The sequence below is a fragment of the Mycolicibacterium chubuense genome (assembly GCF_001044255.1).
GTDB classification, from domain to species: Bacteria; Actinomycetota; Actinomycetes; order Mycobacteriales; family Mycobacteriaceae; genus Mycobacterium; species Mycobacterium chubuense.
Genome location: NZ_JYNX01000058.1, coordinates 219,974 through 276,160, shown reverse-complemented (window position 1 = coordinate 276,160; position 56,187 = coordinate 219,974). Strand labels below are relative to the sequence as shown.

General features: G+C 68.2%; 52 protein-coding genes and 2 pseudogenes (1 of these 54 running past the window's edge). 28 read left to right on the top strand and 26 right to left on the bottom strand.

Going from position 1 to position 56,187, the window contains the following annotated elements:
• Positions 1–46 precede the first annotated feature (46 nt).
• Genes MCHUDSM44219_RS20095 through MCHUDSM44219_RS20085 form a run of 3 tightly spaced genes read right to left on the bottom strand, consistent with a single transcriptional unit; the run spans position 47 to position 2,198 of the window.
• On the bottom strand, positions 47–295 hold the full coding sequence (locus tag MCHUDSM44219_RS20095; protein WP_048420032.1) for a hypothetical protein: 249 nt from the start codon (positions 293–295) through the stop codon (positions 47–49).
• Positions 296–320: 25 nt separating this feature from the next.
• Entirely contained in the window at positions 321–1,397 is a 1,077-nt protein-coding gene (locus tag MCHUDSM44219_RS20090) for an NAD(P)H-dependent amine dehydrogenase family protein (RefSeq protein WP_048419982.1), read from the bottom strand.
• Positions 1,398–1,406: 9 nt separating this feature from the next.
• Positions 1,407–2,198 (bottom strand): SDR family oxidoreductase, encoded by a 792-nt coding sequence (locus tag MCHUDSM44219_RS20085; protein ID WP_048419981.1) that lies wholly within the window; start codon positions 2,196–2,198, stop codon positions 1,407–1,409.
• Between the two features lie 186 nt (positions 2,199–2,384).
• Here MCHUDSM44219_RS20085 and MCHUDSM44219_RS20080 point away from each other — a divergent pair, with 186 nt between their 5' ends.
• Positions 2,385–3,239: a type IV toxin-antitoxin system AbiEi family antitoxin gene (locus tag MCHUDSM44219_RS20080; protein WP_048419980.1), complete on the top strand. Its 855-nt coding sequence runs from the start codon at positions 2,385–2,387 to the stop codon at positions 3,237–3,239.
• A 60-nt stretch (positions 3,240–3,299) separates the two neighbouring features.
• On the opposite strand, the gene ku is transcribed toward MCHUDSM44219_RS20080, so the two are convergent.
• Both ku and MCHUDSM44219_RS20070 read right to left on the bottom strand, forming a co-directional pair.
• Positions 3,300–4,226, bottom strand: a complete 927-nt coding sequence (ku, locus tag MCHUDSM44219_RS20075) for a non-homologous end joining protein Ku (RefSeq protein WP_048419979.1) — start codon at positions 4,224–4,226, stop codon at positions 3,300–3,302.
• Positions 4,226–5,161 (bottom strand): carbohydrate kinase family protein, encoded by a 936-nt coding sequence (locus MCHUDSM44219_RS20070; protein WP_048419978.1) that lies wholly within the window; start codon positions 5,159–5,161, stop codon positions 4,226–4,228. Before MCHUDSM44219_RS20070 ends, ku begins: the two co-directional genes overlap by 1 nt.
• A 41-nt stretch (positions 5,162–5,202) precedes the next feature.
• Between MCHUDSM44219_RS20070 and MCHUDSM44219_RS20065 the strand changes: the two genes are divergently transcribed.
• Both MCHUDSM44219_RS20065 and ampC read left to right on the top strand, forming a co-directional pair.
• Positions 5,203–7,476: an ATP-dependent DNA ligase gene (locus tag MCHUDSM44219_RS20065; protein WP_048419977.1), complete on the top strand. Its 2,274-nt coding sequence runs from the start codon at positions 5,203–5,205 to the stop codon at positions 7,474–7,476.
• A gap of 235 nt (positions 7,477–7,711) precedes the next feature.
• On the top strand, positions 7,712–8,869 hold the full coding sequence (ampC, locus tag MCHUDSM44219_RS20060; protein WP_413783628.1) for a class C beta-lactamase: 1,158 nt from the start codon (positions 7,712–7,714) through the stop codon (positions 8,867–8,869).
• 116 nt (positions 8,870–8,985) lie between these two features.
• Here the strand turns inward: ampC and MCHUDSM44219_RS20055 are convergent, their stop codons facing one another.
• Positions 8,986–9,588, bottom strand: coding sequence for a TetR/AcrR family transcriptional regulator (locus MCHUDSM44219_RS20055; protein ID WP_048419976.1), 603 nt, complete (start codon positions 9,586–9,588; stop codon positions 8,986–8,988).
• Positions 9,589–9,908: 320 nt separating this feature from the next.
• Here MCHUDSM44219_RS20055 and MCHUDSM44219_RS20050 point away from each other — a divergent pair, with 320 nt between their 5' ends.
• Together MCHUDSM44219_RS20050 and MCHUDSM44219_RS20045 are read left to right on the top strand one after the other, a co-directional pair.
• Positions 9,909–10,814: a CPBP family intramembrane glutamic endopeptidase gene (locus MCHUDSM44219_RS20050; protein ID WP_201778159.1), complete on the top strand. Its 906-nt coding sequence runs from the start codon at positions 9,909–9,911 to the stop codon at positions 10,812–10,814.
• A complete protein-coding gene (locus MCHUDSM44219_RS20045; protein ID WP_053081306.1) occupies positions 10,811–11,464 on the top strand; it encodes a hypothetical protein in 654 nt (217 codons plus the stop codon). Before MCHUDSM44219_RS20050 ends, MCHUDSM44219_RS20045 begins: the two co-directional genes overlap by 4 nt.
• Here MCHUDSM44219_RS20045 and MCHUDSM44219_RS20040 read toward each other — a convergent pair.
• From MCHUDSM44219_RS20040 to MCHUDSM44219_RS20030, 3 genes are all read right to left on the bottom strand, one after another.
• On the bottom strand, positions 11,438–12,472 hold the full coding sequence (locus MCHUDSM44219_RS20040) for an NAD(P)H-quinone oxidoreductase (protein WP_048420029.1): 1,035 nt from the start codon (positions 12,470–12,472) through the stop codon (positions 11,438–11,440). The two genes, MCHUDSM44219_RS20045 and MCHUDSM44219_RS20040, sit on opposite strands and share 27 nt — an antisense overlap.
• A gap of 31 nt (positions 12,473–12,503) precedes the next feature.
• On the bottom strand, positions 12,504–13,061 hold the full coding sequence (locus MCHUDSM44219_RS20035) for a hypothetical protein (RefSeq protein ID WP_048419974.1): 558 nt from the start codon (positions 13,059–13,061) through the stop codon (positions 12,504–12,506).
• Positions 13,062–13,255: 194 nt separating this feature from the next.
• The gene (locus tag MCHUDSM44219_RS20030) at positions 13,256–15,997 is read right to left on the bottom strand and encodes a helix-turn-helix transcriptional regulator (RefSeq protein WP_048419973.1); all 2,742 of its coding nucleotides are present in this window, start codon (positions 15,995–15,997) and stop codon (positions 13,256–13,258) included.
• A gap of 175 nt (positions 15,998–16,172) precedes the next feature.
• On the opposite strand from MCHUDSM44219_RS20030, the gene mdlC reads away from it, so the two are divergent.
• The 3 genes from mdlC to MCHUDSM44219_RS20015 are packed head-to-tail and all read left to right on the top strand — an operon-like array spanning position 16,173 to position 20,067.
• Positions 16,173–17,789, top strand: a complete 1,617-nt coding sequence (mdlC, locus tag MCHUDSM44219_RS20025) for a benzoylformate decarboxylase (protein ID WP_048419972.1) — start codon at positions 16,173–16,175, stop codon at positions 17,787–17,789.
• A gap of 3 nt (positions 17,790–17,792) precedes the next feature.
• A complete protein-coding gene (locus MCHUDSM44219_RS20020) occupies positions 17,793–18,200 on the top strand; it encodes a tautomerase family protein (RefSeq protein WP_048420028.1) in 408 nt (135 codons plus the stop codon).
• 1 nt (position 18,201) lies between these two features.
• Positions 18,202–20,067, top strand: coding sequence for an FAD-linked oxidase C-terminal domain-containing protein (locus MCHUDSM44219_RS20015; RefSeq protein ID WP_048419971.1), 1,866 nt, complete (start codon positions 18,202–18,204; stop codon positions 20,065–20,067).
• A gap of 12 nt (positions 20,068–20,079) precedes the next feature.
• Here the strand turns inward: MCHUDSM44219_RS20015 and MCHUDSM44219_RS20010 are convergent, their stop codons facing one another.
• Together MCHUDSM44219_RS20010 and MCHUDSM44219_RS20005 are read right to left on the bottom strand one after the other, a co-directional pair.
• Complete coding sequence (locus MCHUDSM44219_RS20010) at positions 20,080–21,567, bottom strand: serine hydrolase domain-containing protein (RefSeq protein ID WP_048420027.1); 1,488 nt, start codon at positions 21,565–21,567, stop codon at positions 20,080–20,082.
• Between the two features lie 25 nt (positions 21,568–21,592).
• Positions 21,593–22,261: a VOC family protein gene (locus tag MCHUDSM44219_RS20005; protein WP_048419970.1), complete on the bottom strand. Its 669-nt coding sequence runs from the start codon at positions 22,259–22,261 to the stop codon at positions 21,593–21,595.
• A 50-nt stretch (positions 22,262–22,311) separates the two neighbouring features.
• Here MCHUDSM44219_RS20005 and MCHUDSM44219_RS20000 point away from each other — a divergent pair, with 50 nt between their 5' ends.
• The gene (locus MCHUDSM44219_RS20000) at positions 22,312–22,953 is read left to right on the top strand and encodes a hypothetical protein (RefSeq protein ID WP_048419969.1); all 642 of its coding nucleotides are present in this window, start codon (positions 22,312–22,314) and stop codon (positions 22,951–22,953) included.
• 10 nt (positions 22,954–22,963) lie between these two features.
• Here the strand turns inward: MCHUDSM44219_RS20000 and rnhA are convergent, their stop codons facing one another.
• Entirely contained in the window at positions 22,964–23,419 is a 456-nt protein-coding gene (gene rnhA, locus MCHUDSM44219_RS19995) for a ribonuclease HI (RefSeq protein WP_048419968.1), read from the bottom strand.
• A 68-nt stretch (positions 23,420–23,487) separates the two neighbouring features.
• Positions 23,488–24,096, bottom strand: a complete 609-nt coding sequence (locus MCHUDSM44219_RS19990) for a TetR/AcrR family transcriptional regulator (protein ID WP_048419967.1) — start codon at positions 24,094–24,096, stop codon at positions 23,488–23,490.
• Between the two features lie 72 nt (positions 24,097–24,168).
• Between MCHUDSM44219_RS19990 and MCHUDSM44219_RS19985 the strand changes: the two genes are divergently transcribed.
• Positions 24,169–25,341: an aromatic ring-hydroxylating oxygenase subunit alpha gene (locus MCHUDSM44219_RS19985; RefSeq protein ID WP_048419966.1), complete on the top strand. Its 1,173-nt coding sequence runs from the start codon at positions 24,169–24,171 to the stop codon at positions 25,339–25,341.
• A 5-nt stretch (positions 25,342–25,346) separates the two neighbouring features.
• Here MCHUDSM44219_RS19985 and MCHUDSM44219_RS19980 read toward each other — a convergent pair whose 3' ends face one another.
• The 3 genes from MCHUDSM44219_RS19980 to MCHUDSM44219_RS19970 are packed head-to-tail and all read right to left on the bottom strand — an operon-like array spanning position 25,347 to position 27,546.
• On the bottom strand, positions 25,347–25,640 hold the full coding sequence (locus tag MCHUDSM44219_RS19980; RefSeq protein ID WP_048419965.1) for a hypothetical protein: 294 nt from the start codon (positions 25,638–25,640) through the stop codon (positions 25,347–25,349).
• Positions 25,641–25,669: 29 nt separating this feature from the next.
• Positions 25,670–26,887: an MFS transporter gene (locus MCHUDSM44219_RS19975; RefSeq protein WP_048419964.1), complete on the bottom strand. Its 1,218-nt coding sequence runs from the start codon at positions 26,885–26,887 to the stop codon at positions 25,670–25,672.
• Positions 26,884–27,546, bottom strand: coding sequence for a ketohydroxyglutarate aldolase (locus tag MCHUDSM44219_RS19970; protein ID WP_053081310.1), 663 nt, complete (start codon positions 27,544–27,546; stop codon positions 26,884–26,886). The genes MCHUDSM44219_RS19975 and MCHUDSM44219_RS19970 overlap by 4 nt, the downstream gene beginning before the upstream one ends.
• An 86-nt stretch (positions 27,547–27,632) precedes the next feature.
• Here MCHUDSM44219_RS19970 and MCHUDSM44219_RS19965 point away from each other — a divergent pair, with 86 nt between their 5' ends.
• Positions 27,633–28,808 (top strand): ROK family transcriptional regulator, encoded by a 1,176-nt coding sequence (locus tag MCHUDSM44219_RS19965; RefSeq protein ID WP_048419962.1) that lies wholly within the window; start codon positions 27,633–27,635, stop codon positions 28,806–28,808.
• A 6-nt stretch (positions 28,809–28,814) separates the two neighbouring features.
• On the opposite strand, the gene MCHUDSM44219_RS19960 is transcribed toward MCHUDSM44219_RS19965, so the two are convergent.
• The 4 genes from MCHUDSM44219_RS19960 to MCHUDSM44219_RS19945 all read right to left on the bottom strand — a co-directional run bounded on the left by MCHUDSM44219_RS19960 (position 28,815) and on the right by MCHUDSM44219_RS19945 (position 32,141).
• Positions 28,815–29,525, bottom strand: coding sequence for a class I SAM-dependent methyltransferase (locus MCHUDSM44219_RS19960; RefSeq protein WP_048419961.1), 711 nt, complete (start codon positions 29,523–29,525; stop codon positions 28,815–28,817).
• Between the two features lie 58 nt (positions 29,526–29,583).
• On the bottom strand, positions 29,584–30,456 hold the full coding sequence (locus tag MCHUDSM44219_RS19955) for an LLM class flavin-dependent oxidoreductase (RefSeq protein ID WP_048419960.1): 873 nt from the start codon (positions 30,454–30,456) through the stop codon (positions 29,584–29,586).
• 66 nt (positions 30,457–30,522) lie between these two features.
• Positions 30,523–31,236 (bottom strand): DUF4873 domain-containing protein, encoded by a 714-nt coding sequence (locus MCHUDSM44219_RS19950; protein ID WP_053081305.1) that lies wholly within the window; start codon positions 31,234–31,236, stop codon positions 30,523–30,525.
• Positions 31,233–32,141, bottom strand: a complete 909-nt coding sequence (locus tag MCHUDSM44219_RS19945; protein WP_048419959.1) for an AurF N-oxygenase family protein — start codon at positions 32,139–32,141, stop codon at positions 31,233–31,235. The genes MCHUDSM44219_RS19950 and MCHUDSM44219_RS19945 overlap by 4 nt, the downstream gene beginning before the upstream one ends.
• A gap of 125 nt (positions 32,142–32,266) precedes the next feature.
• On the opposite strand from MCHUDSM44219_RS19945, the gene MCHUDSM44219_RS19940 reads away from it, so the two are divergent.
• The 4 genes from MCHUDSM44219_RS19940 to MCHUDSM44219_RS19925 are packed head-to-tail and all read left to right on the top strand — an operon-like array spanning position 32,267 to position 35,188.
• A complete protein-coding gene (locus tag MCHUDSM44219_RS19940) occupies positions 32,267–32,650 on the top strand; it encodes a phage holin family protein (RefSeq protein WP_048419958.1) in 384 nt (127 codons plus the stop codon).
• Positions 32,651–32,655: 5 nt separating this feature from the next.
• Positions 32,656–33,519 (top strand): Fpg/Nei family DNA glycosylase, encoded by an 864-nt coding sequence (locus MCHUDSM44219_RS19935; protein ID WP_048419957.1) that lies wholly within the window; start codon positions 32,656–32,658, stop codon positions 33,517–33,519.
• A gap of 48 nt (positions 33,520–33,567) precedes the next feature.
• Complete coding sequence (locus MCHUDSM44219_RS19930) at positions 33,568–34,317, top strand: SDR family oxidoreductase (protein ID WP_048419956.1); 750 nt, start codon at positions 33,568–33,570, stop codon at positions 34,315–34,317.
• Between the two features lie 37 nt (positions 34,318–34,354).
• On the top strand, positions 34,355–35,188 hold the full coding sequence (locus MCHUDSM44219_RS19925; protein WP_048419955.1) for a glycoside hydrolase family 16 protein: 834 nt from the start codon (positions 34,355–34,357) through the stop codon (positions 35,186–35,188).
• 48 nt (positions 35,189–35,236) lie between these two features.
• Here MCHUDSM44219_RS19925 and pgi read toward each other — a convergent pair whose 3' ends face one another.
• Positions 35,237–36,886, bottom strand: coding sequence for a glucose-6-phosphate isomerase (gene pgi, locus MCHUDSM44219_RS19920; RefSeq protein WP_048419954.1), 1,650 nt, complete (start codon positions 36,884–36,886; stop codon positions 35,237–35,239).
• Between the two features lie 49 nt (positions 36,887–36,935).
• Between pgi and MCHUDSM44219_RS19915 the strand changes: the two genes are divergently transcribed.
• Positions 36,936–38,384, top strand: a complete 1,449-nt coding sequence (locus MCHUDSM44219_RS19915) for an NAD-dependent succinate-semialdehyde dehydrogenase (RefSeq protein WP_048419953.1) — start codon at positions 36,936–36,938, stop codon at positions 38,382–38,384.
• A gap of 72 nt (positions 38,385–38,456) precedes the next feature.
• Positions 38,457–40,472, top strand: coding sequence for an acyltransferase family protein (locus MCHUDSM44219_RS19910; RefSeq protein WP_048419952.1), 2,016 nt, complete (start codon positions 38,457–38,459; stop codon positions 40,470–40,472).
• Positions 40,473–40,527: 55 nt separating this feature from the next.
• Here the strand turns inward: MCHUDSM44219_RS19910 and MCHUDSM44219_RS19905 are convergent, their stop codons facing one another.
• Positions 40,528–40,836, bottom strand: a complete 309-nt coding sequence (locus MCHUDSM44219_RS19905; RefSeq protein ID WP_048419951.1) for a chorismate mutase — start codon at positions 40,834–40,836, stop codon at positions 40,528–40,530.
• Between the two features lie 201 nt (positions 40,837–41,037).
• Between MCHUDSM44219_RS19905 and pcrA the strand changes: the two genes are divergently transcribed.
• Positions 41,038–43,365: a DNA helicase PcrA gene (gene pcrA, locus MCHUDSM44219_RS19900; RefSeq protein ID WP_048419950.1), complete on the top strand. Its 2,328-nt coding sequence runs from the start codon at positions 41,038–41,040 to the stop codon at positions 43,363–43,365.
• Here the strand turns inward: pcrA and MCHUDSM44219_RS19895 are convergent.
• Positions 43,362–43,973 (bottom strand): hypothetical protein, encoded by a 612-nt coding sequence (locus MCHUDSM44219_RS19895; RefSeq protein WP_048419949.1) that lies wholly within the window; start codon positions 43,971–43,973, stop codon positions 43,362–43,364. The genes pcrA and MCHUDSM44219_RS19895 overlap by 4 nt on opposite strands.
• Positions 43,974–45,017, bottom strand: a complete 1,044-nt coding sequence (locus MCHUDSM44219_RS19890; protein WP_048419948.1) for a M23 family metallopeptidase — start codon at positions 45,015–45,017, stop codon at positions 43,974–43,976. It lies immediately after the preceding gene.
• A gap of 268 nt (positions 45,018–45,285) precedes the next feature.
• On the opposite strand from MCHUDSM44219_RS19890, the gene sucC reads away from it, so the two are divergent.
• The 3 genes and pseudogenes from sucC to MCHUDSM44219_RS31235 all read left to right on the top strand — a co-directional run.
• Positions 45,286–46,449: an ADP-forming succinate--CoA ligase subunit beta gene (gene sucC / locus MCHUDSM44219_RS19885; protein WP_048419947.1), complete on the top strand. Its 1,164-nt coding sequence runs from the start codon at positions 45,286–45,288 to the stop codon at positions 46,447–46,449.
• 12 nt (positions 46,450–46,461) lie between these two features.
• A pseudogene (locus MCHUDSM44219_RS31240) lies at positions 46,462–47,000 on the top strand (succinate--CoA ligase subunit alpha); the annotation flags it as partial.
• Position 47,001: 1 nt separating this feature from the next.
• Positions 47,002–47,341 (top strand): annotated as a pseudogene (locus MCHUDSM44219_RS31235) (succinate--CoA ligase subunit alpha); the annotation flags it as partial.
• Positions 47,342–47,420: 79 nt separating this feature from the next.
• On the opposite strand, the gene MCHUDSM44219_RS19875 reads toward MCHUDSM44219_RS31235, so the two are convergent.
• Positions 47,421–47,603, bottom strand: a complete 183-nt coding sequence (locus tag MCHUDSM44219_RS19875; protein ID WP_048419946.1) for a hypothetical protein — start codon at positions 47,601–47,603, stop codon at positions 47,421–47,423.
• A 93-nt stretch (positions 47,604–47,696) separates the two neighbouring features.
• Between MCHUDSM44219_RS19875 and MCHUDSM44219_RS19870 the strand changes: the two genes are divergently transcribed.
• Complete coding sequence (locus tag MCHUDSM44219_RS19870) at positions 47,697–49,223, top strand: acetyl-CoA acetyltransferase (protein WP_048419945.1); 1,527 nt, start codon at positions 47,697–47,699, stop codon at positions 49,221–49,223.
• Between the two features lie 36 nt (positions 49,224–49,259).
• On the opposite strand, the gene MCHUDSM44219_RS19865 is transcribed toward MCHUDSM44219_RS19870, so the two are convergent.
• Entirely contained in the window at positions 49,260–50,108 is an 849-nt protein-coding gene (locus MCHUDSM44219_RS19865) for an LLM class F420-dependent oxidoreductase (protein ID WP_048419944.1), read from the bottom strand.
• 133 nt (positions 50,109–50,241) lie between these two features.
• Between MCHUDSM44219_RS19865 and MCHUDSM44219_RS19860 the strand changes: the two genes are divergently transcribed.
• The 6 genes from MCHUDSM44219_RS19860 to purN all read left to right on the top strand — a co-directional run.
• Positions 50,242–50,769: a hypothetical protein gene (locus MCHUDSM44219_RS19860; RefSeq protein WP_048419943.1), complete on the top strand. Its 528-nt coding sequence runs from the start codon at positions 50,242–50,244 to the stop codon at positions 50,767–50,769.
• Positions 50,738–51,895: a type III PLP-dependent enzyme gene (locus tag MCHUDSM44219_RS19855; RefSeq protein WP_053081304.1), complete on the top strand. Its 1,158-nt coding sequence runs from the start codon at positions 50,738–50,740 to the stop codon at positions 51,893–51,895. Before MCHUDSM44219_RS19860 ends, MCHUDSM44219_RS19855 begins: the two co-directional genes overlap by 32 nt.
• Before the next feature lie 62 nt (positions 51,896–51,957).
• On the top strand, positions 51,958–53,088 hold the full coding sequence (gene sfnG, locus MCHUDSM44219_RS19850; protein WP_048419942.1) for a dimethylsulfone monooxygenase SfnG: 1,131 nt from the start codon (positions 51,958–51,960) through the stop codon (positions 53,086–53,088).
• A gap of 143 nt (positions 53,089–53,231) precedes the next feature.
• Positions 53,232–54,101 (top strand): DUF5336 domain-containing protein, encoded by an 870-nt coding sequence (locus MCHUDSM44219_RS19845; RefSeq protein ID WP_048419941.1) that lies wholly within the window; start codon positions 53,232–53,234, stop codon positions 54,099–54,101.
• A gap of 60 nt (positions 54,102–54,161) precedes the next feature.
• A complete protein-coding gene (locus MCHUDSM44219_RS19840) occupies positions 54,162–55,568 on the top strand; it encodes a cell division protein PerM (RefSeq protein ID WP_048419940.1) in 1,407 nt (468 codons plus the stop codon).
• Positions 55,569–55,578: 10 nt separating this feature from the next.
• A protein-coding gene (purN, locus tag MCHUDSM44219_RS19835) for a phosphoribosylglycinamide formyltransferase (RefSeq protein ID WP_048419939.1) crosses the window boundary here: on the top strand, positions 55,579–56,187 show its 5' portion. The gene runs 21 nt beyond the window's last position; 609 of the gene's 630 nt are visible here — the first part of the coding sequence; its start codon is at positions 55,579–55,581; the stop codon falls past the right edge of the window.

Here is a 56,187-nt window from a genome sequence, read left to right as displayed (position 1 = left end):
GTCGCATCATGGTTCCGATCGGCTCACACGGCGCGGCAGCGGTCGGTCAGAGGACGAACGGGCCGTAACCCCAGGGCATGCCACCCTCCCAGGGTTCGGCGTACACGCTCGGGGTGTCGTTGATCTGCGCGTTACCCGGCGACTGGCAGTCGGTGTCCCGGCCGCCCTGGAAGCCGCCACCGCCACCGGTCTCCACGCACGACGGCTGCGCGAGGGCAGCGGGTGCGGCGGCGATCGCGACGGAGGCACCGCCGGCAACGAGCAAAGCAGCGAGGGTACTCAGGCGAGCCTTCATCTTCACAGTCCTTCCCAGCGTCTGGTCACCGCTTAGCGTACAGACCTTTGCCGGTTATGGGAGGTAAGTCGAGCGCGGTGACGATGCCCGGGGTGGCGTCGATGACGGCCGGAATCGCGTTCACCACACGGGCTGCCGTGGCCACCAGGCCGGCGTGGTTGTGGTCGCCGTTGGGGCTGCTCAGGCACAGATCCAGTGCGTAGGACGGTTCGCCGGTGATCTCGATCCGGTAGTTGCCGCCGGGCTGCGCCGGCTGAGGCCAGTCCGGGCAGAGGTCGTCGCGCAACCGGGTGACGTGCTCGAGGACGACGGCGACCTCGCCGTCCTTCATCCCGCGGACCTCGAAACGGATTGCCGCCGTGGTGCCTTCGGCGATGTGGCCCGACGCGATGTCGAAGGCCTCCGGCGCGGGCACGCGCTCGTGGGTCTCGGTCACCTCGTCGAGTTCGAGGCCGAGACCGGCGGCGAGCTGACGTACCACCGATCCCCACGCCAAGCTCAGCACGCCGGGCATCAGCAGCATCGGCGTCTCGTCGAGGCTGCCGCCGAACCCCATCACGTCGAACATCACCGTGGCGCTGTCATAGGTGTCGTAGTTGATGATCTCCATGCAGCGGATCTGCTCGACGCTCTGGCAGGTGCCGGCCAGGGCCATCGGCAGCAGGTCGTTGGCAAAGCCGGGATCGATGCCGTTCACGAACACGCTCGCGTTGCCGGCCTTCGCGGCCTCCTCGATCGGAGCCACCATCTCGTCGGGCAGCACTCCCCAGGGGTACTGCAGGAACACCGCGCTGCTGCCGACGACGTTGATCCCGGCGGCCAGGATCCGTCGATAGTCCTCGAGCGCCTCGGTCAGCCGGTTGTCGGCCATTGCGGTGTAGACCGCGCACTCCGGTCCCGTGGCGAGCACGGCGTCCAGATCGGTGGTGGCCAGCACCCCGGTCGAATCCGGCAGTCCCGCAAGCTCGGCGGCGTCCTTGCCGGCCTTCGCCTCCGACGACACCCACACGGCGGTGAGCTCGAACCGGGGGTCGTTGATCAATTGGGTAAGTGCGTGCCTGCCGACGTTTCCGGTTCCGATGGCGGCGACTCGAATCGTCATGGATGTCCTCTACAGGTCGGGGATGGGCAGATCGAGATTGGGATAGGTGATGCCCCCGTCGACGTCGAGCGTCTTCCCGGTGAGGTAGGCGCCGGCGGGGGAGGCGAGATACACCGCGGCCGCGGCGATGTCGAGGGGATCGCCGAGCCGGCGCAGGGGCGTGGCCTGCTCCATCGGCGTCCGCAGGGAGTCGTTGCTGGCCACGATGTCCAGCGCGGAGGTCAGGATCGAGCCGGGAGCGATGGCGTTGACCCGGATGCGCGGTGCGAGGTCGAGTGCCGAGAGCCGGGTGTAGTGCGCCAGCGCGGCCTTGGCCGTGCCATACGCGGCGAAACCGCGGCCGGCCAACCGCCCCATGGTCGAGGTGATGTTGATGATGCTGCCACCGCCGGAGTGTTCGAGCATCAACGGCGCTGCGGCGATGGTGAGCGCGTGGGCGGTGGCGACGTTGAACGCGAACGCGTCGCGCATGTCCTTCGCGGACGTGTTCAGCAGGGCGTTGGGCATCGTGCCACCGACGTTGTTGACGACGATGTCTAGTCTGCCGAACGCCTCCACCGCCTGGGCGGCGAGCGCGGCGGTGTCCTCGGAGCGGGCGAGGTCTGCGACGACGATGTGCGCCCGTCGTCCGGTGGCGCCGACCTGCTCGGCGACCTCCTCCAGTTGGGTCTGTGTCCGGGCGGCGATCAGCACGTCAGCGCCTGCTTCGGCGAACGCGACCGCCATCGCGGCGCCGAGGCCCCGGCCCGCCCCCGTCACCACTGCCACCTGATCGTCGAGCCGGAACCTGTCCAGAATCACGGGCGTCACGCTAGCAAGCCCGCGGCGGCGCCGTGGGCACTTTTTGGAACACGTTCTATTTTGTCGAGGCGGGACGTCGGGGGACGACTTCTGCGTGAGGGCTGCTCAGTGGGGTTGTCCACAGCCGGCATGCAGAATTGGGTGGCCGAGCCATTTTCTGTCGGAGCCGCCCCCGAGCATCCGGGCATGAAACATCCGTTCATCGGCACCGAGGCAATCGGACGTGGCGCGTTGACCCGCGGCCAATTGCGTTGGAACTATCGCGCCGTGCAGCCCGGGGTGTACATCCCGAATGGCGTCGAAACGGGCGTTCTCGTCAACGCCGAGGCAGCCTGGCTGTGGACCGGGCGCCGAGGAATCATCGCAGGAAGGGCGGCGTCGGCGCTGCACGGTGCGAAGTGGGTTGACGGCCGCACCCCGATCGAGATCATCACCGAACACACCAGACCGAGGAGCGGGATCATCGTTCGCGAGGAACGGATCAGCGACGACGAGGTCATGGCCATCGGTGAGATGGCGGTGACGACGCCGCTTCGTACCGCGCTGGACCTGGCGCGTCACCTACGCCGCGACGTCGCGGTCGCGCACCTGGATGCGTTGGCCCGAGCGACCGGGGTGACCGCCGAGGATGTCCTGGCGCTTTCCGCCAAATATCCTGGCGCACGGGGCATTCTACAAGCGCGCGAATCGCTGGCCCTGATGGATGCGGGCGCCCAGTCACCGAGGGAGACACGGTTGCGTCTGATGCTCATCGACGACGGGCTACCCGCACCGGGAACGCAGATCCGCGTCAGCGATGGATTCGCCGAAGCATTCATCGACATGGGATATGACGAGCCGAAGGTCGGCCTCGACTACGAGGGGTCGCATCACAGTGCAGAGCGCAGGCAGTACGTGTACGACATCGGCAGGGCCGAGTTCATCGACAGCCAAGGTTGGATCGATATCAAGGTGGTCGCCGAGCACAGTCGTGCGTTCATCCTGCGCCGGGTCAGGGCGGCTCTGGTCAAGCGCGGCTGGGAACTGCCCAGATCTGCGTGACGGCTGCCGACGGGTGAGTGGCACAACCCAGGCGCAGAGATCGCGCCGGCCGCCGTGCCGCTATTTCTTGGCTGCGGCCTTTTTCGCCGGCGCCTTCTTGGCCGCGGTCTTCTTCGCCGCCGATTTCTTGGCGGGTGCCTTGGCCGCCGCCTTCTTCGCGGGCGCCTTCTTCGCCGGCTCCTTCGAGCCGCCCTGTTCCTTGCGCGCCTTGACGCTGGCCTCCAGCTTGGCCAGCAGATCCGAGACGTCCTCGGTGTCGTCGAGTTCGGTGGGCTGTTCCTCGGTGGTGAACGCTTCGCCGCCCTCGAGCTTGGCCTGGATCAGCTCGTGCAGATGTTCCTGGTAGTCGTCGTGATAGCGGTCGGGGTTGAAATCGTCGGTCATCGAGTCGACGACCTGGCTGGCCATCTTCAGTTCGGCGGGTTTGACCTCGACTTCCTTGTCGAGGACCGGGAAGTCGGGATCGCGGATCTCGTCGGGCCACAGCAGTGTGTGGATCATCATCACGTCGCGCTTGCTGAAGTCCTTGACGCGCAGGGCGGCGAGCCGGGTCTTGTTGCGCAGCGCGAAGTTGACGATCGCGACGCGATCCGTCTCCATCAGCGTCTTGGCAAGCAGGACATACGATTTCGACGACTTGCCGTCGGGTTCGAGGAAGTAGCTGCGGTCGTACAGCATCGGATCGAGGTCACTGGCGGGGACGAACTCGAGCACCTCGATCTCGCGGCTGCGCTCTTCGGGAAGGGTGGAGATGTCGTCGTCGGTGATGATCACCGTCTGGCCGTCGTCGGAGTCGTAGGCGCGTGCGATGTCGCGGTACTCGACCTCTTCGCCGTCCACCTCACAGACGCGCTTGTACCGGATGCGGCCGTTGTCCTTGGCGTGCACCTGGTGGAACTTGATGTCGTGATCCTGGGTGGCGCTGTAGACCTTCACCGGCACATTGACCAGGCCGAAGGCGATCGAACCCTTCCAAATGGATCGCATCAGCTCAGTATGTCCGAAGACTCGGCCGCGCGGCGGAGGCTGGCGCGGTCGGGAAGGTCGGCGCCGGCACGGGTCACGGTGACCGCCGCGGTGAGCGTCGCGGTCCGGACCGCGGTGGTGAGCGCGTCGGTGTCGATGGCGTGCAGCTGCGCGCGCCGCCCCGCGCCGAGCAGATCGAGCGACCACAACGCATCGATCAACCCGGTCATGAATGCGTCTCCGGCGCCCACGGTGTCCACCACCTGCACATTTCCTGCAGGTACCCGGACTTTCCCGGCCCGACACATCGCCACCGCGCCCTCGGCGCCCTCGGTCACCACCACCACCGACGGGCCGGCCTCCAGCCAGGCCGCGGCGACCTCCTCCGGCGGCCGCTCGGGCTCCAGCCAGCGCAGATCCTCGTCGCTGACCTTGACGACATCGGCCCGCTCGAGCAGCCGGTCGATGCGGGACCGTGCCGCATCCGCATCGCCGATCAGGGCGGGACGGATGTTCGGATCGAAGGTGATCGTCGCCGACGGACGGTACGTCTCGACCAGTGCCGAGGTGGCCAGGCAGCCGGGCTCGAGGACGGTCGCGATCGACCCGGTGTGCAGCACCGCCGGGGGTCCCGCCTCGGGCGTACCGCTGAGCCGCCAGTCGATGTCGAAGGTGTAGGTGGCCCGCCCGGCGGGGTCCAGCATCGCCCGCGCCGTCGGCGTCCGCTCGGCGGACAGGCTACCCGAAACCAACTGCACGCCAGAGGCTTCGACGTAGTCGCGGATCCGCAGTCCGCGGGAGTCGGCCGCGATGTGGGTGAGGAAGTCGACCGGCCTGCCCAGCCGCCCCAACCCGACCGCGACGTTGAGGGGGCTGCCGCCGACGTACTCCCCGGTGACGTTCCCGTCGCGCTCGACGATGTCGATCAGCGCCTCGCCGATGACCAGTGCCCGCATCGTGTCGACGCTACCGGTCGGGGAACGGGTAATACCGTGATGTGGTGGATCGTGTGGGCCGGGTGAAGCTGACCAACCCGGACAAGGTGCTGTACCCGGCGACGGGGACCACCAAGGCGGAGATCTTCGACTACTACGTCGAGGTGGCCGACGCGATGCTGCCGCACATCGCCGGACGCGCGGTGACCCGCAAGCGCTGGCCCAACGGTGTGGCCGAGGGCTCCTTCTTCGAAAAACAACTCGCCTCCTCGGCACCGGAGTGGCTGGACCGCGGCACGATCGCGCACAAGTCGGGCACGACCACCTATCCGGTCATCGACACCGTCGAGGGGCTCGCGTGGATCGCGCAGCAGGCGGCGCTGGAAGTGCATGTGCCGCAATGGCGCTTCGTCGATCACAAGGTGGGCCCCGCGACGCGCATCGTGTTCGATCTCGACCCCGGCGAGGGGGTGTCGATGCGGCAACTCTGCGAGGTCGCGCACGAAGTTCGCGACCTGATCTCCGACATCGGCCTGCGCACGTACCCGCTGACCAGCGGCAGCAAGGGGCTGCATCTCTACGTCCCGCTCGACGACCCCATCAGTTCGCGCGGCGCGTCGGTGCTCGCCAAACGCGTGGCCGTGCAACTCGAGCAGACGATGCCCACGAAGGTCACCGCGACGATGACGAAGAGCCTGCGCGAGGGGAAGGTCTTCCTCGACTGGAGCCAGAACAACGGGAACAAGACGACCATCGCGCCGTATTCGCTTCGTGGACGGGACCATCCGACGGTCGCCGCACCGCGCACCTGGGACGAGATCGCCGATCCCGAGCTGCGCCACCTGACCTTCGACGAGGTGCTCGACCGGCTGGACCGGGACGGGGACCTGCTGGCCGACCTCGATCCGGCGCTGCCCGCCCCCGATCGGCTGACCACCTACCGCGGGATGCGCGACACGGCGAAGACCCCCGAGCCCGTGCCCGCCGACGCGCCGCGGGTCGGCGGCAACGACGCCTTCGTCATCCAGGAACATCATGCGCGCCGGCTGCACTACGACTTCCGGCTGGAACGTGACGGTGTCCTCGTCAGCTGGGCGGTGCCGAAGAACCTCCCCGACTCCCCGTCGGAGAACCACCTCGCCGTGCACACGGAGGACCATCCGATGGAGTACCTGACGTTCGCCGGCGAGATCCCCAAGGGCGAGTACGGCGGCGGCGAGGTCTACATCTGGGATACCGGCACCTACGAGACCGAGAAGTTCAACGACAACCCGCCCGACGGTCCCGCCCGCGGCGGCGAGGTGATCGTCACGCTGCACGGGGCGAAGATCGAGGGCCGCTACGCACTGATCCAGACCGACGGCAAGAACTGGTTGGCGCACCGGATGAAAGACCAGAAGCGCGCCGCGTTCTCCGAACTGCTTCCGATGCTGAGCACCGAGGGATCGGTCGAGCGACTTCCCGAGAAGCAGTGGGCGTTCGAGGGCAAGTGGGACGGATACCGGGTTCTCGTCGAGGTGGACCACGGCACACTGGCCGTCCGGTCCCGCCGCGGCCGCGACGTCACCGCCGAATACCCCCAATTCCGGTCGGTGGCCGCCGATCTGGCCGATCACCACGTCATTCTCGACGGGGAGGCGGTGGCTCTCGACGAATCCGGCGTCCCCAGCTTCCGCGAGATGCAGAACCGAAAGCGGTCCACCCGGGTCGAGTTCTGGGCCTTCGACATCGTCTTCCTCGACGGCCGATCGCTGATGCGGGCCAAATACGCCGACCGCAGGCGGCTGCTCGAGGCGCTCGCCGACCAGGGCGGGCTCATCGTGCCACCGCAGATCGACGGTGACGGCGCCGACGCGCTGGCCTATGCGGCCGACAAGCGTTGGGAGGGGGTGGTCGCCAAGAAACGGGACTCCACCTACCAGCCCGGACGTCGGTCCGCGGCGTGGATCAAGGACAAACTGTGGAACACCCAGGAGGTGGTGATCGGAGGCTGGCGCGAGGGAAACGGTGGGCGCACGAGCGGTCTGGGTGCGCTGTTGCTCGGCATCCCCACTGAGGACGGCCTGCAGTTCGTCGGCCGGGTCGGCACCGGCTTCTCCGAGAAGGAGCTGGCGTCGCTCCGCAAGACACTCGAGCCACTGCATACCGACGAATCACCTTTCGCCACAACGCTTCCCAAACAGGACGCCAAGGGTGTCACCTTCGTCCGTCCGGAGCTGGTCGGCGAGGTTCGGTACAGCGAGCGCACGGGCGACGACCGGCTGCGCCAGGCGAGCTGGCGAGGTCTGCGGCCGGACAAGGAGCCCGACGAGGTCGAATGGGAATCATCGCGGTAGATGCACCATCGCGGGGAGCGCTCTCCCGAAGCAGGTTGTCACAGCGTGCTAGTGTTGGGTCTCCTCGCTAGTACAGCGTGCTAGTGCTGGCTTCCTGAAACGAAAAGGCGCAGCAGAGTTGACTTCACCTTCTGATACGACGTCAAGGTTGTCCACGTGGCGGCCGTTCGGCCTGCTCGAATTCGTAGCCGGAATCCTCTTCTCGCATCACGGCCGGCTCAACGCGAGCACCAGGCTGAACGCCGCGCTCGCGTGCCTGGTGATTGTCGCGGCCGGGTGCAGTGGTGCCGTACAAGAGGTCCGCGACGTCGACCCCGTCGGATCCGTCGTCGACCCGACAATCCGCCAGCTCATGGCCGAGCATGCGATCCCCGGCATGGCCGTCGCCGTCATCGTCGATGGAAAGCCGCACTTCTTCGACTACGGCGTCGCATCCAAGAGCGAGGATGCGCCCGTCGACGACCACACGCTCTTCGAAGTGGGGTCGTTGAGTAAGACCTTCACCGCCACGCTGGCCGGCTACGCCCAGGCGCGAGGGACGTTTTCATTGTCCGAGCCTGCCAGCACCCATTGGCCCGCTCTGCACGGCACGGCGTTCGACCGCATCAGCATGCTGCAGCTCGGAACCTACTCGGCCGGCGGATTGCCGCTGCAGTTCCCGGCCGAGGCGGATACTGCCGGATCGATGCTCGACTACTTCCGGCACTGGGACCCGTCATATCCGCCCGGAAGTCGACGGCTGTACTCGAACCCCAGCTTGGGGCTGTTCGGCTACCTGGCGGCACGAAGCCTGGGCGGCACCTTCGCCGATCTCATGCAGAACACGCTGCTGCCCCAGCTGGGTCTCGACGACACCTACCTTCAGATTCCGAGTAACGAAATGGGTCACTACGCACAGGGATACACGAAGACCGACGCACCGACACGGGTGACACCCGGTGCCTTGGACGCCGAGACTTACGGCATCAAGACGACCACGCACGATCTCGTCCAATTCGTCACCGCCGCCATGCAGCCCGAGGGCCGCGATGACCCGTGGCGCCGCGCGATCGCGACAACTCAAACCGGCTACTACCGAGTGAACGGCATGACGCAAGGCCTGGGCTGGGAGATCTACCCACGTCCCGTCACCGAAACCGCTTTGATCGCAGGTAATTCCGACGCCATGGCCTCTCAGCCGCAGCCGATCGAGTGGCTGGACACACCGTCTCCCCCTGATCCGACGGCACTGTTCAACAAGACCGGTTCCACCAATGGTTTCGGTTCCTACGTCGCCTACATCCCTCAGAAGCAACTCGCAGTCATTCTGCTGGCCAACAAGAACTACCCGAACAGCGCACGTGTCGATGCAGCCTATCGGATTCTGGACAGCGTTGGCCACGTGGCGCAATGACCACGGCGCTGGGGCAACGCCTCACCCCGCCGCTGTTCCCTGGATCCGCCTTGCCGACGATGGGTGAACGAGATCCGTCGCGGCCTGTCTCGATTCTTGCGCTCCCCGAGGGTAGTTCACGCTCTGCGCTGCAGGATGCTGTCAGCGGCAATGCGGAGTGTATGACCCTCGAGGGAAAGCCGTTCACGGTCACCGGGGAGGGCGCGCTCGAAGGAAAGTCCATTGATCACGGTGTTGAGGAACCGCGCCTGCTCATCGAGATCGCCGGACACGAGTGCTCCTTCGTCGCGCAACGTGCTGAGCCACCGCGCGATGTAGTCCAGGGTGAGGCGTTCGAGCGCGAGAAAGGCATGGGTCGCGTCCGCGGATGGTGGCGATGCGACGTACGCGTCGTGGAGTGCGCGCCAGTGCTCGCGTGCCCGCTCGCCCGTACCCACCTGTGACAGCAGCAGCTGCAAGCAGGCCACCAGACGGTCGCCCGGGTCCCGGGTGGTGTCGTGCATCGGGTCGTCAGGGATGTCGAGTTCGTAGAGTCCGGCGATGACGGTGTCGATCAGCGCCTGCTGAGTCGGGAAGAAGTGGCGGAGAGACCCGGTACTGACCCCGGCGCGCGCGGCGACGGCGCGCACACTCAGCCGGGACGTCGGATCCTCCCCGAGCATCGTCGCCGCGGCGATCAGGATCTTCTCTCGCGTGCTGTGTTTCGTCGGCTCGCTCATCGGGTCAGCACCTCCCCTCCGTTCTTAGCACACTGTGATACTTTGTTGCGGGACTAGTACAGCGTACTAGAACTCCGTCGATCCGACGTCGGTTTGGCGACGAGAAGCAGGTGAGAGTTCGGCTGCCGACCCGTGCGTGACGACACGACCAAGGAGATTTCGCATGCGCTTCGACCGACGAAACACGAGATGAGCGAAAACACCCGGCGCGCAGACCAATACGTCCTACCCGCGTTCTGACAACACGCCGATCATCGAAGGGGCAGACGATGAATCTAATGACCCAGTGCTGGATCCTGCGAGGTGATGATCCCGTACCCATGCCGAGGGTCCCGGCCGGCGTCGAGTATCACCGCGTGTACGCGGGAGCGCCTCGCGGAATCCTGCGTGGCATCGTGGCCATCGCGTTGCTGGTGATCGGGATGATCGGCTTCGCAGTGCTTCTGGACGCGATATCGGTGATCGTCGACCGGGAGTTGTTCGGTCGTTCCGGTCCCTCGTCACCGTTGAAGCAGGCAGCCGGCGCGCTGTCGTTGGCCTTGTTGATCCCGTACTGCATGCTGCTGCAGCGTGTGCTCTACGGCGTGCCGGCGAGGTCGTTGCACTCTGTGGCGGGGCGCTTCCGATACGGAGTGTTCGGTCGAGCACTGCTCGTTTTCGGACCCCTGGTACTGATCGCGGTCGCCGTCGTCGTTGTGGATGAAAGCGGCAGCGTTCCCTGGGCGACCGCGGATCTCGTGGCGTTCTTCGTCATCGGCATGGTGCTCACCCCCCTTGCCGCAGCCGGTGAAGAGTATGGCCTCCGCGGCGTGATGTTTCGTGTACTCGGCGGCTGGGCGCCGAGTGCGCGCTCCGGCGCGATCCTCGGCATCGTCGGGACGACGGTGCTGTTCTCACTCGCCCACGGCACGCTCGATCCGTTTCTGCTGACGTCCTACCTTCTCCTGTTCTCATCGACGGCGATCGTCACGTGGCGCACCGGCGGCCTCGAGGTCGCCGTCGTCCTCCACGGCGTCTACAACCTTGCGTTCCTCGTGCTCGGCACGACTCTGCACCTCGACATCGGCGCCCAGCTCGCGAATCGAGGTGACGCGGTCGGCTCGGCGGCGAACCTGGTGCCCAGCGCCGCGCTGGTCGTCATCACCGCGACGGTGTGGTGGATGACCCGCAAGAGTGGACCTGCGCGCACGCCTGCGGTCCACCCGGCGGCGGGGCTGGAGCAGTGAGCCCGAGCTGGAACGAACGGCGGCTCACCAAGCGTGTGAAGCCAGGCGACGGGCGCCCGCTCAAGCCCTTCCGCTGGTGGCAGATGACGCGACGATCGGTCATGTCGATCGCACTCCCGGTCGGCGGGCGACAGGTCCTGCACACCATCGAAGTGAAGCACGGTGGTGACGCTCGTACAGGCGTCGTCACGGCGGGGCTCTACCTCGATGGGCAGCTTCGGGCACAGTCGAAGGTTCCCGCTCGATTCCACGTCGCGCACGGCCACATCGAGGTCCGCACCAGCCAGGTCGGCCTGAGGCGCTGCCACTTCGTTGCCCATGACGGCACCGAGCGCCGACTCGATCCCGATCCGACGTCCGCCGAGGGGCGGCGTATGCGTTTCGCACACGCGCATCCCCTCGCGAGTGGGTTCATCGGTGCGGTCTCGGTGCTCATGCTGCTCATCGGAGTAGGGCTCAACATGCTGCAGGCCGCAGCTCCGATTTCCGAGATTCCCTTCATTTCAGAAAAATTCGGAACCTTCGTGTCGCCTTTGCCTCTTCCGGTATGGCTCAATCTCGCGTTGGGATTCGGCGCGGTGGTCGGCGCGATGGAACGGGCAATGGGCATGCGTCACCATTGGCTACTCGACGGAGGTGCCGGCACCTGAATCCCGGACAGCCCGGGTGACCGTTCGGTGCCGGTTGTCGAGAATGACTTTGCCCACGGTGCGCCCGGATTCCATCAGCTCATGGGCGCGAGCGGCCTGTGCGATGGGCACGATGGTGTCGACCACGACGCGGACGGCGCCGCTGTCGAACAGCGGCAGCACATCTCGCGTCACCCCGGCGATGATCTCCGCCTTCTGCTGAGCGGGCCGGGCTCGCAGCATCGTCGCCGTGACACTGGCCCGCTTGGACATCAGCAGTCCGAGGTCGAGCGGTGCCGATGCGGTATCGCCGCCGATGATGACCAGGTGCCCGTCGGGAGCAAGGCATTCGACGTTGCGGGCGAGATAGTCCGCACCGACCACGTCCAGGATCGCGTCGACCCCGCGGCCCTCCGTCGCGGCCTGCGTGGCAGCGACGAAGTCCTCGCAGCGGTAGTCGATCGCGACGTCTGCCCCCATCTCGAGGCCGGCACGCGTCTTGGTCGCGCTGCCTGCGGTGGTGATGACGCGCGCTCCGATCGCCGAGGCCCACTGGATCGCGAAGGTGCCGATGCCGCCGCCCGCGCCGTGGATCAGCACCGTCTGGCCTGCGGTCAACCGGGCGACCATGGCGAGGTTGGAGTAGACGGTGGCGGCGACCTCGGGGACGGCCGCCGCCTCGATGTCGCTGAGGCCGGCGGGGATTGGCATCACCTGGGTGGCGGGCACCGCGACTTCGTCGGCATAGCCGCCGCCGTCGAGAAGCGCGCACACCCTGTCGCCCACCGACCAGGCCGTCACGTCAGTACCGAGGGCGGTGATCGTGCCTGAGCATTCCAAGCCCAGGGGGCGGGGCGCCCGGGCCGGCACGGGATACTGCCCCCGGCGCTGCATGAGGTCGGCGTTGTTGACGCCGGCGGCGGCCACCCTGATGACCACCTCGCCGGGGCGAGGACGTACAGGATCCACGAGTCGCCAACGCAGGACATCGGGTGGACCGGGGCGGTCGAACAACACTGCTGAGGTCATCTCAGTTCCGTTCTCTCCCACAGGGAGGCAGTCACGCGGTCACGGTGGAACGTGCCGTCGCCCAGCGTGCGATGCTCTGCGCGTACCGCGGCGTCTCGACCCGGCAGTGCTGTCCTGACGCTTCTTGGCGAGCGTGCGCGGCCTCGGTGAAGGTCTGTCCCTGCGCGCCGATGAACTGCAGAAAGCTCTCGGTGGGGTGCGACGTCACCGTATTGGTGTAACGGCAGCGGTGTCCGTCGAGCCTCTCCATGCGCAGTTCCCAGATGACCTGCGTGGTGGTCCATCCCGAGGGAGTGAGGACGTCGGACAGCGACACCATCTTGCAGTAGTGCGGTTCTGCCGCCTCGAATCGGTACTGCTGGATCACCAGGCCCGTGCCGATCATCTCGACGTTGATGGACATCGGTGTCCCGTCGTCATCCACGGTATAACCGGCGGCCTTGTGATCGCCCGGGGCGCAGCGTTGGTATTCGTGCGTCGGGAGCGTCTTCAGCCACGCGGCGATGTCGACGGCATCGAAGTCCACCGTGACATCGGCGGTGACGACCGCATGCGAGAGAACCAGATCGTCGCGAACATCGTTCTCCATCAATGACTCCTGCCGTAGAAGGTCGCTTGGTGCCGGCGGACGCGGACTCTGCGATGAACTGGCGTGCCGACGTGTCAAGCTTGTCTGCGCAGGAGTGGGGCCCACAATGCCGCTGTGACGACCCCTGAGGTAGTGCAAGCCCCCACTCCTCGGGCCGGACGCATCCGACGGAGCGAGGGCGGCTCCAAGAGCCCTCACTCTCTGAGCCGCCGCAACTCGCGACGTGACGTCACCCCGAGCTTGGCGAAGATCCTGCCGAGATGCCATTCGACGGTCCGCGGACTGATGAACAGATGGCTAGCGATCTCGGAATTGCTGTAGCCGTCGCCCGCCAGACGGGCGATATAGCTTTCCTGTTTCGTCAAACTCACCGTCGTTGCGTTGCCCCGCTCCTTCGGGAAGGTCTCGCCCGCCGCCCGGAGTTCCCGGTGCGCGCGCTCGGCAAAGCCGTCGGCTCCCATGTGCAGGAACCTCTCGTAGGCGACGCGCAATTCGTTGCGTGCGTCGGCTCGGCGATTCTCGCGGCGCAGCCACTCACCGAAGACCAGGTGCGTGCGCGCGGCCATGACCGCCAGCGGTGAGCGCTCGAATTCCCTGATTGCGGCGTCATACTCGTTCTCGGCGGCCGGGCCGGTCGCCGTCAGCGCCCTCGCGCGTGCCGCGTATCCCAGCGCGGTTGCGGTTCTGGTTGCTTCGGCTCGCTCGATCACCTGTGCAGCGGCAGCTTCGGCGGTACTCCTGTCGCCGGACCGGACGGCCGCCTCGACCATCTCGTTGAGAACATGGCCGTACATGCCGACATCCTCGTATTCCGTCGCCGACGTGCATGCGGTCAGCGCCTCGTCGTACTGTCCGAGTCCGTTGTGCAGGATGGCCAGCGAGAACAGCACAACGGCGATCTCGCTGCCTTCGCCACGCGCGGTCGCGTCCGCGATGGTGTCCCGCGCGAGTTCCCTGCCGAGCGCCTCTTGTCCGCGGCAGGCAGCGAGATAGGTCTGGATGGAGCGGTGCGGCGGCGCACCTGTCGCTATGGAGATGGCATCCGACTGCTCGAGCAGATCCGCGGCTTCGGCGAAGTTGCCTGAGGTCACACACACCCCCGCATAGGTCGTCAAGGCGGCGGGCAGGACGGTCAACTCGCCTGCGGCCCGGAGCAATTCGAGTTGACGGGCATTGAGTGAGCTGTAGGTGTCCTGTTCGAACAGATCGAGGAGAACGCGCAGGGTGATGTCGTGTGACCGCGGATCTGCGACGCCGGCCTCGTCATCCCTCAGGTACTGCCCGATGGCCTGCTGCAGTACGGGTGCAGCGGCGGCGTGCCCTTCGGTGAATCGCACAACGATCCCCTCGAGGAGCAGGTCGGCGGCTGTCGCCCGGCCGGAGGGTGGTGGCGCACGTCGCGCGGCGGAAGCGATCGCTGCTGCCGACGACCACTCGTCAGCGAAGAGGCGGCCCACGATCATCGCCGCCATCAATGCGTCGAGATAGGTCTCGCGTGCGAGGGTGGGATCCAACGGGCACAACTTCTCCGCGGCGGCCAACAGCAGCGGAGGTGCGTCCCGTCCCCGTTGCGCGGCGAAGGCGATCTTGGCCTTCATCAGATCCACACGGGCGCTGAGGAGTTCGTCCTCGGTACCCGCCACTGCCACCAGCAACCGCGTTGCCCCTTCTGGATCACCGGCATCCAGCTTGGACAGTGCCGCCTCGAGTGCGCGTTCGGCGCGACGGACCGGGTCGGGGGTCAGTTCGACGGCGTAGGCCAGGAACGCCGCAGCGGCCGCTGCTCCACCGCGACGCCGCGCCCGCTCCGCGGATTCCATCAGGTCCACAGCGACGGTCTCGTCGGGTGCGCTCGTCGAGTGGGCGCGATGCCAGGCGCGGTGCTCCTCACCGGCCGGACCCGTGATCGCATCGGCCAGCGCGGCGTGGACTTGCCGCCGCTCGGGCAGGGACGCGTGGCGATAGACAGCTGACCGGACCAGGGGATGGCGGAAGCGCAAGCGCGACTCGACAGTGATCAGCCCGCTGCGTTCCGCCGGAACGACTGCGTCGGAGTCGAGGCCGAGCCGCGTGGCTGCCGTCCACAGCCATGCCGGGTCACCGGTGGGCTCCGCGGCAGCGAGGAGCAGAAGGGTGCGCGTCGGCGGCGGCAACTCACCCAGGCGTTGGCCGTACTCTCCCTCGATCCGCTTCGCGACCGACGTCGCGGCCGGGGCGAGTCCGTACCCGCCCGCCCATGCCGCGGGTGCCATGGCCCGGCCGAATTCCAGCAGCGCGAGGGGGTTTCCGTCCGCTTCGGCCAGGATGGTCTCCCGGACGGTGTCGTCCCACTGGCCCGGCATGACGTCGGACAGCAGTGCGCTGGCGTGGGTATGGGCGAGTCTGCCCAGGTGCAGTTCGGGGAGTCCCTTCAGTTCCTGCGGGCCTTCCGGCGTGCGGGTGGCGAAGACCATCGCGGTCGGGTCGGCGAGCAGCCGACGTGCGGCGAACGTCAGCGCCTGCAGTGACGCGCGGTCCACCCACTGCGCGTCGTCGATGATGCAGAGCGTCGGGCGCTCGGCGCCGGCCTCTCCGAGCAGGGTCAGCACCGCCAGATTCACCAGGAGGCGGTCGGGCGTCGCACCCTCCTGCAAGCCCAACGCCACTTGCAGTGCGTTCTTCTGCGGGTCCGGCAACCGGTCCAGGTGAGTGACGATGGGGCCGCACACCTGCTGCACCGCGGCATAGGCGAGTTCCATCTCCGACTCCGCACCGCTGACGCGGATGGTGCGAAGCTCGTCGGCCTTCGCGAGTGCGTCCGCCAGGAGTGCGGTCTTTCCGATGCCGGGTTCACCATGAACAACCAGGACGCCGCTCTCGCCTGCCCGGGCACGGTCGCACAGCTCAGCCAGTCGGCGCTGTTCATCTTGCCGCCCGACGAGAGGTCTGCCCCTCATGTCAGTGATCTTGACATGTCAGTGAAGTTCGAGCCACCGATCCACAGCCCGAGCGTCGTGGGGCACCGCCCGGGTTTCGTCGGTCCCGTGTTTTCCACGGGGTGAACCAGGACCACCGGTGTGTGTGATGGCTACACGAGATGCCCGCCGATGAACGACGAAGGGTTCCCCCGCGATGACAAGCGCCAAGACCGTCCATGAGGTCACGTACGACCTCCTCCGCGACCTCGGGTTGACCACGATGTTCGGCAACCCCGGTTCCACCGAACAGACCTTCCTGCAGAACTTCCCCGACGACTTCACCTATGTACTGGGTCTACAGGAGGCCTCGGTTCTGGCAATGGCCGATGGCTTCGCCCAGTCCACCGGCAAGCCTGCGCTGGTCAATCTGCACACGGCAGCAGGCACCGGCAACGCCATGGGTAGCCTCGTCGCGGCCTACCGGGCCAATACGCCACTGATCGTGACCGCCGGTCAGCAGACGCGTGAAATGTCTTTGTGCGATCCGTACTTGAACAATCCCGACGCGACGGTGATGCCGCAGCCCTGGGTCAAGTGGGCCTACGAGCCTGCGCGTGCCGAAGATGTCCCCGGAGCATTCATGCGCGCCTACGCGGTCGCCACGCAACCACCGGCAGGTCCGGTGTTCCTGTCCATCCCGCTCGACGACTGGAACAAGCCGGCGCTGGGTCCTGCGGTGGTCAGGACGGTCAGCCGGCGCGTGCAGCCCGATACCGAACGGCTCCGTGAGTTCGCCGACCGGATCAGCGGGGCGGAGCGGCCGCTGCTCGTACTGGGGCCCGAGGTGGACCGGGCCGGCGCCTGGGACGCCGGCATCGCCTTCGCAGAGAAACTCCGGGCGCCGGTTCGAAGTAGCGCGCTGTCGGACCGCTGCTCGTTCCCCGAAGACCACCCTCTGTACGGCGGTCCGCTACCGCTGACGATCGCGGGGGTCAGCGAAGCCTTGGCGGGTTACGACCTGGTGGTCGTCATCGGCGCACAGGTGTTCCGGTACTACCCGTATGTCGCAGGCGAGTACCTGCCCGAGGGCACCGAGGTCCTGCAGGTCACCGCCGACCCGCACCTCGCCGCGACCGCGCCGGTGGGAGACAGCCTGATCGGCGACCCGGGCACCGTTTTGGAACAGCTGCTGCACCTCGTCGACGTATCGAGCGATCGGCAGCCCCCCAGCAGACCGAGCAGGACCATCAGCCCCGACCTACCCATGGCGTCCGCTCCGCTGATGCCCAACGACGTGTATGCGGCACTCAGCTCGGTGAAACCCGACGACGCCGCGGTGGTGATGGAGTCGACGTCGACACTGGCCGACTTGCTCACCTGGTGGCCGACCCGGCGGCCGGGCAGCTTCTTCGCCACCGGTAGCGGGGGCATCGGCTGGGGAGTGCCTGCGGCGGTGGGCATCGCGCTCGGGGACCGGGCGCGGGGGGTCAAGCGCACCGTCGTCGCCTCGATCGGCGACGGTTCTTTCCAGTACTCAATCCAGGCCATCTGGACCGCCGCGCAGCACAAGCTTCCCGTGGTGTTCGTGGTGCAGCGCAACGGGGAGTACGCGATCCTCAAATCGTTCGCGCTCCTGGAGGAGACGCCTCAGGTACCCGGCCTGGATCTGCCTGGGCTGGACATCGCGTCGCTGGCAACAGGTTTCGGATGCCGTACGGCCACCGTGACCGACAACCAAGACCTCGTCCGGGAGTTCAAGGCGGCACTCGCCGCCGAGGGACCCACCGTCCTGGTGGTGCCGACCCAGCCGCAACTGCCGTTCCTGGGGTGAGTGATGCCGGTCTACACCTGCACGACGGTGCAGTCGGTGCTGAGCGCCGACACCAAGGCGGACCTGGCCGCCGAGATCACCCGCATCCACTCGATGATCAACCACGTCCCCGGCACGTACGTCAACGTCGTCTTCCACGAGCTCGACCCCGACGAGGTGTACACCGACGGGATACCCGCACAACCGCTCCTGATCAACGGGTGGGTCCGCTCCGGCCATCCTGAGGCGCAAAGTAGTCAGCTGGTCGCCGAGATCGCCGCGGCGGCGTCACGAGTCACCGGAATCCCCGCCAAGCGGGTGCTGATCGTCATCCAGAACAGCCCGGCGCACTTCGCCATCGAAGGGGGTCGCGTACTACCGGCACCCGGGGAAGAAGAAGCCTGGTTGCACGCGCAGAAGGACGCTGATTGAGATGGGACCAACGGCGTCACACGCCTCTGCCACCGAGGCTGCCATCGCCCGGTTCGGGGCGGCGGCCGCAGCCCACGGGCAGGTGTCGACCGACGAGAGCCTGCTCACCGAACGCGGACGCGACTTCTGGGGCGTCGGGGGAGTTGCGGACCTGCTGGTGCGCCCGCACGGCCGCGACGCCATCGCGCCGATCATGCGGCTGGCCTCGGAACATGGCGTGGCGATCGTGCCGCGCGGCGGAGCGTCGAATTGCTCGGGTGGGATGATGCCGACGGCGGGCCGGGTGCTGCTCGACCTCTCCGGTCTCGATCGGATTCTCGACATCGATCGCGAGAACCGTTGCGTCCGAGTTGAACCCGGTGTGATCAACTCCGATCTGCAAGAGGCCCTCGCGCCCTACGGGTTGTGCTTCTCGCCTGATCCCGTGTCCGCGCACCTGGCCAGCGTCGCTGGAAACATCATCGAAAACGCAGGCGGGCCACACGCTTTGAAGTACGGGGTCACCTACAATCACGTGCTGAGCGTGGACGTCGTCCTTCCTGACGGGTCGGCTGCCACGTTCAGTGCCGACGACCAAGGTCCCGACCTGCTCGGAGTCCTCATCGGATCAGAGGGAACTCTCGGCATCATCACGGAAGCCACCGTGGCATTGCGCCCGGTCGCCGACGTCACGCACAGCCTGATGGGTGCGTTCGCCACCGCCCGGGAAGCCGCCGACACCATCGCCGCGATCATCGCCACCGGTGTGGTGCCCGCCGCCGTGGAGTGGCTCGACCGTGCCGGAATCGCCGGGCTGCAGCAGTTCTACGACACCGGCTACCCGCTCGACGCTGATTCCATCGTGCTCATCGACGTCGACGGCACCGCGGCCGAGGTGGCCCACGACCAGGCGGTGGTGGAGCGGGTGCTCCGTGAGCGGGCGACCGAAGTGCGGATCGCCGAGGACGAGAAGGACCGCGACGCCTTGTGGTACGGCCGACTCAACGCCCCGAACTCGGTGGTGCAAAGCGGTAAGGGTTTCTTCATCGGTGACGTCACCGTGCCCCGCGATCGGATTCCCGAGATGCAGGAGGCCATCCAGGCCACCGCCGCACGCCACCGCGACGGTCTGTTGTTCATCGCGGTGTGCGGCCACGCCGGCGACGGGGACCTGCATCCGACGACGTTCTACGACAGGGACAATCCGCTGGCAGCGTCCGCGCTGGAAGCGGCGAACAACGAGATCATCGAAGCCGCAATGGAACTGGGCGGCACGATCACCGGCGAGCATGGCGTCGGCACCGAGAAGATCCGGTTCATGACCAAGCGGTTCAGTCCTCTCGAGATCGCCGCCCAGCGCTCGATCAAAGAGGTGTTCGATCCCGCCGGACTGCTCAATCCCGGGGTCATGTTGCCCGACCGGAGCGCCGGGGAGCCCGACACCAGTGGGTTCGGGGCCGCGGTTCGTGCCGCATTGTCCGGCGATCTGACCGTCGATCCGGACGCCCCGTTGACCATCGGCGGCAACACCGACATCTCTGCGAATCTCGGCAACCTCAGCTTGACCGTCGGCGCGGACGCCACCATCGAGTCGGTCAACCGCTACCTCGATGAGCATCGCGTCAGCTGCGCGGCGGTCCCCGCGACGGGTGGGCAGCGCACCATCGGAGAACTCGTCGCGACGGCCACAGGCTCCGAACGAGACCGGATCAGGCACGCGCTGCTCGGCGCTGATGTCACCGTGATCGGCGGACAGACTCCGGCCAGGTTCGGTGCCGAGACGATGAAGGATGTCGCGGGATATGACGTCAAACGACTGTACATCAGTGCGCGCGGCGCGTTCGGCGCTCTGATCAGCCTCGCTTTCAAGATTTCCGTCAAGGGCTGACCCGCCGGCTCGTCAGCTGCCGTAGAGGTGCAGCGCACGGGCTGCGGTGGTGGCGATGTCGCCGCTGAGGGTGACGATCGGCGGGCCGCCGGGTTGATGGATGACGTTTGACAGCACGATCACGTAGGTGTCCGATCCGGGGTCCAGCCACAGCGATGTCCCGGTGAAGCCGGTGTGGCCGAAGCTCCCCACCGGGAAGACGGTGCCGCGCGGGCGAGAGTGGGCGGTGTCGATGTCCCAGCCGAAGCCGCGCAGATCCTGTCCCGCTATCGCTGGATAGTGCACGGCCACCGCATCTTCGGCGTTCGCCGCATCGATCTGGCCAGGGCTGTGTCCGGGCTGCTGCGGGCTCGTCATCAGCTGTGCGGCGGACTCCGGAAGGGGGTAGTCGCTCGGACGGCCGGCCAGCCGGTCGAGTAGGGCCTGTGCGTACAGTCCGACGTCGCCCACGGTGGAGAACACGCCGGCGCTACCGGTGGCGCCGCCCATCCGCCGGGCTGTCGGGTCGTGAACGGTGCCGCGCAGCAGATACCCGTAATCGGGGTTGAGGCCCGGGGTGTCGCCGTCGTGGGCGGTGGGCGCGATGCGGGGCAGGAGATCGGTACTCCACGTCCCCGCCGGACACCCGCCTGCCGGGGACGCCTTCGGGTCGATGACCACGGCGGTGCCCCGCATCCGATGCGGGCCACAGGCTTTGGCGGCGGGGAGGTATCGGGTGTCGCGCATGCCCAGGGGGCCGAAGACGTTGTCCCGGGCGTACACGTCCACCGACCGACCGGTGAGCTTCTCGACGATCGCGCCCAGGAGGATGAAATTGATGTCGGAGTAGTGGAAGAGCTGTCCCGGCTCGAACACCACCCACGCACCCAGCGCACGGTGGATGCCGTCGGCCTTGTCGGCCCGGTCCAGTCCCCACGGCCCGTCGAGGCTCAGATCCCCGGCGATCCCCGACGTGTGGGTCAACAACATGCGCAGGGTCACGCGGGCCCGCCGGGGATCGGCGAGTGGATTGAAATCCGGCAGGTATGCCTGCACCGGGTCGTCGACGCGCAGGCGGCCCTGTTCGGACAGCTGCATGATCGCCGGCGCCGTCGCGAGGCTCTTCGTCAGCGATGCCAGGTCGAACATCGTGTCCTCGGTCATCGGCTCCGCCGGCGCCGGCGCGCCGTCGAGTCCCGGTTCGCCGTCGAGCTTGCGCGCACCGAAGGCCCTGCGGAACACGATTTTTCCCGCGTGCCCGATCTGGACCACCGCCCCCGGCAGTCGGTGCGCGGCGATCGCGTCGGTGACGAGGTCGGCGACGGGTGCGAGCTCGGGGACGGGTGTCACCGGCGGCGGTGCGACGGCCGGCGGCGAGCTGGTCGGCGGTGCCGTCGTCGTGGATGGGCGGGTCGCTGCCGGTGGCTGCGCTGCCGGCCCGCAGGACGGCGCGGCGGCGAGGGTGAGCAGCAGCGCCGCCGCGACGCCGACCCGAGCGTGGCGCGACCGTGGCACCGTCACCCTGTCGACGGTAGCCGCTCGCATGTCAGCGATCGCGTCGCGGCGAGATCATCGCCGTCCGGACCGACATCCCGACGTCCTGGTGGCGCAGCGTCGTGATGCGGCGACCCGGCTGCACGGCCTGCTTGACCGCTGTCGTGCGCTCACCGAGAAACGCGGCGGTGGCGTCGATGTCGCCGACGACGTAGGTGATGCCCCACAGCGTCGCGGGACCTGTACCGGTGGTTCCCGGCGATCCGACCACCTCGATGACGACGTCGGCGAAGCGGAAGAAGATCTGGCGGATCGGCCGTCCGCCGATCTCGGCGTCGCGTTCCCGGCGAGGGTGCACGCCGAGGGCGACCAGCGCCCGGACCGTGCGGTCGAGGTCGGGCGACATCAGAACGACGTGGTCGATCGCGGTGACGCCGTTGGGATGCGCGGCCGGCGCAGGCGCGTCGGCCTGCGAACTGGCCGTGGGGATCCCGTCGACGTCGGCCGGCCGGCTGTCGGGCGGCAGGCCGCGCAGGGTCCATCCGACGATTCCCGAGCCGCGACTGCGGCCGATCAGCCGGACGCGCACACCGCCGACGCGGCAGACGTGGTCGACGTCCGAATCGACGTCCGAATCGACGTCCGAATCGACACTGAATCCGGCCCGCGTCCACGCCTCGGCGGGGTCCGCGATGTGCAACGACTCGATTTCCAGGCTCACAGCGTCGCTCCGATCCACGGCTGTCGGTACCCGCGCCTAGCTTCGGGGGCATGAGAGACAGCGGTGCGGTGGCCGACGTCGTGGCGACGCCTGAACTGCTCGAGCAGATGCTGCGGCGGAAGCCACCGTGCTGGCCGTGGGCCGCCTTCGCGTCGGTGCTCTTCCAGCACTGGGCGGCGCTCGAGGCGCGCAAGGTGAGCCAGGTGCTCGGCGCCCCGGCCGGCCCACCGACGGGCCGGCTCGACACCGGGGCCGAGGTCGCGGCTTTCGTCGCCCACCATGTGCGCGCCGTCGACGAGATCGTCAGGGAGGCTGGTGAATTCCTGCGTTCCCCGATATTCCTGGCGGTGTTCGGGGTGCCGGAGGACGAGAGCACCGCCGACGGTCCGGGCATCGTGCGGGTCGGCCGACGGGTGAGCGGCTACTACGAGCGGCTGCTCGAACTCGCCGAGGACTGTCGGCGCCAGGCGGTGATCGACCACGATGCGCCCTTGCTGGCCGACTGCATCCGGTTCGTCAATCAACCCCTGCAGGACTTCGGCGGTCTCATCAACGACGTCCTGGAACGATTGGAACACCAGCAGAAGCGGGTGGTGTCGGGCCGTCGTCCTCTGACGTACACCCCGCTGTCGCTGCAGGTCACCACCGACGACGTGCTGGTGTGGTCGATCCTGGACCGCCTGATCGACTGACATGGCGCGCTCAGGCGAGGGCGCCCAGCGCAGCCTGCATGCCCCGGGTGGCCAGCACGTCGGCCAACTCGTTGTCGCCGACGCCCGAGTGCCCTTTGACCCAGAACCACTCGACGCGGTGTCGCGCGCAGGCCAGCTGCAGCCGCTGCCACAGGTCGACGTTCTTGACCGGCTGCTTGGCCGCGGTCATCCAGCCGTTGCGTTCCCAGCCGACCACCCACTTGGTGATCCCGTTCCGGACGTAGGTGCTGTCGGTGTAGAGGTGCACCGACATCGGGCGGGTGAGCGCTTCGAGCGCCATGATGGGCGCCGTCAGTTCCATCCGGTTGTTGCTCGTCTGGCCGGGTTCACCCCCGCACATCTCGCGGACGTGCTCGCGGTGACGCAGCACTGCGCCCCAGCCGCCCGGGCCGGGGTTGGGTCGGCACCCACCGTCGGTGTGGATCACCACGGGCTCGGAGGTCATCCGCCGAGGATAGGCACCGGCGCCAACGGGTGGCTCGGCGACTCGCCGACCGATGCCGCGTCAGCGCCTCAACTCGGCGTCTCGGCCCGCGCACGGACTGCCGGGGCCACCCAGTCGCGCAGATAGGCGCGCAACCCGTCACCGCAACGCGCCGGACCGCCGGGATCGACGATGAACGACTGCAGCGTCCGGAGCATGAACTCGACGAGCCCGTCCAGCTTGTCACCGTCGAAACCTGCGGCCGCCCAATCGATGTCGTATCTCTGCAGGATGGATCGGCCGAAGCCGATCGCGACGTCGGAGGTCACCCCCGCGGTGAAGGCCGACGCCTTGCCCGGCTCGACGACCAGGCGCAGATATCTGTCGTGGGAGAGCTGTTCGAGCGTGTAGGCGATTCCTTCGACGACAGCCTGCGTCGGATCGCTGATGGCCCCGAGCTGCCCGGCGAGCCGATCGAGAAACGCGTCGATCGACGACAGGGCCGTCGCGGCCAGCAGCGCTTCCTGAGTGGGGAAGTAGCGGTACACCGTCTGCCGGGTGATGCCCAGCGACTGCGCGACGGTCGAGATGGTGACGGGCTGGCCGTCGTCGATGGCTCGTCGGGCTGCGTCCAGGATGCGGCCCGCCGCCTCCTCGTCGTCGCGCGGGATGTCACCCGACCACCCGTGCCTGCGCATGCCCCCGATCGTCGCATGACACCGTCCCGGATCTTGACAATACATTCTATTCAACTTGTATGGTCAGTAGTCATGAGCCCCCTACCCGGACTGCCGGCCGCCTGCGACGACGACGTGCTGACCCGACGGGCGCTCGAGCACGCCCTCGGCGGCACCACGGACATGGCAGAGCGTGAACTGCGCGTACCGCTGCACTACTACCGCGACCCGAAGATCACCGACGTCGAGGAATCCCAGATCCTGCGGCGCGTTCCGCTGGCCATCGCACCGTCGGTGCAACTACCGGAGGCGAACGACTTCCTCGTCCGGTCGGTGCTCGGAACCTCCCTGCTGGTCACCCGCGACCGCACCGGCGCCAGTCGCGTCCTGCTGAACTACTGCCGCCACCGCGGCGCCATGCCCGCCTGCGGGGCGGGCAACGCGTCGCGCTTCGTCTGCCCGTACCACGCGTGGACCTACAGGAACACCGGTGAGTTGTTCATGGTCCCGGGCCGGGCGGGCTTCGACTCGATGAACCAGAAGGACTACGGACTGGTCGAACTCCCGTCGCAGGAGAAGTACGGGTTCATCTGGGCGGTGCTGTCCGCCGACGCGGCGATCGACGTCGACGCCCACCTCGGCCTGGTCAGTGCCGAACTCGCCCGATGGGACTACCCGTCCTACGGCTACCACGCCGACCGGGAGTTCCAGTCCGAGGTCTCGTGGAAGGGCGCGCTCGAGGCGTTCGCCGAGGGCTACCACTTCCCGTTCGTGCACAGCGAGAGCCTGATCGGTCAGAACACCCTCGCCAATACCGCGATCTACGACGAGTACGGCCGGCACCACCGCATCGGTTTCCCGTTCACCTGGATCACGAACCTCGACACCGACCCGGCTGCACCACGCGAGCCGTTGGCCAACATGGGGGTCGTCTACTGGATCTATCCCAACCTGATCCTCGCCAACAGCCCTGTCGGCGTGGAGATCATCGACATCCTGCCCGCGGGCGAGCCGACCCGCTGCACCGTCCGGCACAGCTGGATGGCCCGCGTGCCCGCGCACAACGACGAGATGCGTGCGGCATACGACGCCGTCTACGACGGCGTGCACGCCGCGGTGCGCGACGAGGACTTCGCGATGCTGCCGCAATGCGGGCAAGGCGTCCGCCACGGCCAGCACGACCACATGATCATCGGCCGCAACGAGATCGCCGTTCAGCACATGATCAAGGTGTTCGCCGGCGAGTTGGGCGTCGCGCTCTCCTGAGCGCGTCAGTCCTTGTCGTCCTTGTCGCCTTTGTCATCCTTCTCGTCGTCGGACCGGTCGGAATCCTTCTCGTCGCCGCTGTCGGCGTCGTCATCGGCGTTCTTGTCGGAGTCCTTGTCCGAGTCCTTGTCCGACGACGCGCCGCCGAGTTCGAGCACCGCCCAGTGGCTCGGCGAGAGCAGCACCGACCACTTGCCCTTCTCGCGGCCCAACTTCAGGACACCGTCGTCGAGCTCCCAGACGGTGTCGTCGTCGTGCGTGGATTCCTGCCCGTCGCTGTACGTGAGTTTGAATGCCATGGGCGCTGAATGCCCGAACGGCGTTCGTGTTAACCGCGCGATCTGCGCTGCAGGAATGCCGACACCGTCAGGACCGCCATGCCCGCGACCGCGAGCACGGCCCCGGCTGCTGCAGGCGCCGTGTAGCCCAGGCCCGCGGCGATCACCAGACCGCCCACCCAGGCGCCGCTCGCATTGCCGATGTTGAGCGCCGAGTGGTTCAGAGCCGCGGCGAGTGTCTGCGCGCCGTGCCCGACGTCCATGAGCCGGGTCTGCAACGCCGGCCCGACCGCCGACCCCGAGGTGCCGATGGCGAAGAGGACGAGAAGAGCGGTCCACGGATTGTGCGCCGCCGCGACGAACAGCGTCAGCGCCCCGGCGAGTGCCCCGAGCGACATGTACAGCGCCCGTATCACCGAACGGTCGGCCAGGCGACCGCCGATGAGGTTGCCGCAGAACATCCCGAGACCGAACACCATGAGCGCCAACGGGATCAGAGGCCGGGGCAGACCCGCGACGTCGGTCATGGTCGTCGCGATATAGGTGTAGACGGCGAACATCCCGCCGAAGCCGATCATGCCGACGAGAATCGCCAGCCACACCTGCGGGCGGCGCAGCGCGCTCAACTCGGCCAGCGGACTCGTCGACTGCATCGTCTGCAGGTGCTTGGGAAGCCAGCACCACAGCGCGGTCAGCGTGACCAGCCCGATGCCGACGACGAGGCCGAAAGCCGCGCGCCAGCCCAGGGATTGGCCCAGCCACGAGGCCATCGGCACACCGAGCACCGTCGCGATCGTCAACCCGGACATCACGTGCGCGACGGCCTTGGCCCGGTTCTGCGGACCCATCAGATGGGCTGCCGCCAGCCCGGCCACGCCGAAGAAAGCGCCGTGCGGCAGGCCCGCGGCGAAGCGGGCGAGGATCAGCGTGTCGTAGGAGGGTGCCACCATGCTGGCCAGGTTGCCGAGGGTGAACACCGCGATCAGTCCGAGCAGGAGCTTGCGCCGCGCCATGCGTGCCGTCAGCGCGGCGATGGCCGGAGCACCCACCACCACACCCAGCGCGTAGGCCGAGATGATGTGGCCGGCGTTCGGTTCGGAAACCCCGAAGCTCGTCGCGATGTCGGGCAGCAGGCCCATGGAGACGAACTCGGTGGTGCCGATGCCGAAGCCGCCCAGGGCGAGCGCCACCACGGCGAGCCAGCGCACCACGGGATCGGGTGCGACCACGGCCACCGGGCCGACGGGACGTTCCTGTATGACGGTCACAGCGCACGCTCCAGGGTGACGGTCGGCCTACTCAGCGTGACGGACACCGCGGCGAGGCGTCCGATCCGGTCCCAGTCGCGACGGCGCACCGCGTCGCGGGGCACCAGCCAGTCGGCCATCACGCACCCGACATTGGGCGCCGCGAGGTATCCGGACAGATCGGCGGGGGTGAGACCGCCGGCGGCCGCGAAGCGCGCCCCGGGCGCGAAGGCGGCCAACGCCGCGAGGTGGCGCAGACCACCGAGCGCGGCGGCCGGATGCAGCACCATGTCGGTGTAGCCCTCGCCGAGGACCTCGATGGCGTCGAGCACCGTCGCGACACTCGGCAGGTGGGGCAATTCCGCGGCGCGCATCGCGATCCGCAGCGCCGGGTCCGCCGCCGTCGCGACCAGGAATTCGGCGCCCGCGGCGCGGGCGAGTGGAGGCTGCCCGGCGGAGGTCAGGGCACCGGCCCCGATGACGATCTGAGGCGACTCCGACCGGATGCGCTCGATCGCGTCCCACGCGGACGGCGCATCGACCGCGATCTGCACCAGCGGCAGTCCTGCCGCGGCGATGGCGTCCGCGGCGCACGCCGCAGAGCATGGACTTCCTGCGCTGCGCATGCTGATCACGGGCATCACCGGGGCGACGTCCAACAACGATCTCGGCTCTCTCACCCCGATCACGATAGGGCCGTATTCGGTACTTCTCAACGCGACTTTTGTACTTTTGAAGCAGAAGCACGTGGAGTTACGCTGTCCGTATGGCCCTTTTGCGCACCACCCCGGTGACTGCTGTGGGTGACCTGTATGCCCTCATCAGGGACAAGCGCGCAATCAGCCGCGCCGAGATCGGAGCGCTCACAGGAATGTCGCGCACCGCGGTGGCCGCGCGAGTGAGGGAACTCACGGCGCGGGGGCTGGTGGTCGAGCAGGATCAGGCGCCGTCATCGGGCGGGCGACCGGCCACGCTCGTGTCGTTCAACGCCGACGCCGGAATCGTCCTGACCGCTGCCATCGGTGGCAGTCGGGCGCGGCTGGCGGTGTGCGATCTTGCCGGCGATATCCGCGCGGCCGCCGACATCGACGAGGAGCCCGGCTTCGGTCCCGCCGACCTCATGCCAGCGGTGGCGACGCGCCTCGGGGCGCTGCTCGGCGAGTCCGGTCACCGCGGCACACGGATCTTCGGCATCGGGGTCAGCCTGCCCGGCACGGTGGATGCGCAGCGCGGCTCCAGCCTCGATTCACCGGTGCTGACCGGGTGGGACGGCGTGCCGCTCGGACCGTTCTTCGCGGGGCTCGGCGGGGCGCCCGTGGTGGTGGGAAACGACGCCAACGCGTTCGCGCTCGCCGAGTGGCGCGCCGGCGCCGGCCGCGGGCTGGACGACGTCCTGGTGATCAAGGCGTCCACGGGCCTGGGGGCCGGCATCGTGGCCGGCGGTGCGTTGCAGCGCGGGGCGCTCGGGGCGGCAGGGGAGTTCGGACACGACAAGACGGTGGCCGCCGACGGGATACCGTGCCGGTGTGGCGACGTGGGGTGTCTGGAGGCGGTCGCCGGCGGCTGGGCCCTGGTGCGGGCGCTGAACGACGAGGGCAGGACGGCGCGCAGTCTGCGCGACGTCGTCGATCTGGCCCACAGCGGAGATGCACTGGCGCGCCGCCTGATCCGTGAGAGCGGTCGGCACGTCGGCGAGGTTCTGGCCGGCGCGGTGAACCTGCTCAATCCCGCCGCACTGGTGGTGGCCGGCGACGTCGCCGGCGCCTACGACATCTTCGTCGCCGGGCTGCGGGAGACGTTGTACGGCAACGCGACCGCGTTGGCCACCCGGACCCTGCAGATCGTGCCCTCGCACCACGGCGACCGTGCCGGCGTCATCGGGACGGCCATGATGGTGCTCGACGACGTCCTGGCTCCGGGGATCGTGGGCGCTCTCGTGTGACGAGGGTCAGCGCGGGGCTCTTCCGAGGAACGTGTGCACGATGTTGCGCTGCCAACCCGGCACCGTCAGGCTGTGCACGTCGACGAACCCGTTGCGCTGCAGCCGATTCCGGAACGCTTCGGCACCATCGAACCTGTTGACGCTGGTGCGCAGGTACCGGTAGAGGCTCGCGTCCCCGGAGCGCAGCCGCCCGGCCGGGATGATGATCGCCGCGCACACCGCGTTCCAGATCACGCCGGCGAGCCGGGAATCCCGCACCGAGTACTCGTGGGCCGCGAAGACGCCGCCGGGCCGCAACAGTGCCCGGAGCTCCTGCAGCACCGGGTCGGGGTCGGGCAGATTGCGCACCAGGTATGCGGCGAGGATGCCGTCGAAGGGGCCGCTGATCCCGGCGTCGGCGAGGCCCTCGGCGCGGCTGTGCACGAAGCGCACCGAGTCCGGCCACTGTTTCGCCCGGGCCTGCGCGAGCATCCCCGCCGATCCGTCGACGCCGATGATCTCGGCCTGCGGCGCCACCTTGAGCAGGGCCGCAGTCGACAGGCCGGTGCCGCAGCCGATGTCCAGCAGCCGCAGGCCGCGCCCCTGGTCGGGGATCTGCATGCGTTCCGCCGACAACAGGAGGTGCTCGTTGTAGCCGGGGTTGGCTCCGACGAGGCCGTCGTAGGCACCGGCGCCCGCATCGAAGGCATCCGGAACGTCATACACGCCGCGTGTCATCGGCCGAACACTACCCAGTTTGCGGCGCGAACATGCAGAACAGGTATCGACGGCAACGTCAGACCTTCGCGATCACGTTCTCGGCGAACATCTCGAGGTTGCGCACCTTCGTGTCCAGCGGTTCGGTGTCCGGTCCGGTGATGTACGGGATCCGGAATCCGACGATGACGTCGGTGACGCCCTTGTCCTCCAGCCGCTTGATGCCGTCGGGGGTGTAGGCGTCGATCGAGATCACGTGGATCTGGAAATCCGGATCGTCGGCGGTGCCCTGTTCCTCGCGGAATCGGGACAGCTTGGCCAGCAGCGCGTCGAGTTCTTCCGGGTCGCCGCCGCCGTGCATCCAGCCGTCGTTGCGTGCGGCGCGGCGCAGCGCAGCATCGGCGTGCCCGCCGATGAGGATCGGGATCGGCCGGCTCGGCGCGGGCGTCATCTTGGTTCTGGGGATGTCGTAGAACTCGCCGTGGTATTCGAAGTACTCGCCGGTGGTCAGGCCCTTGATGATGTCGATGCACTCGTCCATCCGCTTGCCGCGCCGCGCGAACGGCACGTTCAGCAGCTCGTAGTCCTCTGGCCACGGGCTGGTTCCGACGCCGAGGCCCAACCGGTTGTCGAACAGCGCTGCCAGCGAGCCCGCCTGCTTGGCCACCAGTGCCGGCGGCCGGATCGGAAGCTTGAGCACGAAGTGGTTGAAGTGGAGCGTCGTCGTCACGGCGCACAGCGCGGCGGTCAGCACGAACGATTCGATGAAGGCCTTGCCGTCGAGGAACTCGCGGCTGCCGTCGGGCGTGTACGGATAGGTCGAGTCCGATTCGAACGGGTAGGCCACGCTGTCCGGAATCGTCATCGCGTGGTACCCCGCGGCCTCGGCGGCCTTGGCCAGAGGTATGTAGTACGTCGGATCGGTCATCGCCTCTGCAAAGGTGAACCGCACATCGCCTCCTGCTCGTCGCTGACCGAATACTAGAACGTGTTCCAGAACGGCGGGACGGCGATCGTCTTACAGGAGTGGGACGTCGATATCGGTCCTGGCGAGCGCGAACGGCGGCGACCCGGTGCCCGTCACGCTGTATCCCGCCTGCGGTGTGCGCTCGGTCAGGCGCGCGCGGGCCGTTCGACCGTCCACCGCGACGTCCACGTCGTGGGGGAGCTTCACACCCTCTAGGTCGGCGAAAACCGTTCCGCGCCAGTGGTATCGACCGTCGATCGGCTCCATCCGGCCGGTCAGCCGCACCCGGACCGCATGGTCGCACCCGTCGACGGTGACGGTGGCGGGCCCGTCGTAGACCTCGTCGTTGTCCCCGACGGCGGACTGCACCTCGAACGCCGACGGGATCTTCGCCCCCACGGCGCGCCAGTAGCGGCCGCTGCGGTGGTCTCGCGGCCGACCCCGGTCGGCGAACATGCGCTGGGTGGCCGCGCGGACCTCGATGCGTGACCCGTCGGTGCGGTCCAGGTGCTGCAGGCACTTGGCGATGTAGCTCTTCTGCGCCGCGGTGTCCGGACCGGAGAGCAGGAAATAGTTGGGGACACCGTGGACGGCCACCCCGAGGTAGGGCTCGAGCGCGCCGGCGGACGCCGGCGCCGAGGCGGGCAACGTGCCGTCGGTCGAGATCAGCACCCGCGCGGTGCTGCCGCCGACGGTCCAGGTGTGGGTCTGTTCGTCGAAGCGGGCGTCCACCGCTGCGCTGACGTACATCACCGTCTCGATCACAGGAAGCCGCTGCGCTTCCACACCCGCCGGGCGATCGGCCCCATCAGGCCGACCTCGCCGAGGAACGCGGCGAGCGGAGCGAAGCCCAGCACCTGGACCTCGTGGCGGTGCGCACTACTACGCGCGATGCGCCGGGCCTCACGCGCGTCGAGGCCCACACGCGCGTACTGCACGCGGTTGGTGAACAGGTGCCGGAAGAACAGCCCGCCGGCGCCGTGGATGTTGGCCACCCACAGCCGCGACAGTCGTCCCATCTGCGGGGCACGCTTACGCAGCCCGTCACGGGCGAACTGGATGTGGCGGGCCTCCTCGGTGACGTGGATGCGCATCAGCCGTTGCACAAGCGGCTGCAGTTCGGGGTCGTCCATCATCTGCCGCTGCAGTGAGTCGAAGATCTCCTCGCCCACGAGCGCGGCCACCCACAGCAGGGAGCCCTGGAACGCGAACGGCAGTGCGTTGATGATGACCCGCTGATACCGCCTGGGCCGCACCGGCTTTGCGCCGACGCGATCGATCGCCTTGCCGAACATCACCATGTGTCGGGTTTCGTCACCGAGTTCGGTCAGCTCGTAGTGGGTGGCGCGGGCCGTGGGGTCCTGGTGCATCATCTTGCGCAGCAGCGCCTGGTTGAGGATGTTCTCGAACCAGATGCCGGCCGACAGTGTGTTGGCGAGTTCCTGACGGGACAACTCGATCTGCTGCTCCCGGGTCATGCTGTCCCACAACGGTGTTCCGTACAGCGACACGGTTTTCGGCGGCAGGAAGAACTTGTCCGGATCCAGGGGTGCGTCCCAGTCGATGTCGACGACGGGTGCGAAGGACTTCTTGACCGACCCTTTGAGCAGGCGGTCGGCGAACGCGTCACGCGTCGGGGCAGCAGTCTGGGGTGTTGCTGGAGCGGACATCTCGAGCGTCCCTTCGTCGTGGTGCCCTCGACGGTAGGGAGGCGCGCAGCAACATGTCAATACCCTCGGTACCGCATACTTGCGGTACTGGTCGGATCGCTGGGCCGCGAGGCATGATGAAGCCTGTGACGCCGTTCCTTCTGCGCGCCGCGCTCACCGGGGTGGCGCTGTGGGTCGTGACGCTCGTCGTCCCGGGTATCGCCTTCGTCGGCGGCGACTCGACCGCGGCGCGGGTCGGGATCATCTTCGTGGTGGCGGTGATCTTCGGGCTGGTCAACGCCATCATCAAGCCCGTCGTGCAGATCATCTCGATCCCGCTCTACATCCTGACGCTGGGTCTGTTCCACATCGTGATCAACGCGTTCATGTTGTGGATCACGTCGTGGATCACCGAGCACACCACGCACTGGGGCCTGTTCATCGACGACTTCTGGTGGACGGCGATCTGGGCCGCGATCGTGCTGTCTGTCGTGAGTTGGCTGCTCTCGCTGATCGTCAGGGCAGACTGAGAGGTATGCCCGAACTGCCCGAGGTGGAAGCCCTGGCCGATCATCTGCGCCGGCACGCGGTCGGCCGAACCGTCGGTCGGGTCGACGTGGCCGCACTCTCGGTGCTCAAGACGTTCGACCCGCCACTGTCGGCGCTGCACGGCCAAGAGGTCACCGGGGCGAACCGGTGGGGCAAGTACCTGGGCATGCAGGCCGGCGATCTGCACCTGATCACGCATCTGTCGCGTGCGGGTTGGCTGCGGTGGTCGGACAAACTCGCCGCGGCCCCGCTCAAGCCGGGCAAGGGGCCTATCGCGCTGCGTGTGCACCTCGGCACTCCCGGTGAGGGGGTCGGCTTCGACCTCACCGAGGCCGGCACCCAGAAACGGCTGGCGGTCTGGCTGGTGACCGATCCGATGGTCGTCCCGCAGATCGCGTCGCTGGGCCCGGACGCCCTGTCGCTGACCGCCGACGGCCTGGCGGACGCGCTGCGCGGCAACACCGGGCGCATCAAGACCGTCATCACCGACCAGAAGGTGATCGCAGGGATCGGCAACGCCTACAGCGACGAGATCCTGCACGTGGCCAAGCTGTCCCCGTTCGCGACGGCCAACAAGCTGACCGACGCGCAACTCGCCGCGTTGCACACCGCGATGATCGACGTGCTGACCGATGCCGTCACGCGGTCGGTCGGGCAGCAGGCCGCCACGCTCAAGGGCGAGAAGCGCTCGGGGCTGCGGGTGCACGCTCGCACAGGCATGCCGTGCCCCGTGTGCGGTGACACCGTGCGCGAGGTGTCGTTCGCCGACAAGTCCTTCCAGTACTGCCCGACGTGCCAGACCGGTGGCAAGGTGCTCGCCGACCGCCGGCTGTCCAAGCTGCTCAAGTAGCACCCCACCGATTTCGGCCCACTTGTCTAACTCGGTTATCCTGCCCCGGTGACTCGGCAGAAGATCCTCATCACCGGTGCCAGCTCGGGACTCGGGGCGGGCATGGCCCGCCAGTTCGCCGCCAAGGGCCGTGACCTTGCGCTGTGCGCCCGCCGGGTCGACAACCTCGACGAGCTCAAGGCCGAACTGCTCGCGCGTCACCCCGGGATCACCGTCGCGGTGGCCGCGCTCGACGTCAACGACCACGAGCAGGTGCCCAAGGTATTCGCCGAGCTCTCCGACGAGCTCGGGGGACTGGACTGCGTGATCGTCAACGCGGGCATCGGCAAGGGCTACCCCCTCGGGGGCGGCAAACTCTGGGCCAACAAGGCCACGATCGAGACGAATCTGGTTGCCGCACTGGTGCAGATCGAGACCGCGATGGAGATGTTCAAGGCGGCCGGCCGGGGCCACCTGGTCCTGGTGTCGTCGGTGCTCGGCAACGTCGGCGTGCCCGGACACAAGGCCGCCTACGCCGCGAGCAAGGCGGGCGTGACGTCGCTGGGCGAATCGTTGCGCGCCGAGTACCCGTCGGGCCCGATCAAGATCACCGTGCTGGAGCCCGGCTACATCGAATCCGAGATGACCGCGAAGTCGAACACCACGATGCTCATGGTCGACAACGAGACCGGCGTCAAGGCCATGGTGGACGCGATCGAGAAGGAGAAGGGCCGCGCTGTCGTGCCGGCGTGGCCGTGGTGGCCGCTGGTGGAGGTCATGAAGGTGCTGCCCCCCAGATTCACCAAGCGCTTCGCCTGACGCATCCGCCCACCGCGGCGGATGCTTTCATGGACCGATGCCCAACTTCGATCGACGCAGCATGATGGTGATGACCGGGATCGGCCTGCTCGGCGCGGCTCTCCCGAGCACCCCGGCCCAGGCCGCGCCCTGGCCGGGCCCACCGCCCGCCGCGCCGCCACCAGCCGGGAAGTACCTGTTCGAAGACCACTTCGACGGCCCGGCGGGTTCGGCTCCTGACCGCTCCAAGTGGGAGATCGCCACCGCGCGGGAATCGATGGAGGACCCGACGTACTGGGAACTGCCCGGCAACGTCGGCCAGTACCGCGACGATCGTCGCAACGTCTACCTCGACGGTAAGTCCAATCTCGTCTTCCACGCGGCCAAGGACGGCGACACCTACTACAGCGGCAAGGTGTTCGGCACGTACCGCGGCGGCATCGGCCACAACTGGGAAGCCCGCATCAAGCTCAACTGCCTCACCCCGGGGTGCTGGCCGGCCTGGTACCTGGCCAACAACAGCCCGGTCAACGGCGGCGAAGTCGACATCATGGAGTGGTACGGCAACGGCTCGTGGGCGCCGGGAACGGCCGTGCACGCCAAGCTCAACGGCGGCGAGCACGTCAGCCAGACCATCACCGTGGACAGTGCCTGGCACACCTGGCGGGTGCAGTGGGACGAGGCCGGCATGCGCTTCTGGCGGGACTACACCGACGGCGCGGCGCCGTACTTCGACGTCCCGGCGCATGCGCTGCCGGACTGGCAGTTCAACGAGCCGGGGTACACCCTGTTCCCGATCATGGACCTGGCCGTGGCCGGGTCCGGCGGCGGCGATCCGCGAGGCGGCACCTACCCCGCCGACATGCTGATCGACTACGTCCGCGTCTGGTAGCGATTTCGGTGTAGAACGTCACCCTCAGCGTGATGAACTACGCCCAAATCACGCCGAACGGCCGCGCTCCGTGCGGTAGCGGCGCACCAGCGCATCGGTCGACGAGTCCGTCTGCTCGGCGGGGGAGCCGTCGTCGGTGAGCACCGGCAGCAGCGCCTTGGCCTGCGTCTTGCCCAGCTCGACACCCCACTGGTCGAAGGAGTCGATGCCCCAGACCACGCCCTCGGTGAACACCTGGTGCTCGTAGAGCGCGATCAGCTGACCGACCACCGACGGCGTCAGCTTCGTCGCCAGGATCGACGTGCTCGGTCGGTTGCCCGGCATCACCTTGTGCGGCACCACGTCGGCCGGCGTTCCCTCCCCGGCGATCTCGTCGGCGGTCTTACCGAACGCCAGCACCTGGGTCTGCGCGAAGAAGTTGCTCATCAGCAGGTCGTGCATGCTGCCGGTGCCGTCGGCGGTCGGCAGATCGTCGGTCGGCTCGCTGAACCCGATGAAGTCCGCGGGGATCAGCCGGGTGCCCTGATGCAGCAGTTGATAGAAGGCGTGCTGGCCGTTGGTGCCGGGCTCGCCCCAGAAGATCTCGCCGGTGCCCGACGTCACCGGGGTCCCGTCGGCGCGCACCGACTTGCCGTTGGACTCCATCGTCAGCTGCTGCAGATAGGCCGCGAACCGTGCCAGGTCGTTCGAATACGGAAGCACCGCACGGGTTTCCGCGCCGAAGAAGTTGTTGTACCAGAGCCCGATCATTCCCAGCAGCACCGGCGCGTTGGCCTCCAGCGGGGCGGTGCGGAAGTGCTCGTCGACCAGATGGAAGCCGGCGAGGAACTCGGCGAAGCGCTCCTTGCCGATGGCGGCCATCACCGCGAGCCCGATCGCCGAGTCCACCGAGTAGCGGCCGCCCACCCAGTCCCAGAAGCCGAACATGTTGGCGGTGTCGATGCCGAAGTCGTCGACCAGCTTCGCGTTGGTCGACACCGCCACGAAGTGCTTGCTCACCGCGTCGTCACCCAACGCCTCGGTCAGCCAGCGTCGTGCCGCGGTCGCGTTGGTCAATGTCTCCAATGTCGAGAACGTCTTCGATGCGACGATGAAAAGCGTTGCGGCAGGCTCGAGTCCGTCGAGTTTGGCGACGAGATCGGCGGGGTCGACGTTGGACACGAAGCGCGCCGAGACGCCGGCGTCGGCGTAGTGCCGCAGCGCCTGGTACACCATCACCGGCCCGAGGTCGGAGCCGCCGATGCCGATGTTCACCACCGTGGTGATCCGCTCGCCCGTCGCGCCGCGCCACTCGCCGCTGCGCAGCCGGTCGGTGAAATCGCCCATCCGGTCCAGCACCTCGTGCACGTCGGCGACGACGTCCTGGCCGTCGACGCTCAACGCCGCGTCGCGCGGCAGTCGCAGCGCGGTGTGCAGCACCGCGCGATCCTCCGAGGTGTTGATGTGCTCACCGGAGAACATGGCGTCGCGTCGCTCGGTCAGTCCCGCCGCGCGGGCCAGGTCCAGCAGCAGGGTCAGCGTCTCACGGGTGACGCGGTGCTTGCTGTAGTCGATGTACAGGTCGCCGACGGTCAGCGCGAGCTCCGTCCCGCGGGCGGGGTCGTGGGCGAAGAGGTCGCGAAGATCGGTGCCGCCGATCTCCTCGTGATGCCGGGACAGTGCCTGCCATGCCGGTGTGGCCGTGATGTCGGAACCCATGAAAAGAACCCTAGTGCGGCACTTGACCGAGGGTGTAAATGATGGAGTTATGGATACTGCCGCGTTGTTGAACTCCGTCCCCACCGGTCTGTGGATCGGTGGTGAGGAGCGCCAGGGTTCGTCGACCTTCGACGTGCTCGACCCGAGCGACGACCAGGTGATCACCTCGGTGGCCGATGCGACCCCCGACGACGCGCGGGCCGCGCTCGACGCCGCCTGCGCTGTGCAGGCCGAATGGGCCGGCACCGCGCCGCGCAAGCGCGGGGAGATCCTGCGCTCGGTGTTCGAGACGATCACCGACAGGGCCGACGACATCGCCGCGCTGATGACGCTGGAGATGGGCAAGGTGGTCGCCGAGAGTAAGGGCGAGGTCACCTACGGCGCCGAGTTCTTCCGCTGGTTCGCCGAGGAGGCGGTCCGCATCGACGGCCGCTACACCCCGAGCCCCGCGGGCACCGGCCGTATCCTGGTGACCAAGCAGGCGGTCGGCCCCTGTTACGCGATCACCCCGTGGAACTTCCCGCTGGCGATGGGCACCCGCAAGATGGGCCCGGCCTTCGCCGCCGGCTGCACGATGATCGTCAAGCCCGCCCAGGAGACGCCGCTGACGATGCTGCTGCTGGCCAAGCTCATGGACGAGGCGGGCCTGCCCAAGGGTGTGTTGTCGATCCTGCCGACCAGCAACCCCGGCGGCGTGACCGAGGCGCTGATCAACGACGGCCGGCTGCGCAAGCTGACCTTCACCGGTTCCACCGGTGTGGGCAAGGCGCTGGTCAAGCAGTCGGCCGACAAGCTGCTGCGTACGTCGATGGAACTCGGCGGCAACGCGCCGTTCATCGTGTTCGACGACGCCGACGTCGACGCGGCCGTTGAAGGCGCCGTGCTGGCCAAGATGCGCAACGGCGGGGAGGCCTGCACCGCGGCCAACCGGTTCCACGTCGCCAACGCCGTCCGCGAGGAGTTCACCGAGAAGCTGGTCAAGCGGATGAGCGAGTTCACCCTGGGCAAGGGTCTCGATCCGTCGTCCACGCTCGGACCGCTGATCAACGCCAAGCAGGTCGCCACCGTCGAGGACCTGGTCTCCGACGCGGTGTCGCGCGGCGCGACCGTCGCGGTCGGCGGCGTCGCCCCCGGGGGCCCGGGCAACTTCTATCCCGCCACGGTGCTGACCGACGTCCCCGCCGACGCGCGCATCCTCAAGGAGGAGGTGTTCGGTCCCGTCGCGCCGATCGCCGGGTTCGACACCGAGGACGAGGGCGTGGCCGCGGCCAACGACACCGAGTACGGGCTGGCCGCGTACGTGTACACGCAGTCGCTGGACCGGGCGCTGCGGGTCGCGGAAGGTATCGAGTCCGGCATGGTCGGCGTCAACCGCGGCGTGATCTCCGATGCGGCCGCGCCGTTCGGCGGCATCAAGGAGTCCGGCTTCGGTCGCGAGGGCGGCACCGAGGGCATCGACGAGTACCTCGACACGAAATACATTGCTCTGACGAAGTAGCGCGCGCCTTCCCGATCCGGCGTCGGGCAGTACATAGGCTTCCTTGCTCGACAGCAAGGAGGGCTACGGGACGTGACACCCGTGAGTGCGGCGCCGATCCGGGTGGGCCCACGCCGCTATGTCGGCCCGGGACAAGCCATTCCGGCGCTCGACGGGGTACGTGCGATCGCCGTGGCGCTGGTGCTCGCCGACCACGGCGGCGTCCCCGGGCTGCCCGGCGGTTTCCTCGGCGTGGACGTCTTCTTCGTGCTCAGCGGGTTCCTGATCACCTCGCTGCTGCTCGACGAGACGGCGCGCACCGGCCGGATCGGGCTCAAGGCATTCTGGGTCCGGCGGGCGCGCCGGCTCCTGCCCGCCCTCCTGGTCATGGTCCTGGCCGTGGTGGCCCTGCGCGACCTGTTCGCCCCGGAGTCGACGGCGGGCCTGCGCGACGAGGCCGTCGCGACGTTCTTCTGGATGTCGAACTGGGCGTTCGTCGCCGCGCGGACCGACTACTTCTCTGAGGGTGCGCCGCCGTCGCCGCTGCAGCACACCTGGTCGCTCGGCGTCGAGGAGCAGTACTACCTGCTGTGGCCGCTGCTGCTGGCGGGGATCCTCGCGGGCCTGGCCGCGTTGGCGTACCGACGCGGTGTGCCGGTGTCGACGCGGATGGTCCGCGCGGCGGTGTTCACGCTCGCGGCGCTCGGCGCCCTCGGATCGGCGGCCGCGGCGATCCTGCTGTCCTCCGACGACTCGCTGAACCGGGTGTACTTCGGCACCGACACCCGGGTGCAGGCGCTGCTGGTGGGTGCGGCGGCCGCGGCGCTGCTGGTGCGGGACTGGCGCGGGATGACCGCCGGTCTGGTGACGTTGCGCTCCCGCTGGGCCCGTTGGCTGGCCTGGCTGGTGCCGGTGATCGGGCTGGTGGTGCTCGCCACGGCGGCGCACCTGGCGACGGGCACGGCCGCGGAGTTCCGCGGCGGGCTGCTGATCGTCGTCGCGCTGGCCGCGGTGCTGGTGATTGCGCCGGTCGCGCTCGACCAGACCGGGCCCGTCGCCCGCATGCTGTCGATGGGTCCACTCGTGGGCCTCGGGGCGATCTCCTACGGCGTGTACCTGTGGCACTGGCCGATCTTCCTGGTGCTCAACGGCGAACGCACCGGTTCGGAGGGGTGGAAGCTGTTCGCGCTGCGGTGCGCGGCGACCGTCGCCGTCGCGGCCGTGTCGTGGTGGCTGATCGAGCAGCCGATCCGGGATTGGCGGCCGACGACGGTGCCGATGTTGCGGCTCGCGGCGGCAACCGCGGCGACGGCCGCGGTGGTAACGACGACCGTGCTGCCCGCCGGGGTGCCGTTCCCCAAGCCCGGCCCGGGGCCGCTGATCGATTCCGCGGCGCTGGTGGGCCCGGAGGTGCCCGTCGCGGTGACGCGTCCCGCGCGGCAGCGCGCCCCCGGCGACGTCCGCGTGGCGGTGTTCGGGGATTCGATCGCGTGGACGATGATGCGGTACCTGCCGGCGACGCCCGGGGTGGAGTTCGCCGACTTCACCACCATCGGCTGCGGCATCGCCCGCGGCGGGCCGTACACCTACGTCGGACAGGACCTGCCGCAGAAGCCGGAGTGCGACTCCTGGCCGGCGCGCTGGGCCCAGCGGATCGGCTACGAGAAGCCCGACGTGGTGCTGCTGATCGTCGGGCGCTGGGAGGTGGTCGACCGGATGAACGAGGGCCGGTGGACGCACATCGGGGAGCCGGGCTACGACGCGTATCTGCGCGGTGAGCTGACCCGTGCGCTGGACATCCTGGGCTCGACGGGCGCCCGCATCGTCGTCACGACCGAGCCCTACAACCGGCGGGCGGAGAAGGCCGACGGCAGCCTCTACCCCGAGGATCAGCCCAAGCGAGTCGACGCGTGGAATGCGTTGCTGCGCAGCGTCGTCGAGCCGCGGCGCAACGTCTCGGTGCTCGACCTGAACCGCAAGCTCAGCCCCAACGGCTACTACCAGACCAAGGTCGACGGCCTGCGGGTGCGCAGCGACGGCGTGCACCCCACGCCCGAAGCGGTCGAGTGGCTGACGCCGTGGCTGGTCGACGCGGTCAAGACCCGGTGATTTCGGCGTGCTCGGTCGCGCTCAGCGCGACCAGCCACGCCGAAATCGCAGGAACTCAGTGGCCGAGGCGGCCGCGGCCCAGGCGCAGCAGCAGCATCGCGAGGTTCTTGCCCTCGGAGCCGAGCACGCTGTAGCGCTCGATGACCTTCATCTCGCGGCTGTGCACCAGGCGGGTGCCGCCGGAGGCCATCCGGGCCTTGCCGATCATCTGCGAGACCTCGGTGCGTCGCTGGACGGCCTCGAGGATGGTCGCATCGAGACGGTCGATCTCCTGGCGCAGCTCATCAATGTCGGGTGTCTGCGCGGTGTCTGTCGTCATGTCGTCGTTCTCCGGATTCTCGTTGTGTGACTGGTCTGGTCTCATCCGGTATCGGGCCTCACACAAGAGACGAGCCCCGGATCCGGAAGCGGACCGCGGGGCTCTGGGGAAGCAGCTAGACCACGGGCACCGCTGGCCGGTACCCGTAGAAAAATCGCCGCTGCTGACAAAGCACCTGACGAGTGTGCCATCACCGGCCGTGCCAGCGCAAAGAGTGTCACCCCGCAGCGGTAGGTTTGGGACAGTATGTCGATCGTCAGCACTGAAACAGATGAGCTCCACTCGGACTTGTTCGATGGGCTCAACCCCCAGCAGCGTCAGGCCGTTCTCCACGAGGGCACGCCGTTGCTCATCGTCGCCGGAGCGGGCTCCGGCAAGACCGCCGTCCTCACCCGCCGCATCGCCTACCTGCTCGCCGCGCGCGAGGTCGGCGTCGGTCAGGTTCTCGCGATCACGTTCACCAACAAGGCCGCCGCGGAGATGCGCGAGCGAGTCGCGCAGCTGGTCGGTCCGCGGGCCCGCAACATGTGGGTCTCGACGTTCCACTCGACGTGCGTGCGGATCCTGCGCAACCAGGCCTCGCTGCTGCCGGGGTTGAACTCGAACTTCTCGATCTACGACGCCGACGACTCCCGCCGCCTGCTGCTGATGATCGGCAAAGACATGGGGCTCGACACCAAGAAGTTCTCCCCGCGGCTGCTGTCCAACGGGATCTCGAACCTGAAGAACGAGCTGATCGGTCCCGAGCAGGCCGCCGCCGAGGCGTCGGAGGCGGCCGAGGACCTGGCGCGCGTCATCGCCGAGGTGTACGGCGAATACCAGCGCCGGCTGCGTGCCGCGAACGCGCTCGATTTCGACGACCTGATCGGCGAGACGGTCGCCGTGTTGCAGGCCTTCCCCCAGATCGCGCAGTACTACCGGCGCCGGTTCCGGCACATCCTCGTCGACGAGTACCAGGACACCAATCACGCGCAGTACGTGCTGGTGCGCGAGTTGGTCGGGACGGAAACGGTCGATGGGCTGGCGCCCGCCGAGCTGTGCGTCGTCGGTGACGCCGACCAGTCGATCTATGCGTTCCGCGGCGCCACCATCCGCAACATCGAGGATTTCGAGCGCGACTACCCAAGCGCCACGACGATCCTGCTCGAGCAGAACTACCGCTCCACGCAGACCATCCTCAACGCGGCCAACGCCGTCATCGCCCGCAACGCCGGGCGACGGGAGAAGCGGCTGTGGACCGACGCCGGCGAGGGGGAGCTCATCGTCGGCTACGTCGCCGACAACGAGCACGACGAGGCGCGGTTCGTCGCACAGGAGATCGACGCGCTGGCCGACGGGGACGGCGAGTTCTCCTATAACGACGTCGCCGTCTTCTACCGCACCAACAACTCTTCGCGCGCTCTCGAAGAGGTGTTCATCCGGGCCGGGATTCCCTACAAGGTGGTCGGCGGCGTGCGCTTCTACGAGCGCCGGGAGATCCGCGACATCGTCGCCTACCTGCGGGTGCTGGACAATCCCGGTGACTCGGTGAGCATGCGCCGCATTCTCAACACCCCCCGCCGCGGTATCGGTGACCGCGCCGAGGCGTGCGTGGCGGTGTACGCCGAGAACACCGGCGCGAGCTTCAACGACGCGCTGGCGGCCGCGGCCGAGGGCCGGGTCCCGATGCTCAACACGCGCGCGGAGAAGGCGATCGCCGGGTTCGTCGCGATGCTCGACGAGTTGCGCGGCGGTCTCGACGGCGAACTGGGCGAGCTGGTCGAGTCGGTGCTGGACCGCACCGGCTACCGCGCCGAGCTCGAATCCTCCACCGACCCGCAGGATCTGGCCCGCCTCGACAACCTCAACGAATTGGTCAGCGTCGCACACGAATTCAGCATCGACCTGGCCAACGCGCGGGCCCTGGCCGAGGAGGACGGCGCCGAGCCGCAGGACGAGGACGTGCCGGACACCGGGGTGCTGGCGTCGTTCCTGGAGCGGGTGTCGTTGGTGGCCGATGCCGACGACATCCCCGAGCACGGCTCAGGGGTGGTGACGATGATGACGTTGCACACCGCCAAGGGCCTGGAGTTCCCGGTGGTGTTCGTGACCGGGTGGGAGGACGGCATGTTCCCGCACATGCGCGCCCTGGGCGATCCGGTCGAGCTGTCGGAGGAACGCCGGCTGGCCTACGTGGGCATCACGCGGGCCCGGCAGAGGCTGTACCTCAGCCGGGCGAAGGTGCGGTCCTCGTGGGGCCAGCCGATGCTCAACCCCGAATCCCGCTTCCTGCGGGAGATCCCGCAGGAACTGATCCACTGGCGCCGCGTCGAGCAGCCCGCGTCGGCGTTCTCCGCGCCGGTGAGCGGCGCCGGCCGGTTCGGCACTCCGCGCCCGTCCCCGGGCCGCTCCGCGGCCGGGAAGCGGCCGCTGCTCGTGCTCGAACCCGGTGACCGGGTCACCCACGACAAGTACGGGCTCGGTCGCGTGGAAGAGGTGTCGGGCATGGGGGAGTCGGCGATGTCGCTGATCGACTTCGGCAGTGCCGGGCGCGTCAAGCTCATGCACAATCACGCGCCGGTCAGCAAGCTCTAACCCGACCGTGCCCAGCGGCCGGTGTCGGGCAGCAGCGCCAACACGATCGACGCCAGCGGCAGCACCGGCATGGCGTAGACGAGGGTTGGCAGCGCGGCGCCGGCGATGAACAGGCCGGCGAAGATCAGCAGCGCCACCACCGCGCCGACGACGACCAGCAGCCGGCCCATCCGTCGCCGCAACAGCAGGGCGATCAGCCCGCCGATCGTGGCGGCGGCCGAGATCGCGGTGAGAAAGCCGATGGCCACGCAGAACAGCGGATCGGTGGCCGACCAGCCGGTGATGAGGTCGGTCGCGATCACCGCGGTCGCCCACCCCGACAGGATGCTGACGACAGCGGTCGCGATGGCCGTTCGCGGATGGCCGCGCGAGGACCGGGGCGGGCCGACGGCGACGGGCTGCGCGCGGGGCAGGTAGCCGGTCACGGGCTCGTCAGCGGCCGGGAACTCACCGGTCGGGTGACGCCGGATGATGGACGTCTGCGGCTCCGCAGGCGACTGCAGCGGCTGTGACCCCGCGGTCAGCGGCTGTGACCCCGTGTTCAGGGGCGCCCGGCGCAGAATCCGGGTGTCGTCGGAATCGGGTGAATCAGTGGGGTCGCTGGCCACTCAGCCAACGTAGCTGCCGGGGGTGAGCCCCCGCTTGGCCAGCCACGGCACCGGGTCGATGAAGTCGGTGCCGTTCAGGAGCACGGAGAAGTGCAGGTGCGGACCGGTGGAGTTGCCGCGGTTGCCGATCGTGGCGATCTGGTCGCCGGCCATCACGCGCTGGCCGACGCTGACCAGCCAGGTGTTGACGTGCCCGTACAGCGTGACCGTGCCGTCGGAATGCTTGACCTTGACCCAGGCGCCGTATCCGGCGGTGGGCCCGGCATCGGTGACCACGCCGTCCGCTGCGGCGTAGATCGGCGTGCCGATCGAGTTGGCGATGTCGATGCCTGCGTGCAGTACGCCCCAGCGGTAACCGAAGCCCGAGGTCCACACACCGCGGGTGGGCATCGCGTACTGCGGGCGGGCCAGCCGGGCCTCGCGGTCGGCGCGCTCCTGGGCGAACGCTGCGGCCTTGGTGATCTCCTCGGCGTGCACGGCCGAATTCGCGGCGGGTGCGACGGTGACGACCTGCATGCCGTCCACCGAGCCGGTGATGACGCTCGCGCCACCCGTCGTCGTCGTATCGGCGGCGAGCACTGTCGCCGTGGGCTGCTTCTGCGCGGCGTTGGTGACGGTGTAGGCACCGGCGGCGGTGGCGCCCACGGCCATCGCGGCCACCATCAGGCGGCCCTTGACGGGGACCTCTGTCTTGCGGTGCAGACCCTTGCGGCCCCGCATGTCGATGATGTCGGTCTTGGCCGTGCCGTCGCTGAGGTCGGTGTGGCTGTCGCGGTACGCGCGGGTGGACGACGCGCGCGCCTCGGTACGTGCCGCGCGGAACTCCGCGGGCACCAGGCGCAGCGGCTCCAGGTCGTCGGTGTCGAGCAGATCGTCGAGCTCAGGGGCGCGGATGACCTCGGTGTCCCGGTCGAAGGCGCCGTAGGGGAGATCGTCCAGATCGCTCAACTGACCGAATTCGTCGAACGGGATGATGTCGGTGACTTCGGTCAGACCAGGTGCCGCGAGGGCCTCGGAGATACGAGGCGAACGATGCTGAGGCAACCTGAAATGTCCTTAATCCGTCGTGAGCCGTCGTGACCAGACCGTTATCTAGACCACAGGACGTTAACCAAAATCCAATCCAAGTGGCAACCCGAGACTTTAGTGCACAGAAGATTGTGACCTGAATCACTATTCAGGCCGCGGTGAGATCCACCACATGACAGGTGGGCGGTGACAATCGTCAGCACTCGTGTCGATAAAGTTCCCCCGGAGCCCGTCGGGCACACATTTTTCCAGCCGCAGACAGACAGGGAAGTTCTGGGAGTCCATGGATCTCTTCGAGTACCAGGCGAAAGAACTGTTCGCCAAGCACAACGTTCCCACCACCCCCGGACGAGTGACCGACTCCGCGGAGGACGCCAAGACCATCGCCGAGGAAATCGGCAAGCCGGTCATGGTGAAAGCGCAGGTCAAGGTCGGGGGCCGCGGTAAAGCCGGTGGCGTGAAGTACGCCGCCACGCCCGACGACGCCTTCACCCACGCCCAGAACATCCTCGGTCTCGACATCAAGGGACACGTCGTCAAGAAGTTGCTGGTGGCCGAAGCCAGCGACATCGCCGAGGAGTACTACATCTCCTTCCTGCTCGACCGCGCCAATCGCACCTACCTCGCGATGTGCTCGGTCGAGGGCGGCATGGAGATCGAAGAGGTCGCCGCCACCAAGCCCGAGCGGCTGGCCCGCATCGCCGTCGACGCCACCAAGGGTGTCGACGAGGCGTTCGCCCGCGAGATCGCCGAGAAGGGCCACCTGCCCGCCGAGGTTCTCGATGCGGCCGCCGTGACGATCGCCAAGCTGTGGGAGGTCTTCGTCGGAGAGGACGCCACGCTGGTCGAGGTGAACCCGCTGGTGCGCACGCCCGACGATCAGATCCTGGCACTCGACGGCAAGGTCACCCTCGACGCCAACGCCGATTTCCGCCATCCCGAACATGCGGAGTTCGAGGACAAGGACGCGACGGATCCGCTCGAGCTCAAGGCCAAGGAGAACGACCTCAACTACGTCAAGCTCGACGGTCAGGTCGGCATCATCGGCAACGGCGCAGGTCTGGTGATGTCGACCCTCGACGTGGTCGCCTACGCCGGTGAGAAGCACGGTGGGGTGAAGCCCGCGAACTTCCTCGACATCGGCGGCGGCGCGTCGGCCGAGGTGATGGCCAACGGACTCGACGTGATCCTGAACGACAGCCAGGTCAAGAGCGTGTTCGTCAACGTGTTCGGCGGCATCACCGCCTGCGACGCGGTGGCCAACGGCATCGTCAAGGCGCTGCAGATCCTGGGCGACGAGGCCAACAAGCCGCTCGTCGTGCGGCTCGACGGCAACAACGTCGACGAGGGCCGGCGCATCCTCGCCGAGGCCAACCATCCGCTGGTCATCCAGGCGGACACCATGGACTCCGGCGCCGACAAGGCCGCCGAGCTGGCGAACAAGTAAGGGACACAACCAATGTCGATCTTTCTGAACAAAGATTCCAAGGTCATCGTCCAGGGCATCACCGGCGGCGAGGGCACCAAGCACACCAAGCTGATGCTCAAGGCGGGCACCCAGATCGTGGGTGGCGTGAACGCGCGCAAGGCCGGCACGACCGTCACCCATGAGGACAAGGACGGCAACGAGGTCGAGCTGCCGGTGTTCGGCAGCGTCGCCGAGGCGATGAAGGAGACCGGCGCCGACGTGTCGATCGCCTTTGTGCCGCCGGCCTTCTCGAAGGACGCGATCATCGAGGCGATCGACGCCGAGATCCCGCTGCTGGTGGTCATCACCGAGGGAATCCCGGTGCAGGACACCGCGTATGCGTGGGCCTACAACAAGGACAAGGGCGAGAAGACCCGCATCATCGGCCCCAACTGCCCGGGCATCATCACCCCCGGCGAGTCGCTGGTCGGCATCACGCCGAACAACATCACCGGCAAGGGCCCGATCGGTCTGGTGTCGAAGCTCGTGGTGGAACCGGGACGCGCCATCGCCGGCCCGGGCACCATCACNTCAGACGTGTGCTCTTCCGATCTCGCACATCGACGCGATCGAGGCGTTCGAATCCGATCCCGAGACCAAGGTCATCGTGATGATCGGCGAGATCGGCGGCGACGCCGAGGAGCGTGCGGCCGACTACATCAAGGCCAACGTGTCCAAGCCGGTCGTCGGGTACGTCGCGGGCTTCACCGCCCCCGAAGGCAAGACGATGGGCCACGCCGGCGCGATCGTGTCCGGATCGTCGGGCACCGCCGCCGCCAAGAAGGAGGCGCTCGAGGCCGCAGGCGTCAAGGTCGGCAAGACGCCGTCGGAGACCGCCACGCTGGCCCGGGAGATCTTCGAGAGCCTGTAGTTCACTTCGAGACTGCGGCCAGATCGCCTTTCCCACGGGATCGACGATCTGGCCGCAGTCTCGTCTGGGCCTGAGTACGTCAGCCGTAGTCGCGCAGTGTCATGACCACGCCGACACACGTGGCGATGGCGGCGGCGACATAGATCAGCGCCGACAGCCACGCGGTGTGCACCGAGGCGGCGACCCAGCAGGACAGGAACGCGGCCGCAAGCAGGCAGGCGCCGTAGAACACCGTTCGTCGAGGATGTTCACCACGCGCCATGGGCACCGAGTACCCGCTGCGCGGCCACCCCGTGCGACGAACTGGAACTTGTTCTATTAGCCTGACGAATTAACAGATGTCAGGAGGTTCGTCATGCCGGTTGACCCGCGCACTCCCGTTCTGGTCGGTGTCGGCCAATTCACCGAACGCATCGACGACCCGGACTACCGCGGCATGTCGGCCGTCGAGCTCGCGACCGAGGCCGCCCGGGCCGCGCTCGACGACACCGGAGCCGACGCCAATGCGCTCGCCGCCGCGGTCGACACGGTGTTCGGGCTCCGGCAGTTCGAGATCTCCGGGCCGATGCCCGCGACGCTGGGCAAGTCCAACAACTACCCGCGGTCGGTGATGAAGCGCCTCGGTGGCGACCCCGCCCGCGTGGTGCTCGAACCGGTCGGCGGGCAGGGCCCCCAGAAGCTGGTGACTGAGGCCGGCAACGCCATCGTCGCCGGCGAGGCCGACATCGTGATGATCATGGGTTCCGAGCCCGGCTCGACGGCCAAGTACTTCGCCGATCGCGACGACAAGCCGGACTTCACCGAGACCATCGAGGGCCAGCTCGAGGACCGCGGCCACCAGATCTTCTCCTACATCGACGAATACACCGTGCAGCACGGCCTCACCGGGGCTCCCGTGCAGTACGGTCTGCTCGACAACGCCCGCCGCGCACGACTCGGTCTCGGAGTCGACGAGTATCGCCACGCCATGGCAGAGCTGTTCGCGCCGATGTCGAAAGTGGCTGCCAAGAACCCGTTCTCGTCGTCCCCGGTGGAACGGTCGGTGCAGGAGATCGAGACCGTCACCGACGAGAACCGGATGATCTGTGACCCCTACCCCCGGTATCTGGTCGCTCGCGACACCGTGAACCAGGGCGCCGCGCTCGTGCTGATGTCGGCCGAGGCGGCGCGCAGGTACGGTGTGCCGCAAGAGAAGTGGGTCTTCGTCCACGGACACTCCGATCTCGCCGAGCAGGCGCTGCTCAGCCGGGTCGATCTCGGTGCCAGCCCTGCCGCCGTGCATGCGGCCCACGAGGCGTTGCGGGTGGCGGGCGTCGGCGTCGGCGACATCGCGACCTTCGATCTCTACAGCTGCTTCCCGTTCCCGGTGTTCGTGATCTGCGAGGCGCTCGGACTCTCCGGCGACGATCCCCGCGGGCTGACGCTGACCGGCGGTCTGCCGTACTTCGGCGGCCCCGGCAACAGCTACTCGGTGCACGGCATCGCCGAGACCGTCGTCCAGATGCGAGACCAGCCAGGGCGGTTCGGCTTCGTCGGGGCCAATGGCGGCATCATGAGCAAGTACTCGGTGGGCGTCTACTCGACCGAGCCCGTCCAGTGGCGGTCCTCGCGCAGTGCGGAGTTGACGGCGCAGGTGGCCGAATTGCCGACGGTGCCGGTGACGAAGCAACCCGCCGGCACGGGGGTCATCGAGACGTACTCGGTGCGCTATGACTGGCCGGTGCGCACCGGCATCATCGTCGGACGACTCGACGACGGATCCCGGTTCATGGCGACCACCGAGGACCGCGACCTCGTCGCGCTGATGTCCGACGGCGACCCGCTGGGCGCGAAGATCGTTGTCACGGCGACGGACAACGGCAATCGTGCGGTGTTGCGTTAGACGAGGGCCGCGCCCCGAAGGGCCCGGCGCACCAGATCAGACGAGTGCGCTCAGCTTGCCGGCGAGCCGCTCGACGTAGGCGGCGACGTCATCGGGGCTGCGGTCGGGCAACCCGAAGAGCACCTCGGTCACCCCGAGCTCGCGCCAGCGCGCCAGCTTGTCGGGGTCGGGTTTGAAGTCCAGCGCGACGATCTGCGGCGCGCCGTCGCGGCCGGCCGCCGCCCAGGTGTCCTGCAGCAGCTTGACCGGGGCGTCGATGTCGAAATCCCGGGGTGTGGTGATCCAGCCGTCGGCCGACTTCGCGATCCACCTGAAGTTCTTCTCGGTGCCGGCCGCACCGACGAGCACCGGGATGTGTGCCTGCACGGGCTTGGGCCACGCCCACGACGGACCGAACGAGACGAACTCACCGTCGTATTCGGCCTCTTCCTGCGTCCACAGCGCGCGCATGGCTTCCAGATACTCGCGCAACATCGTCCGTCGGCGGCCCGGCGGCACGTTGTGGTCGGTGAGTTCATCGGTGTTCCAACCGAATCCCACGCCCAGCGAGACGCGGCCGCCGGAAAGGTGGTCCAGCGTCGCGATCGACTTGGCCAGCGTGATCGGGTCGTGCTCGACCGGCAGCGCGACCGCGGTGGACAGCCGTACCCGCGACGTCACCGCCGCGGCGGTGCCGAGTGACACCCAGGGGTCCAGAGTGCGCATATAGCGGTCGTCGGGCAGGGTCTCGTCCCCGGTTGTCGGGTGCGCGGCCTGCCGCTTGATCGGGATGTGGGTGTGTTCGGGCACGTAGAACGTGGAGAAGCCGTGCTGGTCAGCCAGCGTGGCCGCCGCGGCCGGAGTGATTCCGCGATCGGAGGTGAACAGCACCAACCCAAAGTCCATACCGAGAATTAGAACGTGTTCCAATCTTCGTCCGCAAGGGGGGTGGCCTGCGTACCCCCGCGCCGTCCCCGCTGGTGAGTCGGGTAGCGCGCTACTCACGACCCGGCCGGCTCGTCGCGGAACAGTTCGAGGCATGGACGGATCGACGACGAGGCTGATGCGAATCCGCGAGTGGGTGCGCCGATACCTGCCGTGTGAAATCGCGGGAACCGTCGGCGAGTTCGGTGCCGCCGCGCTGGTCTACCTCGCCACGGATTCGCTGGGCGCCGCCGCGGTGGCCGCGTCCGTCGGTGCCTCTGGCGGCTACTACGCCGCGGCCTATCTGAGCGCGCTGCGCTGGAGCTACCGCGATCAGGCCCGTCGGCCGGCCCCCGCGCGCCTCGTGATGGCCGCCCTGCTCGCGCTGCGCAGCGTGGCGATCGAATTCGGGCCCGCCGAGGTGATCGACAGCATCGCCGTACGCCCGCTGGGCTTCTATCTCGGACCGGCCCTGTTCGGCAACGTCGTGGCCGGCTGGATCTTCGGCAAGCTCGTCTCCGACGTCGCGTTCTACACCTGTGCGGTGTTCAGCTACGAACGATTCAAAGTGCTTCTTGCACAACGTGTTCCAGATACCAAGGAGGGCAATCGTGAATCCGCGACGACGATCCCGGCTGCGTGAAGACCTGCGCGCCAACGCGGCACGCTGGGCGCAGCTGGCCAGAACGCACGGCACGCCCCTGCTGGTTCTCGAACCGCACCTGGTGGCGCGGCGGCTACGGCAGTTGCAGACCACGCTGACCGGGTTCGGGGTGCACTACGCCGTCAAGGCGCTGCCCCATCCGGTGGTGCTGTCGACGATCGCCATCTGCGGGGGCGGGTTCGACGTCGCCACGCGGGGGGAGGTGGACCTGCTGGGCCGCCTCGGGCTACCGATGCACCGCTGCATCCACACGAACCCGATCAAGAAGCCGGCCGACATCGACCACGCCTATGCCGCCGGGGTGCGCACCTTCGTGGTCGAGAACGCCGCCGAGGTGCAGAAGTTCCGGAAACGGCCCGCCGACATCGACGTGCTGGTTCGGTTGGCGTTCCGTAACCCCGCCGCGAAGTCCGATCTGTCGTCGAAGTTCGGTGTCGCGCCCGCGGAGGCGGAGCTGCTCGTCAAGCACGTGCTGGCGGCGGGTGTGCGGTTCGCCGGGTTCAGCTTTCACGTCGGTAGCCAGAGCAGCTCGGTCGAACCGTACCGCCGCGCCCTGCAGCACACGCTCGATCTCGCCGACCACGTCGAGGGCACCCTGGGGGTGCCGGCGCGCGTCCTCGACATCGGCGGCGGCTTCCCCGTGAGCTATCGCGAGGACGAGCCGCCCATCGGGGCGATCGGGGCGATCGTCGACGACGTGCTGGGGCGGCGTCGGGACGACTTCACGCTGCTGTGCGAGCCCGGCCGGTTCCTGGTGGCCGACTGCATGACCCTGCTGGCCAGCGTGGTGGGCACCGCGGAACGCGACGGGCAGGTCTGGCACTACCTCGACGACGGGCTGTACGGCAGCTACTCGAATGTCATGACCGAGGACGTCCACCCGCCCATCCTCGCGCTCGAGGAACTGCTGCGCGCCGAGGCGGCGCTGGACCCGGTGACCCTCGCCGGACCCACCTGCGACAGCGCCGACGTCATCGCGCGGAACTATCCGATGCCCGCCCTGGACATCGGCGACCTGGTCGTGAGCCCGATGATGGGCGCCTACACCGCGGTCACGGCGTCCCGGTTCAACGGCATCGAGGCCACCCCGATCGTCATGGGCTGAGTTCCGGTCACCGCGATCCATACCGATGACCGGGGCGCGGCCGGCCGGTTCGATGACGGACCATGACGACCGAACGCATCGCCGACAACATCTCGTTCGCCTACTGGGTGCCCAACGTCAGCGGCGGCCTGGTGACCAGCGATATCGAGCAGCGCACCGACTGGAACTACGAGTACAACGCCAAGCTGGCGCAGACCGCGGAGAACAACGGTTTCGAGTACGCGCTGTCCCAGGTGCGCTACGAAGCCAGCTACGGCGCCGAATACCAGCACGAGTCCACCAGCTTCAGCCTCGCCCTGCTGCTGGCGACACAGCGATTGAAGGTCATCGCGGCCGTCCATCCGGGGCTCTGGCAGCCCGCGGTGCTGGCCAAGCTCGGCGCCACCGCCGATCAGCTCTCCGGCGGCCGGTTCGCCGTCAACGTGGTCTCCGGCTGGTTCAAGGACGAGTTCACCCACCTGGGTGAGCCGTGGCTCGAACACGACGAGCGGTACCGCCGCAGTGCCGAATTCCTGCAGGTGCTGCGCAAGATCTGGACCGAGGACGACGTGGATTTCCGCGGCGACTTCTACCGCATCCACGACTTCACGCTCAAGCCGAAACCGGTCAACACCCCCGAGCGGCCCAACCCGGAGATCTTCCAGGGCGGGAACTCCACCGCCGCCCGGCGCAACGGCGGCCGCTACGCGGACTGGTACTTCTCCAACGGCAAGGACTTCGACGGTGTCACCGAACAGATCGTCGACGTCCGGGATCACGCCAGGGAGGTCGGCCGTGAGGTGAAGTTCGGCCTCAACGCCTTCATCATCGCCAGGGACACCGAGAAAGAGGCGAAAGAGGTCCTTCGCGAGATCATCGCGAAGGCGAACCGGCCCGCCGTCGAGGGTTTCGGAGCCGCCGTGCAGCAGGCCGGCAACGCGACCGCCGACAAGACGGGCATGTGGGCGGATTCGACCTTCGAAGATCTGGTGCAGTACAACGACGGATTCCGCACGAAACTGATCGGCACGCCCGAGCAGATCGCCGAACGCATCGCGGCCTATCGCAAACGTGGAGTCGACCTGATCCTGGGCGGATTCCTGCATTTCCAGGAGGAGATCGAGTACTTCGGCTCCCGGGTGTTGCCGCTGGTCCGTGACATCGAGGCCGCCGAACGGGATGCGATCGACCCGGCTGTGCTCGTGTCGGCCTAACCGCCTGCGCGGCTGCGCGGGCGTGACAGGTGCACCCCGGTGTGCGCTAGCGTGGTTCAACGAATCGCTCAGGCGGTCCGTCGGGATCGCAGTCGCCTGCGTCGACGTCGTCGATGCGGTGCCCGCACAGCACAGGAGAGGTCATGTCGTACCCCCAAGGCGCGCCCGGAGGCTCCGGATACCCGCCCGCCCAGCAGCCCACGACGCAGTTCTCCGCGCCGACACAGCAGTTCGCGAAGATCGGCGAGTCCGATCCGGCGGCCGGAGGACCGAGCAAGCTCCCCGGCTATCTGAGTGCCGCCGTCGCCGCGCTCGGACTGCTCGTCTACCTGTCGTATTTCGCGCCGCAGTTCACCGTGACCTCGTCGGACTTCCCGGGTCTCGGCGAGCTCAGCGGAAGCTCGGTCGGGTTGGGCTTCGCGGTCATCGCCGCCGTGGTGGCCGCCCTGTTCGCCGGTGTCGGCCTGCTGCCCCGGCAGCGGAACTACGTCGCCGTCGCCGCGGTGGCGTCGGTGCTCGGCTTCCTGCTCGTGATCTCCGAGGTCATCAACAAGCCCAGCGGCACGACCGTCGACTGGGGGCTGTACCTGCTGATCGCGTTCACGCTGCTGCAGGCCGCGGTCGCCGTGGTGGTGCTGCTGTTCGACTCCGGAGTGATCACCCCGCCGGTGCCGCGGCCCAAGTACGAGCAGCCCCAGTACGGCCAGTACCCCGGGTCGTACTACGGTCAGCACCCCGGTCAGCCGCAGCACGGCGGGCAGGGTGGCGGCCAGCAGCAGCGGCCGGGCTACCCGACGCCGTACGGCGGCTACCCGAGTGCCGGGCCCTCGACCGGCGGTTTCCCCGCCGCCTCGCCGTCTTCGGGTGGGCAGCCCGGCGCCCAGTCGGGTCCGCCGACCCCGCCCACCGGCTACCCGACCTACGGTCAGCCGCCGTCGAGCAACGCGCCGACGACACAGGTACCCACGCAACACCAGTCGTCGCCGACCACTTCGCCCGGCCAGTCGTCGTAATCTCAAGCCGCGCGTGCGCGACCGTCGCGCGCCCGAGCGTCTTGGAGGAGCGGCCCACCTGTGAACAGTCCCCCGCGCGCGGGTGGTGCGCCAGGACCAGCCGGTACACGCCAGGCGCGTGAACTGCTCCGGGTGGCGTTCGGGCCGTCACTGGTCGCGCTCGTCGTCATCGCCGCGGTGGTGCTGTCCCAGCTGCTGATCGCCAACAGCGACATGACCGGCGCGTCCGGCGCCATCGCCAGCATGTGGCTGGGCGTTCACCAGGTGCCGGTGTCCGTCGCGGGCAGCGCCCTGGGCGTGATGCCGCTGTTGCCGGTGATGGCGATGGTCTACGGCACGGCGCGGACCACCGCGGCCGCGGTGACGAGCACGTCCTGGTTCGTCACCCGCTGGGTGGTGGCCTCGGCGCTGGGCGGGCCGGTGCTGATCGCGGCGATCTGTCTGGCCTTCATCCACGACGCCGCGTCGGTGCTCACCGAGCTGCAGACCCCCGACGCGTCACGGGCGCTCGGCGGCGTGTTCATCGTGCACGCGATCGGCGCCGCGCTGGGCGTCGGATCGCGGGTGGGCCGGCGGCTGCTGCGCTCGACACCGTTGCCGGCGTGGCTTCCCGACGCCTTCCGTGCCGCGTGGGCCGGTGTGCTGGCCCTGCTGGCTCTGTCGGCCGCTGTCGTGTCCGGCTCGCTCATCGTGCACTGGTCGACGATGCACGACCTCTACTCCATCACCGATTCGATGTTCGGCCAGCTCAGTCTGACCGTGCTGTCGGTGCTCTACCTGCCCAACGTCGTGGTCGGCGCCGCGGCGGTGGCCGTCGGCTCGAGCGCGCACATCGGGCTGGCGACGTTCAGCGCGTTCACGGTACTGGGCGGCGACGTGCCGGCATTGCCGGTGCTCGCTGCCGTCCCGACGCCGCCGCTGGGTCCGGTGTGGGTGGCCCTGCTGATCGTGGCCGCCGTGGCCGGGGTCGCTCTGGGCCAGCAGTGTGCGCGCCACCCGCTGCCCCCGCTGCAGGCCCTGGCGAAGGTCCTGGTCGCGGCCCTCGTCGGCGCCGCGGCGATGGCGCTGCTGGGCTATGCGGGGGGCGGAGCGCTCGGCAACTTCGGCGACGTCAGCGTCGACCAGACCACGTTCGGGCCGGCGGTGTTCGTCTGGTTCGCGGGGATCGGTGCGCTGACGGTGGCGATGTCGGGCGGCTTCCAGCCGCGGGTGCGCCGGCCCGCGCCGGTGATCGAGGAGCCCGAACCCGAACCCGAACCCGAGTCGGAGCCGGTGGCCGAGGAGGCCGACCCCGAAACCGTTGAGATAGCGCCGGAGGCCGTCGTCACCGTCGACGAACCGGCACCGCCGGTCGCGGAGAGGAAGGCCCCCGAACCGATACCGGCCGACCTCGACGCCGAGGACCCCGAGGACCACTTCATGGCCGACGACGACATGCGTGGCGGCCGCGACGGCACCACCCACTAGGCTTCCTGCCGTGCAGCCAGAGGTCCGGGTTCCCCCGAGCGCGCCGGCGCGGCTCGTGGTGCTCGCCTCGGGCACGGGCTCGCTGCTCGCCTCGCTGCTGAAGGCCGCGGTCGGCGACTACCCGGCCCGCGTGGTGGCTGTCGGCACCGACCGCGACTGTGCCGCGCTGGAGATCGCCGAGGCGGCGTCGGTGCCCACCTTCACCGTGCCGCTGCGCGCGTATCCGGACCGGGCCGCGTGGGACGCCGCGATCACCGAGGCCACCGCCGAGCACACCCCGGACCTGGTGGTGTCGGCGGGCTTCATGAAAATCTTTGGACCGGAATTTCTTTCGCGCTTCCCCGGGCGGGTGGTCAACACCCATCCCGCGCTGCTGCCCGCGTTTCCCGGCGCACACGCTGTCGCCGACGCCCTGGCCTACGGTGTGCGCGTCACCGGGTGCACCGTGCACCTGGTCGACGCGGGAACCGACACCGGCCCGATCGTCGCGCAGCAGGCCGTGCCCGTGCTCGACGGCGACGACGAGGCGACGCTGCACGAACGCATCAAGGTAATCGAACGAGAACTTCTGGTGGATGTCCTGGCGGCGCTGGCCACCCGCGGCGTCACCTGGACGGGA

Coding starts and splice junctions, on each gene's coding strand:
- MCHUDSM44219_RS20095 (WP_048420032.1), bottom strand. CDS start 295: ATGAAGGCTCGCCTGAGTACCCTCGCTGCTTTGCTCGTTGCCGGCGGT.
- MCHUDSM44219_RS20090 (WP_048419982.1), bottom strand. CDS start 1,397: ATGACGATTCGAGTCGCCGCCATCGGAACCGGAAACGTCGGCAGGCAC.
- MCHUDSM44219_RS20080 (WP_048419980.1), top strand. CDS start 2,385: ATGAAACATCCGTTCATCGGCACCGAGGCAATCGGACGTGGCGCGTTG.
- ku (WP_048419979.1), bottom strand. CDS start 4,226: ATGCGATCCATTTGGAAGGGTTCGATCGCCTTCGGCCTGGTCAATGTG.
- MCHUDSM44219_RS20070 (WP_048419978.1), bottom strand. CDS start 5,161: ATGCGGGCACTGGTCATCGGCGAGGCGCTGATCGACATCGTCGAGCGC.
- MCHUDSM44219_RS20055 (WP_048419976.1), bottom strand. CDS start 9,588: ATGAGCGAGCCGACGAAACACAGCACGCGAGAGAAGATCCTGATCGCC.
- MCHUDSM44219_RS20050 (WP_201778159.1), top strand. CDS start 9,909: ATGCCGAGGGTCCCGGCCGGCGTCGAGTATCACCGCGTGTACGCGGGA.
- MCHUDSM44219_RS20040 (WP_048420029.1), bottom strand. CDS start 12,472: ATGACCTCAGCAGTGTTGTTCGACCGCCCCGGTCCACCCGATGTCCTG.
- MCHUDSM44219_RS20035 (WP_048419974.1), bottom strand. CDS start 13,061: ATGGAGAACGATGTTCGCGACGATCTGGTTCTCTCGCATGCGGTCGTC.
- MCHUDSM44219_RS20030 (WP_048419973.1), bottom strand. CDS start 15,997: ATGAGGGGCAGACCTCTCGTCGGGCGGCAAGATGAACAGCGCCGACTG.
- mdlC (WP_048419972.1), top strand. CDS start 16,173: ATGACAAGCGCCAAGACCGTCCATGAGGTCACGTACGACCTCCTCCGC.
- MCHUDSM44219_RS20020 (WP_048420028.1), top strand. CDS start 17,793: ATGCCGGTCTACACCTGCACGACGGTGCAGTCGGTGCTGAGCGCCGAC.
- MCHUDSM44219_RS20015 (WP_048419971.1), top strand. CDS start 18,202: ATGGGACCAACGGCGTCACACGCCTCTGCCACCGAGGCTGCCATCGCC.
- MCHUDSM44219_RS20000 (WP_048419969.1), top strand. CDS start 22,312: ATGAGAGACAGCGGTGCGGTGGCCGACGTCGTGGCGACGCCTGAACTG.
- rnhA (WP_048419968.1), bottom strand. CDS start 23,419: ATGACCTCCGAGCCCGTGGTGATCCACACCGACGGTGGGTGCCGACCC.
- MCHUDSM44219_RS19990 (WP_048419967.1), bottom strand. CDS start 24,096: ATGCGCAGGCACGGGTGGTCGGGTGACATCCCGCGCGACGACGAGGAG.
- MCHUDSM44219_RS19985 (WP_048419966.1), top strand. CDS start 24,169: ATGAGCCCCCTACCCGGACTGCCGGCCGCCTGCGACGACGACGTGCTG.
- MCHUDSM44219_RS19980 (WP_048419965.1), bottom strand. CDS start 25,640: ATGGCATTCAAACTCACGTACAGCGACGGGCAGGAATCCACGCACGAC.
- MCHUDSM44219_RS19965 (WP_048419962.1), top strand. CDS start 27,633: ATGGCCCTTTTGCGCACCACCCCGGTGACTGCTGTGGGTGACCTGTAT.
- MCHUDSM44219_RS19960 (WP_048419961.1), bottom strand. CDS start 29,525: ATGACACGCGGCGTGTATGACGTTCCGGATGCCTTCGATGCGGGCGCC.
- MCHUDSM44219_RS19945 (WP_048419959.1), bottom strand. CDS start 32,141: ATGTCCGCTCCAGCAACACCCCAGACTGCTGCCCCGACGCGTGACGCG.
- MCHUDSM44219_RS19935 (WP_048419957.1), top strand. CDS start 32,656: ATGCCCGAACTGCCCGAGGTGGAAGCCCTGGCCGATCATCTGCGCCGG.
- MCHUDSM44219_RS19925 (WP_048419955.1), top strand. CDS start 34,355: ATGCCCAACTTCGATCGACGCAGCATGATGGTGATGACCGGGATCGGC.
- pgi (WP_048419954.1), bottom strand. CDS start 36,886: ATGGGTTCCGACATCACGGCCACACCGGCATGGCAGGCACTGTCCCGG.
- MCHUDSM44219_RS19915 (WP_048419953.1), top strand. CDS start 36,936: ATGGATACTGCCGCGTTGTTGAACTCCGTCCCCACCGGTCTGTGGATC.
- MCHUDSM44219_RS19905 (WP_048419951.1), bottom strand. CDS start 40,836: ATGAGACCAGACCAGTCACACAACGAGAATCCGGAGAACGACGACATG.
- pcrA (WP_048419950.1), top strand. CDS start 41,038: ATGTCGATCGTCAGCACTGAAACAGATGAGCTCCACTCGGACTTGTTC.
- sucC (WP_048419947.1), top strand. CDS start 45,286: ATGGATCTCTTCGAGTACCAGGCGAAAGAACTGTTCGCCAAGCACAAC.
- MCHUDSM44219_RS19875 (WP_048419946.1), bottom strand. CDS start 47,603: ATGGCGCGTGGTGAACATCCTCGACGAACGGTGTTCTACGGCGCCTGC.
- MCHUDSM44219_RS19870 (WP_048419945.1), top strand. CDS start 47,697: ATGCCGGTTGACCCGCGCACTCCCGTTCTGGTCGGTGTCGGCCAATTC.
- MCHUDSM44219_RS19865 (WP_048419944.1), bottom strand. CDS start 50,108: ATGGACTTTGGGTTGGTGCTGTTCACCTCCGATCGCGGAATCACTCCG.
- MCHUDSM44219_RS19860 (WP_048419943.1), top strand. CDS start 50,242: ATGGACGGATCGACGACGAGGCTGATGCGAATCCGCGAGTGGGTGCGC.
- sfnG (WP_048419942.1), top strand. CDS start 51,958: ATGACGACCGAACGCATCGCCGACAACATCTCGTTCGCCTACTGGGTG.
- MCHUDSM44219_RS19845 (WP_048419941.1), top strand. CDS start 53,232: ATGTCGTACCCCCAAGGCGCGCCCGGAGGCTCCGGATACCCGCCCGCC.